The organism is Lentilactobacillus fungorum (genome assembly GCF_016860605.1).
GTDB lineage: Bacteria > Bacillota > Bacilli > Lactobacillales > Lactobacillaceae > Lentilactobacillus > Lentilactobacillus fungorum.
The window spans coordinates 1-57,671 of sequence record NZ_BNJR01000021.1 but is presented as its reverse complement, the minus strand read 5'-3'; the positions used below and the strand labels follow the sequence as shown (position 1 = coordinate 57,671).

The window sequence follows — 57,671 nt, the reverse complement described above, 5'->3', positions numbered from 1 at the left end:
GTCGTCGTGGAACATGATGAAGACACGATGCGGGCGGCCGACTATATTGTCGATATTGGCCCTGGTGCCGGTCGCGATGGGGGTCATGTCATGGCAACTGGTACACCTAAAGATATTGAAGCCGCGCCGAAGTCGATTACGGGTCAGTATTTAGCCGGTAAGCGATTTATCCCAGTGCCGCTTAAACGTCGTCAGGGAACCGGTAAAAAGGTCCGCATCACTGGGGCCAGCGAGAACAACTTGAAAAACATAACCGTTGATTTTCCATTGGGTAAATTTATTGTTGTGACCGGCGTCTCTGGCTCTGGTAAATCAACATTAGTAAACGATATTTTAAAGCGGGCTTTGGCGCAAAAATTGAACCACAACTCGCAAAAGCCTGGTCAGTACAAAGCAATTTCCGGTTATAAAAATATCGAAAAGATTGTTGATATTGACCAAACGCCAATTGGCCGAACGCCGCGGAGTAATCCAGCGACTTATACCGGTGTCTTCGACGATATCCGTGGCTTATTTGCCAATACTAATGATGCCAAATTGCGGGGATTTAAGAAAGGCCGCTTTAGTTTTAATGTAAAGGGCGGCCGTTGTGAAACTTGCCATGGTGATGGTATTTTAAAGATTGAAATGAACTTTTTACCAGACGTTTATGTGCCATGTGAAGTTTGTCATGGCAAGCGGTATAACGCGGAGACTTTGGAAGTGGAATATAAGGGTAAAAATATTGCTGACGTGCTGGATATGACGGTTGACGAGGCGGTTGATTTCTTTAGTGCAATTCCAAAAATCAGTCGAAAATTGCAGACAATTAAAGACGTTGGCCTGGGTTACGTGTCACTCGGCCAGTCGGCAACGACATTGTCTGGTGGGGAAGCCCAGCGGATGAAGTTGGCCTCAGAACTGCATAAGAAGGCTAATGGCCGCAACTTTTATATCCTCGATGAACCAACCACTGGTTTGCACTCAGAAGACATCCGTAAACTATTAGGTGTCCTGCAAAAACTAGTTGATCAGGGGAATACGGTTTTAATTATTGAACATAATTTGGACGTGGTAAAGAGTGCCGATTATCTGATTGACCTTGGCCCAGAAGGTGGCGATGGCGGCGGCCAAGTTGTGACGACTGGAACGCCAGAAGAAGTTGCCCAAGTTAAAGAAAGCTATACGGGTCAATATCTAAAACCGGTTTTAGCCCGGGATACGAAGCTTACCAAAGAAGCGGTGGCAAAGGCGCAACAGTCAGTCGTCAATCAGTAATTAACCGCTAGTAGCTGAGGTTGATCGTTAGTTTGGATTTGTAAATGTAACTTAGCTTGTTAACAATCGCTGTTCAAGAATTGCAAGGGCGACCTCACTTAGTGTGTTCGAAAAATGGGACCGATCCTTATCAATATTAATGCAAAGGCTAATTATTTCTGTTGTTGGAATAGTTAGCCTTTTTTGTTAATACTGGGACCGAACTGTTTTTCAAATCTGTTTTAGTTTTGTTAACAATATGGGTCTTCGCTTAAAATGATACGCCCGGTATGTTATACTCTAATGAGTTTGTTAAACGAAAGGAAATTACAATGGCCGTTAACAACCAATTCGTGATTATCACGGGGATGAGCGGGGCAGGTAAAACTGTCGCAATGCAAAGCTTTGAAGATTTAGGCTATTTTTGTGTTGATAACATGCCGCCGACGCTGCTTCCTAAATTTAAAGAGTTAATTAAGCTGGAACGAGACATTAATAAAATTGCCTTGGTAATGGACCTGCGTTCTCAGGTTTTTTATGATGAAATTATTGGCATGTTCAATGATTTAAAACGCAATGATGATAATAATGTTGATATTATTTTTTTAGACGCTTCAGATACCAAACTGGTTTCTAGATATAAAGAAACCAGGCGCGCCCACCCGCTTGCTAGAAACGGTCGAGTGATTGACGGGATCAAAAAAGAGCGCGAATTGCTGGCAAACGTCAAAAAAGCCGCTGACCTGGTGGTTGATACAACTAATATGTCACCGCGACGGCTTCGCGAAGAGGTTTTCCATAATTTTGAAGCAATTGATGCAACCCATACCTTTCATGTAGAAGTAATGTCTTTTGGGTTTAAATATGGCTTACCGCTTGATGCCGATATCGTGATGGACGTTCGATTTTTACCGAACCCTTATTATCAAGCTAGTATGCGGTTCAAGACTGGCTTGGATAAGCCGGTTGAAGACTATGTAATGAGTTCTTCAGGGGCCCAAGAATTTTACGCCAAGTTACTCGATATGATGCAGTTTACCTTGCCGGCGTATGCCAAGGAAGGAAAGGCTAGCTTAACAGTGGCAATTGGTTGTACGGGTGGGCAGCATCGCTCAGTTGCCATTGCCGAACGCCTTGGCAATGATCTAAAAGCCGATTATCCAGTTAACATTACTCACCGAGATATTGATCGGCACCAAACAAAGGAGGGGGCGCAATGAGAGATGCTCTGCATAGCCACCAGCCAAGAGTTGTCGTAATCGGTGGGGGAACCGGGCTGCCGGTAATTCTTAAAAACCTCAAAAATCGGCACGTTGATATTACTGCTATTGTGACCGTCGCTGATGATGGTGGGTCTTCTGGCATTTTGAGAAATTATATTAATGTGGTGCCACCGGGAGACATTCGAAACGTCATGGTTGCCCTCTCTGATTTACCAAGATTAGAGCTAGAGTTATTTCAGTATCGCTTTAATAGTACCGATAAGTTTTTTGCTGGTCATGCGCTTGGCAATTTAATCATTGCGGCGTTGTCTGAAATGAAGGGTGGCATTTTTGACTCAGTTCAAATTCTAAGCAAGATTATGCAGGTTGACGGGCATATTTATCCGGCCGCAAACGAACCATTAGAACTAAACGCGGAGTTTAGTGATGGGACACATTTAAGTGGTGAATCAGAGATTACGGCTGCTGGTAAATTAATTAAACGGGTCTGGGTAGAAGCCAATGATGATTCTCATAAGCCAAAAGCCGTTGCCCAAGTGGTCGATGCAATTATGCAAGCTGACCAAATTGTTTTAGGACCGGGAAGCTTATTCACCAGTATTTTACCGAACCTCATGATCGAAAACGTTGGCGAAGCGCTGCGGAAAACGAAGGCAGATATTGTTTATATTTGCAATATTATGACCCAAAAAGGGGAAACAGAGAACTTCACCGAGGCCGATCACGTTCGGGTGTTGAATCGACATCTTGGAATGAACTTTATCAATACGGTTTTGGTTAATAGTAAAGAAGTGCCAGCAGAATACATTGATCATAAAAAATGGAATGAAGTTTCGCAGCCGGTCAAGCATGACTTTGCTGGCTTGCGGGCGATGGGCTGTCGGGTTATTTCTGCTGACTTTTTGGAATTAAAAGATCGTGGTGCTTTTCATAATGGGCAAGAAGTTGCCGATGAGTTGATCAATTTAATGGGGCGCACCTTAGATGACCACAAAGCGCAGTAATGAAAGTGAGGTCAAAAGATGTCATATGCCAGTGAAGTTAAAAAAGAACTCACGTCATTAACCGTTCATCGGGATAATGCCAAGGCCGAGCTAATGGCCCTAATCAGAATTAATGGGTCGCTTGCCATTTCGAATCATCATTTTGTGTTAAACGTATCGTCGGAAAACCCAGCGATTGCTCGGCGGATGTACCAATTATTGTCGAAGTTTTATGGCATTACCGGCGAGTTGAGTGTTCGCCGCAAGATGAAATTAAAAAAGAATAATTTGTATATTTTACGAGTTGAAGATAAGGCCAACTTATTATTAGATGATCTGGGAATTTTTGATGGCGTTCAAATTGTGGAACGAGTACCCAGTAAGATGTTAACTGAAGATGCGCAGATTCGGTCATACTTGCGCGGCGCTTTTTTAGCCAGCGGTTCAGTGAATAATCCTGAGACTTCCCGTTATCATTTGGAGATTTATTCTTTATATGAGAACCATAATGAGATGATTGCCGAAATGATGAATCAGTATCACTTAAAGGCCAGAACAACTAAACGCCGCAGTGGTTATATTACCTATCTTAAGGAAGCTGAAAAAATTGCGGACTTCTTGCAGTTAATCGGGGCAACTAGTTCAATGCTTAAATTTGAGGACATTCGAATTGTCCGTGACATGCGAAATTCCGTTAACCGGCTTGTTAACTGTGAAAATGCTAATTTGGATAAGGTTGCCAATGCGGCTAGTAAGCAAATCGAGAATATTAAGCTAATTGACCAAACGATTGGCTTGAACAAGTTACCGCCAAAATTGGCGCAAATTGCCCGGGCACGACTAAATCATCCCGAAGTTAGCTTAAAGGAGCTTGGAGATTTAGTGGCGGGTGGCCCAATTTCTAAGTCCGGCGTTAATCATCGGTTACGAAAAATTAATGAGTATGCTGATAAGCTAACCCAAGGCATTGATGAAACGATTGCTTGATGTATTTTTGGGCATCGTTTGTTTTTGCACCACTCGGACTAAAATAGTGCTCCGTAACTGTTAGACAAGTGCGTCTGACAATTACGGAGCACTATTTTAGTTTGTAGAATGCTTGGGAATTCGATTATAAAATTAGCTAAAAACCAAGTGATGGCTGAATTTAACTATTATCAGGGCATCATTGCGATAACAATCCAAATATGGGAACCTGGTTTTGGGGTTGATGCTAAATTAATCTTGGCTAACTCTCAAAACACAAGCCCCTTTGATATCACCGTGCGACAAGTAACGGAGCGCTTCATCTGCACGATCGAGCGGATATTCAGTGATTTCGGGGTGAACGTCCAGTCGATCGGCTAGAGTTAAGAATTCTTCGCCATCTCTTCGGGTATTACTCTCCACACTGGTAAGGTTTTTTTCATGGAAAATGTGTTCTGAATAAGATAGTTGGGGGATGTCAGTTGAGTGAATTCCAGCCATTGCAAGGGTTCCACCAGGCTTTAAAGCTTCCAAAGCTTTGGGGACAATATCGCCAACCGGTGCGTAAATAATCGCTGAATCCAGCTTAACGGGTGGTAAATCATAGGCTCCCCGAGCAGAGGCGGCACCTAGTTGAAGGGCAAATTGTCGAGCGTCTTTGCCTCGCGTTAAAACGTGGACTTCAATGCCCTGTTTCATGGCAATTTGTGCGGTGAGGTGTGCTGACCCGCCAAATCCGTAAAGACCTAGGCGGCCGCCAGCAGGGACGTTGGCTCGTTTGAACGATCGATAACCGATGATGCCGGCACACAGCAAAGGCGCGGCAGTTGCGGAATCAAATCGAGCAGGAATTCGGTAAGCGAACCCTTCTGGAACGGTGACGTATTCAGCATAGCCGCCATCGTGATCCCAACCGGTATACAATGAATTTGGACATAGATTTTCTTTGCCAGCGCGGCAATATTCGCAGACACCACACGTCCAGCGTAACCATGGGATGCCAATGCGATCGCCTAACTTAAAACGACTCGTTTCCGGGCCATTTTGAACCACTTTGCCAACAATCTCATGCCCGGGCGTTAGATGCTGTTTATGGACTGGTAGATCGCCTTCAGTGACGTGTAAATCTGTATGACAAACGCCACAAGTGATCACTTTGACAAGCACTTCACCACGGGCGGGAGTGGGAGTCGGTTTAGTCGTAAATCTCAACGGGGACGTTTCGCCATTAATTGAGCTAGGCTTAACAATCTCCCAAGCTTTCATTTCGGCTGGGATGGTTTCAGGGGTAATGGTTGCGGTACTTTCTTGATTTCTCATTATTAATAGCCTCGATTCAACAAATTAATGAAATTCACAAAGAATGTTTTCAAAAGAACTGAAAGTTTTCATTAATCATGCTAAAGTTAATTAACTCACTAACTTTCACATCTATTTTAGTCTGTCCGGGCAAGTTAGGCAATTGATTAGGATTTGAACAAAAAAAGAGCAATGATCCCTTAAAATAAGGAATCACTGCTCTCGAACGTTTAATTAACGATAATTATTACGATTAATCAATTAATTATTGTTTTTCGGAACTGTTCGTCATAATACCATCCAACAAGCCATAATCAACAGCTTCTTGAGCAGTTAGGTAATTATCACGTTCAGTGTCTTTGTTAATCTTCTCAATTGGTTGTCCGGAATTTTGAGCTAAGAGATTGTTGATCATCTTTCGAGCTTTCAAAATTTCTTCGGCAGCAATTTCGATTTCAGTTTGCTGACCTTGCGCACCACCGGATGGTTGGTGAATCAAGACTTGGGCGTGTGGCAATGCAAAACGTTTGCCCTTGGCACCAGAAGATGCCAGAACAGAAGCCATTGAAGCTGCCATACCCATTACAATCGTTTGAACGTCGGCCTTAACAAAGTTCATGGTATCGTAAATGGCCATTCCAGAAGTGATTACACCACCTGGTGAATTGATGTATAGGTAAATATCTTTTTCAGAGTCTTGAGCATCCAAGAACAAGAGTTGCGCAATAATCGCGTTCGCCATGTCATCTTCGATAGGACCTGATAACATGATAATGCGGTCTTTTAATAGTCGCGAATAAATGTCGTAGGCGCGTTCGCCATTAGCGGATTGCTCAATAACAGTTGGCACTAAATTCATTAAGAATGCCTCCTTAGTAGGTTTTATGATAGATGGCCTAAGCCAAGTTCATGATAATAGTTTAGTTTATTGGTCAAAAAAGGTCAAATGTTTTGCTCATTTTTCAGTTTTCATTCAGCAAAATCACTTTTTGAATAGTGATTGTAAGGGTGATTAAAGTCCAGGAGAAGCGGTATCGGTGATATACTCAAGGTAAAACAAAGGCAAAGGGCAGCAATTGGTGTAAGCGATTTTATGAAAAATTAAGCTAGAATTTTCGGTCAGGTAAACTTGGGCTTCGTTTGCTTGTTATTAAGGACAGCTACGCAAAGCAGAAAGCTGCACCTAAGTCAACTTGTCCAAAAATCCAAGCCCGGGATTTCCGGCCAAGTTAACTTAGGCTCCGCTTTCTAAGCGCTTTGCTCCGCTCACTGGTTTTAGGACAGCTGCGCCAGGCAGAAAGCTACACGTAAGCACCTCTAACAAAAATTCCAAGCCCGGGAATTTCCGTTAGAGGAGACTTACGCTCCGCTTTCTAAGCGCCTGGCTCCGCTCACTTTATTTGGAGGCACTAAAATGAAAACTCATCACATTTCGTTATTGACTAGGGATGCAAAACAAAACGTTCATTTTTATACAAAAGTGCTGGGGATGCGGTTAATTAAAAATTCAGTGAATCAAGAAAATATTAAAATTCGCCATCTATTCTATGGTGATTTTTTGGGGACACCAGGAACTGTTGTAACGTTCTTTGTATTGCCATTGTTAGGTAGACGGACGGATGGCAGTCATTTTTTTAACACCATTCGCCTGGCAATTCCTAAGTCCACCAGTGATTTTTGGCAGCACCGATTAAACGGGCTAGGGATTGAGGTCAATTCAATCGATGGTGGTATTCAGTTTCTTGATCCTGATAACGTGCTAATTAAGTTAATTGAGACACCAGAATTGCTTACCGACATGCGGATCGTTCCAGATAGTCCGGTTCCTGAAGAAGATCAGATTACCCGCTTGTTGGGGGTTGAGTTGCACGTGCCCGATCCGATGGCTACGGCAGACTTTTTCAGTGATTGGTTGGGATTGAGGGTTACCAATCATGCTGTGGCATTGGAGAACGGTCAATCCATTGAACTTTTTCAGTCAGCCGAACCGGGAGAACGAACCCGATTTGGTCGCGGCAGCATTGATCACTTTGCGTTAGCGGCACCGACAAAGGAAAAGTTACTGGCGTACTGGGACCGGGCCAAGCAATTGCATTTAAACATTGAAGAATACGCCGATCGGGGCTGGTTTAAGAGCTTATATGTGCGAGACCCTGGCGATAATCGAATTGAAATTGCAACAACAACACCTGGCTTTAGTTTGGATGAACCGATTCTCTCACTAGGGTCCGGTTTGGGGTTACCACCACAGTTTGAAAATCGCCGCCAAGAAATTGTGGCCTATTACAAGGAGCAGGGGGTTGATTTTGATGACAAGGCGGATTAACCTTTCGTGCCTTCTAAAATTAGTGATACAAAATAAAGGAGAGAGACGGCCAAGTTGTTTACCGGGTTTAGTGGTCAAGAGATTGTGAACTGGTTATGATTAGTCAATCTAATAACTAAAATCACTAAACAAAAATGGCTAGTCGCTGTATTAAAGACGACCAACCATTCATTAAATAACTCTTTTTTAATGCGCTCGGGGGGAATCGAACCCTCATTTCAAGAACCGGAATCTTACGTGCGATCCATTACACTACGAGCGCAACTTACCCTTAATACTATACAGGAAAACGGAAAACATTTCAAGATAGATAAAAAAATTCTTTGTGGAAACGTTTACTAAATCTGAATCCATTGCAATTCCGATGCGGTCTGCTATACTCGAATTTGGGTAATATTTCTGGTTACTCGATGCATGCTTTGAATTCCATTTCACAAGGGTGCTGACTTTATTTTCATTTAGTGGTACGATTATTTCTGTACTATCTAACAATATTTTCTTGATTTCCTAAAGGAGGAAAACTTAGTATGACTGTAAAGATTGGTATTAATGGTTTTGGCCGAATTGGTCGTTTGGCATTCAAACGGATTCATGAATTACACAGCAGCGAAATTGAAGTTGTTGCGATTAACGATTTAACCACTCCATCAATGTTGGCATACTTATTAAAGTATGATACCACTCATGGCCGTTTCCCAGGTGAAGTTTCATCAACCGAAAAAGGGATCGTTGTCGATGGTAAGGAAATTCCTGTATACGCTGAAAAGGATGCTTCTAACCTCAAGTGGGTTCCAAACGATGGCGTTGACTACGTTCTTGAATGTACTGGTTTTTACACTTCAGAAGAAAAATCACAAGCTCACATTAAAGCTGGCGCAAAGCGTGTCTTAATTTCAGCTCCTGCTGGTCAAATCAAGACAGTTGTTCCAGGTGTTAACTTGGATGTTTTGAACTCAAATGACGTAATTGTTTCAGCTGGTTCATGTACCACTAACTGCTTGGCACCAATGGCTTACTTCATGAACAAAGAATTTGGCGTTAAAGTTGGTACCATGACAACAATTCACGCCTTCACTGCTTCACAACAAATTCTTGATGGCCCTAAGACTAAGAAGAAGCGCAATAACCGAACTGCCAGCGCTAACACCATTCCTCATTCAACTGGTGCTGCTAAGGCGATTGGCTTGGTTATTCCAGAACTTGCCGGCAAATTGCAAGGCCACGCACAACGGGTTGCCGTTATTGATGGTTCATTAACTGAATTAATCACAGTGCTCGACAAGAAAGTTACTGCTGACGAAGTTAACGAAGCAATGAAGAAGCACACTGTTGATAACCCAGCATTTGGTTACAATGATGATGAAATTGTTTCATCAGATATTATTGACGACGATCACGGTTCAGTATTTGACCCAACTCAAACTGAAGTAACCACTGCAGGCGACAGCCAACTTGTTAAGACCGTTGCATGGTATGATAACGAATGGGGCTTTACTTGCAACATGGTTCGTACCTTGTTGAAGTTCGCTTCACTTTAATAATTGGTGATGGCAATTGGCGGAGGAGGGTGTCTTCTCCGTCTTTTGTTATCTAACCCTTGCAATTAAATATCACAATTTAATTTGTGTGTAGGAGGTTTCTAAATTGGCAAAATTAACAGTTTCTGATTTGGATCTTGAAGGCAAAAAGGTTTTAATGCGGGTCGATTTTAACGTTCCCATCAAGGATGGCGTTATTGGCGACGATAACCGAATTCAAGCCGCATTGCCAACAATTAAGTATGTTTTGGACCACAAAGGCCGCGCAATTCTATGCTCACATCTTGGCCGAGTAAAAAAAGAAGACGATAAAGCTGGATTGTCACTACGTCCAGTCGCTGAACGGCTTTCTAATTTGCTTAACAAACCAGTTATTTTTGTGCCGGTCACTGAAGGCCAACAATTAGAAGATGCAATTGCCAAAATGACAGACGGCAGCGTCTTGTTGTTTGAAAACACTCGTTATGAAGACGTTGTGAACGGCGAATATGTCAAAAGAGAGTCCGGAAACGATCCTAAGTTGGGTGAATACTGGGCTTCACTTGCAGATGAGTTCATTAACGATGCCTTTGGAACTGCTCATCGATCCCACGCTTCAAACGTTGGGATTGCTGAAGCGATGCACAAAGCTGACAAACCGGTTGCTGCCGGCTTCTTAATGGAAAAAGAAATCCAGTTCTTGGGCGAAGCTGTTAATAACCCCAAGCGCCCATTTGTTGCCATTTTGGGTGGCGCGAAGGTTTCTGATAAAATTGGGGTCATCGACAACCTACTTAATAAGGCCGATAAAATTATCATCGGCGGTGGAATGACTTATACATTCTATGCTGCCAAGGGCATTAAAATTGGCGACTCCCTAGTTGAAAAGGATAAGATTGACGTTGCCAAGAGCATCCTTGAAAAGGGTGGCGACAAGATTGTGCTCCCATCAGATAATATCGTCGCCAAGAGTTACAGTAACGATGCTGAACACAAAGTGGTTGAGGGCGACATTGATGACGGCTGGATGGCTTTAGACATTGGTCCTAAGTCTGTTCAAGCTTTTGAAGCAGTCCTAAAAGATGCCAAGACGGTCGTTTGGAACGGCCCAATGGGTGTCTTTGAAATGCCAAATTATGCTCAAGGAACTTTAAACGTTGGTAAGTTCTTAGGAACCTTAACTGACGCTACGACAATTGTTGGTGGTGGTGATTCAACTGCTGCGGTTAAACAATTAGGGGTTGCTGAAAAATTAACGCACATCTCTACTGGCGGTGGCGCTTCTCTTCAATATCTTGAAGGAAAGACGCTTCCTGGTATTGCTGCGATTGATGATAAGTAATCCGTTTGGGACCTGCTTTTTAGTGGGTCCTTTTTTAATTGGTATAGGAAAATGTGGCTTTTGAAATTAGTTTTGGTTACAATGGCATTAAGACGAAAAAAGTAAAGGAATGATTTTGTATGAGAATTCCGTTTATTGCCGGTAACTGGAAGATGAATCTATCGGTAACAGAAGCGGTTCAATTTTTACAAGCCATCAAAGGCAAATTGCCAGATCCAAAAGTGACTGAAACTTGCATCGCGGCCTCGCCTCTTTTTTTAGAAAGTATGTTGAAGCAGAGTGCTGGAACACCACTGATTGTTGCAGCCGAGAACTGTTTTTATGAAGATGAGGGGGCTTATACGGGCGAGACCAGTCCCAAAGCACTTCAAGAAATGGGGATTACCCATGTTATTATTGGCCATTCTGAGCGGCGGAAGTATTTTAATGAAACCGACGACATGATCAATAAAAAGGTTCACGCTGCTTATCGCAATCACATTACACCGATTGTCTGCTGCGATGAAACGATGAGCCGGCGGGAATCTACCAACCGGATTTCTTGGGTTGTCAGCCAGGTCACCAATGCGTTGCAGGCGATCACGTCAGAGCAAGCTAAAAATATTATCATTGCTTATGAACCAAGTTGGGCGATTGGTAGTGGGAAGACAGCTACGACTGACGAAGCCGAAGAGGGCTGTTACCTGATTCGCCAAACCGTTGCCGATCTTTATTCTGATGACATTGCTAACCAGGTTCGGGTTTTATACGGTGGCAGTGTTAATGATGAAAATGCGGATGACATCTTGGCTCAACGCGATATTGACGGTGTTTTGGCTGGTGGTGCCAGTTTGAAGCCAGACTCGTTTTTAAAACTTGCAAACTTTTTACAAAAATAGCGCCCAAAGTCACATTTTATGTTGAAACTTGGGCTTTAAACTAATAGAATTGAAGTGAACCTTGTACAGAAGGTCACAACTTTCGCTAAGGAGAGAAAAAAATATGTCAATTATTTCTGATATTTATGCACGTGAGGTTTTAGACTCTCGTGGCAACCCAACTGTTGAAGTTGAATTATATACTGAAGCAGGTGCAATGGGCCGTGGAATCGTTCCTTCCGGTGCTTCAACCGGTGAACACGAAGCTGTTGAACTCCGTGACGGCGACAAGGACCGTTTCATGGGAAAAGGCGTTACAAAAGCCGTTGATAATGTCAATAACATCATTGCTAAAGAAATTGTTGGCTACGATGTTACCGATCAATTGGCTATTGACAAAGCCATGATTGAATTGGATGGTACACCCAATAAGGGTAAGTTGGGGGCCAACGCAATCCTAGGCGTTTCATTGGCCGCTGCCCGTGCTGCTGCCGATGAGCTTGAAGTACCTTTGTACAACTACTTAGGTGGCTTCAATGCCCACTTATTACCAACACCAATGCTAAACGTTATTAATGGTGGTAAGCATGCTAATAACAAGGTTGACTTCCAAGAGTTTATGATTATGCCCGTTGGTGCGCCAAGCATCAAAGAAGCTGTTCGTTGGAGTTCAGAAACTTTCCATAACTTGAAGAACTTGTTGAACGAACGTGGTTACTCGACTGCCGTTGGTGATGAAGGTGGTTTTGCACCTGACTTGAAGAACAATGAGGAACCATTTGAAATTCTCGTGGAAGCTATTCAACGTGCCGGCTACAAGCCAGGTAAGGATATTGCCATTGCCTTTGACTGTGCCGCATCTGAATTCTACAACACTGAAACTAAAAAGTATGATTTAAAGGGTGATGGCAAGTCATATACTGCTGACGAGTTTGTTACCTTACTTGAAGGAATTGTTGACAAGTATCCAGTTATTTCAATTGAAGATCCACTCGATGAAAACGAATGGGAAGATTGGCAAATGGCTACTAAGCGTCTTGGCAAGAAAGTCCAAATTGTCGGTGATGACTTGTTTGTTACCAACACTGACTACCTTAAGAAAGGTATCAAAATGGGCGTTGCCAATGCGATCTTAATTAAACTTAACCAAATTGGCACGCTAACCGAAACGGTTGAAGCTGTTGAAATGGCTAAAGAAGCAGGTTACACGGCTATCATTTCCCACCGTTCAGGTGAAACTGAAGACACAACGATTGCAGACTTGGTTGTTGCCTTGAACGCTGGTCAAATTAAGACTGGTTCAATGAGTCGTGGCGAACGAATTGCTAAGTACAATCAATTAATGAGAATCGAAGATCAACTCGGCGATGTTGCTGACTACAAGGGTGTTCATTCTTTCTACAACTTGTCAGAACAAGCGCGGGAAGATATTTTGAACAAGTAATTTAAATCGTTTAATAAAAAAATGGACTCATCGTTTGATGGGTTCATTTTTTTGTGAATATAAATAGCCGCCATTTGCGTAATTAACTATGAAAGACAAAAATGGAGGTTTTTATTTTGAAAAAGTGGTTGATACTATCATTTGTGACGTTTGGCTTAACATCCCAGTTTGGGCAAATCATGGCAGGAGCAGATTTGAAGCAAGCCAGTCAATCTGCAGAAACAAAGAACGCCTATGCTGGAACTTTAAGCGCTTCTGATTCGGCAATAATGACGGTAACGTTTATGGATGAAAACGGTCGGCAGCTCAAAAAAGACTGGGTAAATCATTATAAAAAGATTAATTCTACTTATACGTTGGTCAATGGTCCAGATTTTCGCATTCCGGGTTATGAGGTTGTCAACAAAAAAGATTTAGAGGGAAAGGTTCTAACGCCGAATCACCATGTTACTTTGCGCTATCGGCCAATTGGAACTGCTTCGAAGGCCGAGGGGTCAAAACCAGATACTCAAACCAAGCTGACCAAGCAACCTGACCTGATTAAAAATGGGCAAGAACCCGGTTTGACAGTCAATGTTGGCTTAAATCAAGCATCAGGTTTACCTGAAGATGCTAATCAGCCAACATCTCCAGCCGTTCAACCCACCGCAGTGATCGGTAATCAAAGTACTAACGTCATCAATCAGTTTACGAGCCAACCAGCACCAACAACGGTGCCTGGGAGCCCTCAGCTCGTTGCCAAAACTAGTGAACCAGCAGACGCTAAAGCGATCTCTAATGAGAAGCTGCCCGTCTCTAATCTAACGATTGACCATAAGCGGCTAATCCCAATAACGGCGACACAAAAGACTGGTTCAATTGTCAATTCCAGCCACCGAATAATTCCGGCTAAACCGGTTCCGGAAGGCCCATCCGCTGAACCACTCAGATTATCTAATCCTAGCAACGGCACCTCAGTCGCTGTTTTGGCTAATCAATCCGGCCAACAGTTTGAAAGGCAGTTGCCTCCATTGGCGAATAGGCAGATGAAGGCAACAATCAGATTGATTGGCGTTGGGCCTCATTCAAAACAATTGTTTACGAAGTTAGCAACTGTTTCTGACACTGAATTAAAGCGGCTCTTGAATGAAAACATTCAGTTTGCTGGCTACGATTGGCAACACTCAACTTATCGTCAGGAAACCAATACGATCGTTGCTCATTACATCCCAAAAATGATTCCAATCAAAGTGATCGCGATCGACTCGTCCGGTCATCGGCTTTCAAACAAAGTCATTCAAGTTGCTTTTGGGGCTAAACAAACTATTAAGCCGGTTTCAATTAAAGGATACGTCACCCATGACCACAGCAAGACGTTGATCATGAACCACTTGGTACCAACTACGATTAAGTTTCATTATCAAAAACGCCCTGGCGCCAGAACCAAGGCAAATTTGGCGCGTAAAATTAAGCATGCCCCAAGTCAAAATAAAGCAAGTGGAAAGGCCGTTCGATTACACGCAAAAAGGGCATCCCTCAAAAATGATCTAGTTTCTGATGGTCAATCTAAAAGCAGAGCCCAAGCAAAAGCCAAGGCGGGTCGATTACCTCAAACTGGCGACACCCAAGCTGATCAATTAGGCATACTAGGGTTCTTAATGCTGGTCTGTTTAATTGCCCAAAAGTTTATTAAACGAATCAGCTGATTATGCTATGATTAATAGCAGACAATAATCAAAGGATGAGGGCAGTGCAAATTCACGGCAGTTACAAGATTTCGCAGATCAAAGCAATTCTTAATGGGATTTTAATTGGCATCTTAGCCGGTTCAACAGTTTCAATGTTTCGCTGGGCCATTCAACACCTGATGACCGTTATGCGATATTTATATACGCAATCGCTACAGCAGCCGATATACTTAATCGGGTGTGTCATCATTAATGTTAGCATTGCGTTGGTCGTTGGTGGCTTCTTAAAACAGCAGCCGGATATTAAGGGGTCCGGTATTCCACAAGTTGAAGGCCAATTGCTTGGTGAATTAGATTATAGTTGGTGGTCGGTTTTATGGCGAAAGTTTGTCGGTGGCATTTTAGCCATTGGTAGTGGCCTTTACCTTGGCCGAGAAGGGCCTTCTATCCAGCTTGGTTCAACCCTTGGGCAAGGGGTTGCCCGGCTATTCAGACAAGTTGGTTTTGACCGCCAAGTGTTAATTTCTAGCGGGGCGGCTGCCGGATTAAGTGCGGCGTTTAATGCGCCCATTGCGAGTACGCTATTTGTATTAGAAGAGATTTACCATAACTTTTCAACCAACATCTGGGTGGTGTCGTTAACTTCGGCCATTACTTCTGATATGGTGGCGACTGATGTTTTTGGCCTTAAACCGGTTTTATACATGAAAAGTACGCCGTTGCCACTTAAATACTTTATTTGGGTTCTCATCCTGGGTGTTATTCTTGGCGTTTTGGGTAGATGTTATCAGTTTGTCATTCTGCGGATGAGCAAGTGGTATCGATTGACTCGGCTTCCTTGGATGATCAACGGTGTGTTCCCTTTATTATTAGTCATTCCGCTTGGGATGTTTTTCCCGCGGTTATTGGGTGGTGGCAGTGATATTATTTTGCACTTGACCGTGGCAGGATATTCAACTATGCTACTTGGCTTATTTTTTCTTATTCGCTTTATTTTTTCGATGATTTCTTATGGAAGCGGGTTGCCTGGCGGTATTTTCTTGCCGATTCTATGTCTGGGCGGGCTCATCGGGGCAATTGTCGGGAATCTAGCCATCGAATTTCATCTGATGCCGGCGCTTTATTTTTCGAGCTTCATTATTATGGGGATGGCTGGCTACTTTGCGGCAATCAGCAAGGCGCCATTTACAGCGATTCTGTTAATCACCGAAATGGTTGGCACGTTAACACATTTACTTGGATTAGCTTGCGCCTCGTTGGTTGCGTATGCGGTGATTGATTTATTAGATGGCCGTCCCGTTTACTATTCGATGCTGCAGCAATTATTGAAGACCAAAGCCCAATTTAACCTTGGCAAAACGGTTCAAATCATGGAGACGGTGTATGCCGGTTCTGAGATGGACGGTCAAATTGTCAGTCGGATTAAGTGGCCAAGCGGATCATTATTGACAAAGATCCAACGAAATGGGCGCGAAATTGTGCCATCTGGAAATACATTGGTCCGTTGGGGCGACACGTTATACATTAATGTGTCGACAAATAATCAACTTAAAATCACCCATCAGCTGACGAAGCTTACCAAAGAAACTTGACTGCAAAGGTGGCGTATTTTCAAATAATGTGTTAACTTAGTATGAGTAGTATTAAGCCGATTTAACGGTGGGAGGCTGTAACGTGTACAATTTTTTGTTAACATTATTACTGATTGATTGTGTCCTCATTACAATTGCAGTTTTAATGCAACCATCAAAAACCAACGATGCGATGTCTGCCTTAACGGGTGGAGCCGATGACTTGTTTGCTAAGCAAAAGCCACGTGGTTTCGAAGCATTCATGCAAAAAACAACGGTTGTTTTAGGTGTGATTTTCTTTCTCTTAGCACTTGCATTAGTTTGGCTGTCATCGCACTAGTATACAATCCTCCTGTTTAAATGCAGGGGGATTTTTATTATAATTGAGGCTGAAGGTGAAAGGGTGTTTAGTATGCAGCAAGCACCAATCAAATCTTTTTATTTTGAGCATGGACCAAAAGCAGTGATTCTGCTTCACGCTTTTGCTAGTGGGCCGGTTGATGTTAGGATGTTGGCAAGATATTTGGAACGCCAAGATTATACGGTATATGCGCCGTTGTTGACGGGTCATATGACGCCTGACTTTACGGATATCATTTTACAGGGTTCACCAGAAAAATGGTGGCAAGATACGCAGGCAGCTATCCGTTTTTTACGTGAGAAGCATTTTTCACAAATTGCCATTTTTGGTATCTCGTTGGGTGGTATTTTCGCTGCAAAAGCTTTAGAAGATAATCCTGACCTAGTCGGTGGCGGATCATTTGGATCACCAATTGTTCGCAAGCGCCAATTTAGTGTTCACCAGACCTTCATGCAAATGGCAAAAGCTAATTTTAGCCGATATCACACTAATGAAGCAATTATGACTGCTAAGCTTGATTGGCTGGACCAAAACGTTGATCAGTTATTAACCCGGATTGCTAATTTTACGGTGACGGTTGCTGATGCGTTACCTAAGATTAATCAGCCTTATTTTATTGGCCAAGGATTGGCTGACGAGATCGTCAATCCAGCTAGTGCCGGTTTACTTCGTGATGCATTAGTCAACTCTCAGGTTAGCTTTCATAATTATCCCAACGCCAGTCATATGATTACCGTTAATCAGGCTCACAAGCAACTTGAAACGGATTTAAGTCGTTTTTTATCAAAACTTTATGAATAATACGAGGAATGTAGATTGCAAGATAATGATTTAAAAACTGAAATAGAAAACGTGTTGCGGACTTATCCAGACAACGTTTTTACTGTTGAAAAAATTGCTGATGTGTTACGTACACATGGGTCAGCAGCTTTTAAGCTGATTGTTCAGGAATTAGCAGCCCTTGAACGCGAAAGAATTGCACTTGTCACAAAGGAGGGCAAATTTAAGCTGAATCCGGAAAAGCAAAAGCTGAGTGGTATTTTTCATGCCAATGATAAAGGGTTCGGCTTTGTTGCATACGATGAAGAAGCTCCTGACGCTTATATCGCCCCGGACAACACGATGAACGCCTTAAATGGCGACACGGTTGATATGGATATTATCAAACCAGCTCAACCTGGTTCTGATCGGGGGCCAGAGGGCAAGGTTGTGGCCATCACCGAACGTAAATATACCCGAGTCGTTGGTCCCTTTACAAAAACCGATGATGACAAAGGCTATTTTGGCCAATTGACTTTAAATGACAAAAAAATTGCTAAATATAAGTTTTACATTAACGATGTGGGATTAAAACCGACACCAGGCGAAGTGATTACTGCTCAAATTGTCGAGTATCCAAACGCCAAACATCCAGATTACATGGTTGGAATTGCCGATGAGGTCATTGGTTCAGTTGATGATCCGGGAATTGACATTCTCCAAATCGTGTATGCCCATGATATTCCAGCTGAATTTCCTGAAGATGTGTTACAGGCAGCCGATGCGATTCCAGATCACGTAACTGAAGAAGAAAAACGTGGTCGAGAAGACATTACGGATCAAGACCTAGTAACCATTGATGGTGAATCTTCAAAGGACTTAGATGATGCGGTTACCGCTTGGAAGCTGCCAAATGGTAACTATCACTTAGGTGTCCATATCGCTGACGTTAGCCATTATGTTAAACCAGGAAGTTTAATTGATAAAGAAGCCTTTAGAAGAGGGACTTCCGTCTACTTAACTGACCGAGTGATTCCAATGTTGCCACGGCGGCTTTCTAACGGCATTTGTTCACTTAACGAGGGTGAATTACGACTGTGTATGAGTTGTGAAATGGAAATTGATCCGGCCGGTAACGTGATCAATCATCGCATTCATCCAAGTTTAATGCGCTCAACGGCTCGAATGACCTACACGGCTGTCAATAAAATATTAGAAGCCCATGATCAAAAGACAATGGATCAATATAAAGAATTAGTGCCAATGTTTGAGGTGATGGGACAATTGCATAAGATCCTTTATAAGCATCGAAAAGCCCGGGGCGCGATTGACTTTGATGATAATGAAGCAGAAATCATTGTCGATGAAAAGGGTCACCCGATTGATATTAAGTTGCGGATTCGGGGATTGGCTGAACGAATGATTGAATCATTTATGCTGGCTGCCAATGAGACCGTCGCCAAGCATTATTATGATAAGCATGTGCCATTCATTTACCGGGTCCATGAAACGCCTGATGCTGATCGAATCCGTACTTTCTTTGAAACGTTAACGGCATTTGGGATTACTGTAAAGGGGGATCCGGAACACGTTACGCCCAAGATGCTCCAAAATGTATTAAAAAAAGTTGCGGGCAAGCCGGAAGAAATGATGGTTTCCGTTATGTTGCTTCGGAGTTTGAAGCAAGCGCGTTATGCGGACCAGTCGCTTGGTCACTTTGGCTTGGCAGCGCCGTACTATACGCATTTTACGTCGCCAATCAGACGGTATCCTGATACGATGGTTCATCGACTTATCCACTACTATCAAGAAAACGGGATCAATGATGAAACCAAGAAAAAGTACGCGACCGTTTTGGATGAAATTGCGACAACGACTTCCGAGTATGAAAGAAGAGCGGTTGATGCTGAGCGGGATACAGATTCAATGAAGAAGGCTGAGTATATGAATGACCACATCGGCGAAGAATTTGATGGGGTCGTCAGTTCGGTTATGAAGTTTGGTTTATTTGTTGAATTACCCAATACAGTTGAAGGCTTGGTTCATATCAGCCGGATGAATGACGATTATTACCAATACGTCGAACAGTTCATGTCTTTAGTTGGCCGAAATACGCGGCGAACGTACAAAATGGGCCAGCCGATTCGAGTAAAGGTTGTCAATGTTGACGTAAAGCAAAGTGCAGTTGATTTTGACGTGGTTGACCCTGAAAAAACACCACAAAGCAATATGCTGCCTAAGCGGTCGTATCATGAAAATAATCGTCACGGTGGTGGTCGCAACGGCAACACAAGGTTCCATTCCAATAATAACCATGGGAATAATAACCATGGGAATCGCAAAAATTCCCGGGGTGGTCAGAACCGCAACCGAAATAAACGATAATTGTTAAAGTAAGGTGGTTGCATGGCTAAAAAAAAGCCTAAGCAAAAAAATGATAATCTGATGGCTCAAAATAAAAAGGCCCGCCACGATTATTCGATTCTTGAAACTTACGAGGCGGGGATCGTTTTGACCGGAACAGAAATCAAATCAATCCGGGACCGCCGGATTAACTTGAAGGATGGGTTCGTTCAAATTCGAAATGATGAAGCTTGGATGATGAATGTGCATATTAGTGAATATGCTCAAGGAAACCAATTTAATCACGATCCGCTTCGAAACCGCAAATTACTGCTTCATAAAAAGCAAATTAGAAAATTAGCGCAAGCCTCCCAGGATAAAGGAATTACCATTGTTCCTTTAAAGGTCTACTTAAAGGACGGCTTTGCCAAAGTGCTAATTGGCGTGGCGAAAGGGAAACGTGAATTTGATAAACGAGAAACCATCAAACGACGAGACCAAAAACGCCAGATTGAACGAGTCATGAAGCATTATTAAACAAATAAGAATCCGTAAGCCCTTAATGGACTCACGAATTCTTATTTTTTTCGTCAAAGTGGTGACATTTGAAGTGAAGGGGATGAAAATTCTCCCAATTGGGGCTAGGCTTGGGGGACAACTTTCCCAACTCACGAATCTTAATTCTTGATGTGTGGACCAAGGAAGGATGATTTAAAATAGCGGCAATTGCCACGACAATCGGTTCATGCTTAATGTTGTCAACTTTAAGCAAGCGAATAACCTGATCTGACTCACCGTATGATTTAATGGTCGCAATGCGTTCCCGGCCCCGCCAGATTGTGTAAAACTGCTTTTCCTGATTACCGATTACTAACCAATTGATGCCGTTGATGAAAACAGTTGTGTAATGCATTGAAAAATTAATGACAGAACTGCCAACAAACTGATGCAAATAAAAGACATCAAATTTAGGGCTAATGCCCATTGATTGCTGGCGGACTTTTGCTAAAACATCGCCACTAACTGAGTACACGGAAAAAGTATCCGAAATCAATCCCCATTTTCCGACAATCAAATATTTGGTGTCTTTATACTCATCGATAATGCGACTGGATCGCGTGTGATCCAGTTCAGACAAATTCAACTGAATTATTCGGCTCATAGACGCATTTCCTTTTTGTTTAATAAACCCATTTTAACACGTTACGAATCTATTTACTTGAAATTAATGGATTCAAAGATGATGGATTTAGTCAGGCATGACGATAGTTGGTAGCGGTTACTAAACGTTGTTAGGTTGAAGCCACCTACAATATTTTGCTTTATTCACCTTCTATCCATAAGAATGGCTGATAAAATAAACGGCCATTTAAAAAGCCAATATCTTTAGTTGGTGATGTCGTTCATGCTGATGTTATTTAAAAACGAATATGGTAAAATCAAGAGTGAGGTGTTGCAAATGAAGCGATTTATTAATAACGACTGGTGGGATGTTTTAAAGCCAGAATTTGAAAAAACATACTACCAGCAGCTCCGCCAATTTTTAATTTCTGAATACAAGACACAATATATTCACCCTGATATGAACCATATTTTTGAAGCGTTTCAGCTAACGCCGTTTAGCAAAACCAAGGTCGTTATTTTAGGTCAAGATCCGTATCATGAACCACATCAGGCACAAGGGTTGAGTTTCTCGGTGATGCCTGGCGTTAAGATTCCGCCATCATTGCAGAATATTTATAAAGAACTTGAGTCTGACTTGGGGATTAAGCCGGTTCAACACGGATCATTAGTTAGTTGGGCTGAACAGGGGGTCTTGTTGTTGAACTCAGTCTTAACAGTTCGAAACGGGCAGGCCTTCTCCCATAAAGGCAAAGGCTGGGAACAATTAACTGATGCAGCTATTCAAAAGCTGTCTGCGCGTGAAAAACCAGTTGTCTTTATTCTTTGGGGGCGAGCAGCTCGAAATAAAATTTCGTTAATTGATACGAATACGAATATTGTGATTCAATCCGCTCATCCAAGCCCATTGTCAGCTAACCATGGCTTCTTTGGATCTAAACCATTTTCAAAAACCAATGAAGCACTTGAAGCAATGGGGGAGACGCCAATTAATTGGCAATTACCAGAAAAAGTTACGCAACAATCCTAATCAACGTTTGGCTTAACACCTCGGATTGAGGAATAATTGTGACAAGTGATGCTTGAGATATACGTGTTCACAGGTAAATAAGACTCGAGAGTTTTTGCGCGAGACAACTTGTGTTTTGACACCTTTGAAAGGTTGAATCAGTTTGGCAGATTCTTATTTTAGTTAGGATGGCTACGCAAAGCAGAAAGCTGCACCTAAGTCCACTTGCCTAAAAATCCAAGCCCGGGATTTCCAGCCAAGATGCCTTATGCTCCAGTTTCTAGGCGCTTTGCTCCGCTCACTTATGTAAGGACAGCTGCGCAAAGCAGAAACTTCCGCATAAAACATCTTGGCCAAAAATCCAAGCCCGGGATTTCCGACCAAGATGCCTTATGCTCCAGTTTCTAACCGCTTTGCTCCGCTCACTTTATTTAATTATGGAGGGAACTAAAATGACATTATTTGATAGTCTTAAGAAAAAAATTAGTGGCAAAAACATTAAAATTGTTTTCCCTGAAGGAAATGATTCAAGAATTCTTGGTGCAGTCAGTCGACTTGCTAGCGAAAAAGTCTTAGAACCAATTGTTTTGGGGGATAAGGCAGAAGTAGCTCAAGTTGCATCGGCTGCAAATATTGATTTAACTGGTATTGAGATTATTGATTATCGGCATTTGCCCCAAGATCAAATTGATGAAATGGCCGCGGCAATCGTTGAACGGCGTAAAGGCAAAACTGATGATGCGAAAGCTCACGAATGGCTAAAAGATCCTAATTATTTTGGTACCACGATGGTTTACATGGATAAAGTTGATGGCATGGTTTCCGGCGCCATTCATGCAACGAGTGATACTGTTCGCCCAGCGCTCCAGATTATTAAAACGAAACCGGGAATTCATTTAATCAGTGGGTCGTTTTTACTTCAAAAGGGTGATCAACGTTTCTTATTTGCGGATTCCGGCATTAACATCGATCCCAACGCTGAGCAATTAGCTGAGATCGCCGTTGTAAGTGCTGAATTTGCAAGAGCTTTTGACATTGATCCTAAAGTAGCCATGCTAAGCTTTTCAACCAAAGGCTCTGCTAAAGGTGAAATGGTGCAAAAGGTTCAGGACGCGACTAAGCTGGCTCAACAAAAAGCGCCAGACGTGCCAATTGACGGCGAATTACAATTTGATGCCGCTTTTGTGCCGTCAGTCGCAGCCAAAAAAGCGCCAGAATCAAGTGTTGCTGGGCACGCAAACATCTTTATTTTCCCGGACCTAAATTCAGGTAATATTGCCTATAAGATTGCTGAACGATTAGGTGGCTTTGAAGCAATGGGCCCCTTACTTCAAGGATTGAACAAGCCAGTTTCCGATTTATCTCGTGGTAGTAATGAAGACGAGGTTTATAAGGTGGCCATTATTACAGCTGTTCAAGCGTTAAGTTAATACTTATAACACGGTGTTGCAAGGTGGATGACGAACTAAGCCGTCTTAAGGGGTGAAAATTTGAAAAATACAATGACAGTCAATTCTGCAGATCAAACGATGCAATTAGGTGAAAAGCTGGCCCCTTTTTTACAACCACGTGATTTGATCTTGTTGGATGGTGATTTAGGCGCTGGGAAGACTACCTTTACAAAAGGGTTAGCCAAGGGATTGGGAATTAGCCGGCCAATTAAGAGCCCAACGTTTACCATTATCCGGGAGTATCAAGATGGCCGAATCCCCCTTTACCACATGGATGTGTATCGATTAGAAGAAGGTGGCGGTGAAGACCTTGGCCTAGAAGAGTATTTTAATGGCGACGGGGTTAATGTTGTTGAATGGTCAAAATTTGTTGCCGGTGAGTTACCTAATCATTATCTTCGAATCATTTTTAAACGGGATGATTCAAAGGGAGATAATGTTAGAACATTAACCTTTGAACCCAAGGGTGAGCGGTTTGTTAAAATGATTCACGAGATGATAGGAGACTAGTATGGCTGAAGAAGTTAATTTTCGACTAGCCGAACCAGAAGACGCACAAGCCGTTTTGGATTTACTTAAGCAGCTGCAACTAGAATCTCATACGTTTTTAGTGGACGCTGATCTTAACGAAATTACGTCAGAGATGGAAGCCGATCAGATTAGGTTGATCGGCCAATCAAAACAGAATTTGATTGCTTTAGCTGAAACGAGCGGAAAACTCATTGGCATTGTGACTGTTGATGGCGTTGAAGAAGCTGTTGGTGAACTAGGAGTGGCTGTTTTAAGTGACTTTCAGGGCTATACACTGGGGAGCAGTCTAGTTGAATTAGCAATTGATTGGGCAATTCATTATAGTACGCTGAGCCAGCTTGTTCTCACTGTTTTTGCTGATAACTTACCAGCAGTCCATATTTATCAAAAGTATGGGTTTGCAACGGTGAAGCGTTTTTCAAAGAATCATCGCCAGCTGCTTAAAATGGCTTTGGCCGTCTCTACGGAATTATAAGTGGCGGGTGAACTAGGGATAGTGCCATCTAAATATGTCAATTTAAAAGCAGATTAAAAAAATAAGCGGATGAATCAAACATCTCAAACTTGAAGTGTTTGACTCATCCGCTTATCTTGCCAGCAGGCCATTTTATTGGTTGCAGTAATATAACAATTATGGTCATAAAATTTGAAACCGAATTTGGTGGGGCCTACTAGAAATTAGTTGATGTAGCCATTAAACCGATTAGAGCTTCAAACTGCTTTAACAAACTGGCGAAGAGCATTGCTGCCAAATTGATGTTGCTCGGTTAATAAAATATTTGCGCAGGCAACACTGTCATCCAACGCATTGTGATGATGGTGTAAATCGATATTTAATTGATCACAGAGCGTGTTTAGCCGGTGATTGACTAGATCTGGATAAAAGCGTTTCGAGGTTCTAAGCGTATCTAAAGTTAAATAGTGGGGCGGTTGAATATCATAGCGCTCAAGGGTTCGTCTTAAAACACTATTATCAAAAGAAGCGTTGTGGGCAACAACTAACTTGTTAGCTTCAAACAAGGGCGCAATATGCTGCCAAATTTCAGGAAAGGTTGGCGCCATTGCCACATCAGCTTTGTGAATGCCATGAACGTTGATGTTTCGCCAGCTAAACTCGACTTCCGGGTTAATTAACGAATAAAACTCGTGAGCAATTTGATTATTTCTCACAATCACCAGCGCCAATGAACAAGCACTGGCGCGTTTGGCATTGGCAGTTTCAAAGTCCATTGCAACAAAATTCATTTTCTTCACCTCATTAATAGTCACATTGTACAAATATCCGCAGAAAAACACAACCAAACGGTTTAAAATTCAATGCATAACATGAGAAACATAAATCGTGGTAAAATTAATGTGTACGTTTTTTAGGACAGCTTTGTCCAGCAAAAGCTTGCTCAAAAGTGTCAATAACAGCCGCCCCTAGTCCGGGGATTTTTTGTTAACAGATACTGATAAGTCGGCTTCTAAGTGCTTGGGGCCGTTCACTTTTTGAAACAGAGGAATTAATAAATGACTATTTATGAAACTTTACAACAAGATTACCCAGAGATTGATATTCTTTTAAATGAACCACTAGCTAATTTTACCCATACGCTTACCGGCGGGCCTGCTGATGCTTTGGCACTACCAACGTCAATTGATCAGTGCCAACAGCTATTGGAGTTTGCGAATGCACATCAAATGCCGGTTACGGTTGTTGGCAATGCCAGTAACCTAATTGTGCGTGATGGTGGTATTCGTGGCTTAACCATGATTCTTACCAAAATCAATAAAATTACCTCGCATGAAAATACGATTGTAGCAGAAGCCGGAACGTCGTTGATTAGCGTGACCAAGGCTGCCCAAAAACATTCTCTGAGTGGCTTGGAGTTTGCTGCTGGCATTCCTGGTAGCGTAGGTGGTGCGGTTTTTATGAACGCAGGTGCTTATGGCGGAGACATTGAAGACGTTGTCGTGGGCGCCGAGGTGTTAACAGCAGATGACAAGATTATTCACTTAGACCACGAACAATTAGATTTTGGTTATCGCCATTGTAGTGTCCAAGAGAACCATCAGATTGTGTTATCAGCAACGTTTTCACTGCACACGGGAGTAGCAGCCAAAATTCAAAAAGAAATGGATCGGCTTAATGAATTGCGTGCGTCTAAGCAACCTTTGGAACTGCCATCTTGTGGGAGCGTTTTTAAGCGGCCAAAGGGTTATTTTGCTGGTAAACTAATTCATGATTCTGGGCTGCAGGGGTTTCAGATCGGTGGTGCCCAAGTATCAACTAAGCACGCCGGGTTCATTGTGAATGTGGATCATGCAACGGCAACCGATTATTTGAATGTGATTGAACATGTCCAACAAACGGTATTTGCTAAGTTCGGTGTCCATTTAGAAACCGAAGTCCGGATTATTGGCGAAGAACCTGACGTAAGAGAAGAGCGCCAAGCCAAGGAAGAATCTGAAACAAAATAGGAGTTGGTCGTGAGTGCACATCCTTGAAGCTGTTATTTTATTAATGGCCTTAGTTGTTTTTTCCAATGTTGTTGATCATTTTGTCCCGGCTGTACCAGTTAGTCTAATTCAAGTGGCAATTGGCTTAGTTGTCGCAGTGACGACAAAAACGTCAATCCCATTAGAAACAGATTGGTTTTTGTTGCTATTTGTCGCCCCATTGCTGTTTAACGATGGGCGCCGATTTCCTAAACGGGAGCTGTGGCAATTGCGAGGCCCCATTTTGGCCAACGCGATCGCTTTAGTCTTTTTGACGACGATTGTCGGCGGACTACTTTTTCATTTAATCATTCCAACGATGCCGTTATCGGTTAGCTTCGCCTTAGCAGCTATTTTGTCGCCAACCGATCCGGTAGCCGTTCAATCAATCTCTAAACGGGCTAAGTTGCCTGAAGGAATTTTGCATATTGTCAGTGGTGAAAGCTTGATTAATGACGCAAGTGGACTGATTGCCTTTAAATATGCAATCGCGGCAACTGTAACCGGCGTTTTTTCGCTAGAAGCCGCGGCGATTGATTTCGTTTATATCAGTATCATGGGATTTTTAAGCGGGCTGGTCATTATGACAATTATCTTAGTGATTGAGAATTGGCTATACCGCCAAGGCATTAATGACGTTATTTTTAGTACGGTTTTACAAGTTACGACGCCGTTTGTTGTTTACTTGTTAACTGAGGAAGTTCTTCATGCTTCTGGAGTGATTGCCGTGGTGGCCGCTGGGATTGTCTTTCATTTTTATGGGACGGCACCAGATCGCAGCCAGCCTGAGCTTAAGTTGGTCAGTGAAAAAACCTGGGATATTATTATTTACACGTTAAACGGGATTGTCTTTTTAATTCTTGGCATTGAATTGCCAATTGCGACAACCAATGTGATTCAAAATGACAATATCAATACATTTGTCGCGTTGGGAATTTCTTTTGTTGCGTGGTTGATTCTACTAGTTATCCGCGTTGTGTGGATATACGGGTTTCAACTTGCCAGTACAATTAGGTCACGACAGAGTAAATCCAGGCAGGCTAAACAGATGCCGACTTTCAAAGCGGCCCTTTTGGCTGGCTTGTCTGGCGTCCGTGGTGCCGTAACGATGGCCGGGGTACTGTCGATGCCAATGGTCGTTGAAAATGGCAGCCGCTTTCCATCGCGTTCGCTGGCGTTATTCGTGGCAGCTGGGGTTATCATTATTAGTTTAGTTGTGGCGACGGTCATGCTGCCGTTAATTTCTGAAGATAAAGCACCACTTTTAACGCGAGCCAATTCAACTAACGATCCAGATGAGTTGGAAGAAACAACTGAAGATGACGACCAGCATTATATTTCAGAAGATCAAGCGCGGCTATACATCATGAAGTTAGCCGTTCAACGAATTGAAGAAGAGCGGCGTCCCAATAACCAAAAGGAAGCCTATGATTTAATTTTAGACTATCAATTTCTAATTCGAAGGTTGGAATTAAAGCTGCAAAATAAACAGGAAATGGACGCCATTATTGCCGATGAGTTGGCACTCAGAAGGGTGGCATTGCGTGGTGAACGTTCAGCGGTTCAAAAACTATACGACAAGCAGCAAATCAGCAAGGAAACTTTTTTGGTTTCGACTGCCCGGCTGCAGCGGGTAGAAAATCAAATGGTTCGTTCAGTTGGTCGAAAAGCAAAACTGGGACGCGGAATTGTTCAACAAGTCATCCGATTACGCAACCTCATTTCACTTTCACTGCTACAACGTCGCAATCACGAGGACCTTTCCAATGAGCTTATCCTTGTCCAAAAAGAGCAAGCCAAGGGGGCAATTAAAGCTTTATCAAGTTACTTTGCCCGTGACGATATTGACAATAATCGCTTTGACGGTCAGTCAGTTTATCATTTAATTGTTCATTATCGTAACCAAATTGAGCTGGCCAAGGAGTATTCTAAAAAGCAGATTAAAGATCGGACAATGCAGTATCAACATCTGCGCATCAAGGCACTGGCTGCTGAGAGAGAAGGCGTTCAAGTCCTTTTGGAACAAGGCAATATTGATTGGGCAATGGCTGCTCGACTTAGGCAGTATATCAATTATTCTGAGACCGTTTTAATCATGGACTACCAAAATAATGACTAATTCGCCAATCGCTAAGGGTAATTGTTGCCGATAGCAAAAGGGCCAGCCCCGACAATTGTGGCTGACCTTTGTGTTGGATAGATTGAGCTGATGACAGTGTGTTCGCTAATCGTTATTCATAAACTGTGATTGCCCAATTAACTTAAGTGTATAAAAGAAGACTAATTGAACGATTGTTAATAGCGCAATGAAGATGATTGCCGGCTTGCTCCACATATTCATGAGTGGTTTGATAAACAATTCCGGTGTTAGGAAAAGGTAAATGGTGTGAATCCTCAAAAATCTGCCAATAAAGATACCAACTGAGGTTAAAATCGTCAACAAAATAATGATGCCTTGATAAAACCACGACTGAGTCAGCTTTAACCTAAAACTAATCGCCTTGGCAGTTTGATCTAGCCCCCACATCCCAATGATGGTTGAAAAGATTGTGGAGATCAACAAAAGTGAAAACTTTAGCCACATCACGTCATTCAATCGCAATAACCCATTTGTACCATAAGGGCTTAGCAGCGATAAATGAAAAAGGTCGGTTAGTAAATATGGCGTATTTGGATAAAATAATAACCAAACTAAAACGAGCATCCAAAAAACAAATTGACTTTTGGGCCGTTTTGAATCAACGTGAAAGCTGAGTTCAATCGGTATGAATGCCAAAAACGTATTGAGAACCAAAAAGTTGAACGGAGGTTCTTTCAGATAAGTGTATAAGATTGCCAGCCAGAAAAGAAAACATGCGCGAACAATCCATTTATTCCTTTTGCTCAAGTGATAACCTCCCCTCAACAATATTAAACTATTTTTGTGGGCTAAATGCTATCATTAAATTGGATTCAACGGATTTTTTATAATTTATTTAAAGATCCGGCTGAATTTGGTATGATTAGCGATTCACCTAATTAGTAATGATATAATATTGCTGATAAATTAATTAAGGAGCGCGCCATGAACTGGTCTGGGATTTTTACGTTACATAATTTTACAAATCTAATCGACATTTTAGTTGTTTGGTTTTTGATTTATAACTTGATTTTAATGGTTCGGGGGACTAAAGCGGTTCAATTACTTCGCGGAATCGTCTTTATTCTGCTGATTAAGATTGTAAGTGTCTGGATTGGTCTATCAACGGTTTCTTGGATTATGGATCAAGTCATCAATTGGGGAGTGATTGCAATTGTTGTCATTTTCCAACCAGAAATCCGGCGCGGTTTGGAACACTTAGGCCGGGGATCCCTATTTGTTCGCGGGCGTCAAGAAAATGAAGCCGCCAAGAAGATGATTGCATCTTTGGATAAGGCCATTCAATATATGTCCAAACGCCGAATTGGTGCATTAATGACAATTCAAATGAATACCGGGTTGGAAGAATATATTGAAACGGGGATTGATATTGATGCGGAAGTCAGTGGTGAGCTGCTAATTAATATCTTTATTCCAAACACGCCTTTGCATGATGGGGCCGTGATTATCAAAAATAATCGAGTAGCAGTTGCGGCTGCCTATTTGCCACTATCGCAAAGTAATTTAATCCCCAAAGAACTTGGCACCAGGCATCGCGCGGCAGTTGGCATTTCAGAGTTGACGGATGCCATGACAATTGTGATTTCAGAAGAAACCGGAGAAGTGTCGATCACGCAAAATAATGAGTTGCTCCGTGGAATGACTCAAGATGACTATTTGAAGTATTTCCGTGATCAACTGTTGACGGATGATTCACAACAAAGCCATCGAACTTTAATTAACACCATCTCGTCTTTTATTGAGCGTCATTTTAAGGGGGGCCGCAAGCGATGAAAAAGTTCCTGTTTAATAATTGGGCTTACCGGCTGCTTTCGCTTTTTTTTGCCATTTTGCTGTTTATGTACGTTGGCAGCACGCAGGGACCGTCAACGTCAGTTAGTGATAATAGCAATTCGACTCAATTAACCTCTAATAAAGCCAAAACGTTTTCAGTTCCATTGTCATTAACAGTTAATAGTAATAAGTATTTTGTAACCGGTTATCCTCAACGAGTTAAAATTCATCTTAATGGCCCTTCCGCGTTAGTCACAACGACTGCCAATACCCAGAATTTTAAGGCCTATGCCGACCTTTCAAAGTTGGGGGTGGGGACACATACGGTGCCAATTCAGCAAGAAGGCCTCAATAATGATTTGAGATATCGGTTTGAACCAGCTAAAATAAAAGTTAATATTCAACCGAGAAAGACCGTTAGTTATCCATTACAAGTGAAGTACTCGAAGGCAAACATTGCATCTGGCTATCAAGCGGGGAATGCGACAGCTGATGTTAAGAGTGTCAAAATCACGGGGGCTTCCGATCAAATTAATCGTATTCATTCAGTTGTGGCACAACTAAATATTCCTCAAAATGCCAAGTCGTCTATTAATAGTCAGGCAATTATTGAGGCTTTGGATGATAAGCAAAATACTGTAAACGTTGTGATTACGCCAGCAACTGCTGACGTAACTTTGCCGATTACGCCTGGCAATAGTAAAGAATTACCAATCAAACTCACGCCAAAAGGGATTACTGATGATAATGAAAGCTTTACGTTGACGTCAGCGACTAAGCGTGTCAGGGTATTTGGAACAAAGGCGCAGTTGAAAAAGCTGAGTGTCGTTGAAGTTGAAGTGGATACGAGCGATGTCAAAAACACCGAGACAAAGAAGGTTTTTCTTGATAGCAAATTGAATAAAGTTAAAGGATTTGATCCGGATTACATTAATGTAAAAATTTCCAGAAACAATTAGTTGTTATTTTATATTTGAAATGAGGAAAATTAAATGAAGTATTTTGGTACAGATGGTGTTCGTGGAATCGCAAATAAGGAGCTAACGCCAGAGCTTGCTTTTCGTTGCGGCCGGGCTGGCGGTTACGTATTAACCCATCACTCAGAACGAAAGCAACCTCAGGTATTGGTTGCTCGAGATACCCGAATTTCTGGACAGATGCTAGAAGAAGCCCTGATTGCGGGACTGCTTTCAGTGGGAATTGAAGTATTAAATCTCGGGATCGTTACGACGCCAGGAGTGGCTTACTTAGTTCGAAACCAAGAAGCCGACGCCGGTGTCATGATTACCGCCTCCCATAATCCAGTTGAATATAACGGGATTAAATTCTTTGGTGCAGACGGCTATAAGCTTTCTGATGAACTAGAAGAAGAAATTGAGTCCATTCTTGAACGGTCGGAAGATATTTTACCACGACCCGCTGCTCACGGGCTTGGTGTTGCCGGTGATTATCTTGAAGGTAGTCAAAAATACATTCATTTTCTTGAACAAACAATTTCAGAAGACTTATCCGGCATTAAGGTTTGCGTCGATGCAGCCAATGGCTCTACCAGCAAATTGGTGACGACTTTATATGCCGATTTAGGGATTGAATTTGAAACTTTGGCAACTAATCCAGATGGGTTAAATATTAATGATCATGTTGGCTCAACCCATCCAGAGCAGTTACAACAATTTGTCGTTGATCAAGGTGTCCAAGCTGGAATTGCGTTTGATGGTGATGGCGATAGATGTATTGCTGTTGATGAAAACGGTCAATTAGTTGATGGCGATGCAATTATGTACATTTGTGGCAAATACATGGCTGAACGTGGTCGACTGAAGAAAAATACCATCGTAACAACAGTTATGAGCAATATGGGCATGTATAAGGCAATGGAACGGGCTGGCATGACCAGCGTCAAGACCCAAGTGGGTGACCGCTACGTGGTTGAAAAAATGAATGAAGATGGTTATAACCTTGGTGGCGAACAATCTGGCCACATTATTTTTCTTGATTTCAATACCACTGGTGATGGAATGTTAACCAGTTTACAACTGCTATCCGTGATGAAAGCAACTGGCAAAAAGTTATCGGAGTTAGCTGGCGAAGTGAAGAAATATCCGCAAAAATTAATTAATGTTAAGGTTCATGATAAAAAGACTGGTTTGGAAAATCCCCAAATTAAGGCGGTTATCCAACAGGTTGAAGAAGAAATGCACGGTGATGGCCGGGTATTGGTTCGACCAAGCGGTACAGAACCGTTATTGCGGGTGATGACCGAGGCACCAACTGAAGATTTGGTGAATGACTATACAAAACGAATTGCCGATGTCGTTCAAAAAGAAATTGGGATCGAGTCATAATTTTGAAAAGGATGGGTTGATTTTGGACTCATCCTTTTCGTTTTGTTTAAAAAATAGTGACGTGCAACCGGTTGTCATCTGTAAATTAGATTTTCCTATACCACTTCGTTTGTTTTGTTGACTTTTTTACGTAAGTTGTGTAGATTATACCTGTTAGCAAATTAAATTAAACAACTTTTTTGTATATACCAATTTTAAAAATGCTGAGGAGACTAGATTATGTGTGGAATTGTTGGAGTTACTGGAAACGACAATGCGGTTTCAATTTTATTGGAAGGGCTTGAAAAGCTTGAGTACCGTGGTTACGATTCTGCGGGCATTTATGTAAATGATTTGAATGGCAATGATTACTTAGTTAAACGAAAGGGACGCATCTCTAACCTTGAGGCAGCTGTTGGTCCTGAAGTTCACGGATCAGTTGGCATTGGCCATACTCGTTGGGCAACTCATGGTGTGGTGAGTGTTGCAAACGCCCACCCTCAATATTCAGAAGATCACCGCTTTTATCTAGTTCACAATGGCGTCATTGAAAATTATAAAGAATTAAAGGCACAGTACTTGAGCAATGTGACCTTTGAATCACAAACGGATACTGAAGTCGTTGTCCAATTAGTTGACCGGTTTGTTCAGACTGAGGGCTTATCGACAAAGGACGCGTTTTTAAAGACCCTAAGCCTATTGGAAGGCTCGTCTTACGCGTTCTTGTTGATGGATAGTGCGGATCCAGAAACGTTGTATGTTGCTAAGAACAAAAGCCCTTTGCTGATTGGCGTGGGTGATGGCTGCAACGTTGTTTGCTCGGATGCACTGGCCATGTTGAATGTTACCCATGATTTCTTGGAACTTCATGATGGCGAAGTAGTGACGATTAAACCAAATGCCGTCGTGATTGAAGACGCCAATGGCAATCATGTGGATCGTGAGCCGTTCCACGTTTCAATGGACGCTCAAGAAACCGATAAGGGCACTTATCCATATTACATGCTAAAAGAAATTGATGAGCAGCCCAACGTAATGCGAAAATTAGCGTCATTATACACGCAAGAATCTGGTCGGCCCAACGTTGACCAAACCTTAATTGACACCATGAAGCAAGCAGATCGGATTTATATCGTTGGCGCCGGAACCAGTTATCATGCTGGCTTGGTAGGCAAAAAGTTATTTGAAAAATTAACGCATGTTCCAACTGAAGTTCACGTGGCTTCCGAATTTGCTTACGACAACCCATTATTGTCCCAGAAACCATTCTTCATTTTTCTTTCTCAAAGCGGCGAAACGGCAGATAGTCGAGAAGTGCTGGTAAACGTGAATGCGCATGACTACAAGAGCTTGACGATTACCAACGTTGAAAATTCAACCCTTTCTCGAGAAGCTACCTACACGATGCTGCTTCATGCTGGTCCAGAAATTTCAGTGGCATCAACTAAGGCATATACGGCTCAAATTGCAGTTGAAGCGATTTTGGCTAAAGCGCTTGGTGAGGCTAAACAGCAAGTCATTGCTGAAGAATTTGATATTCGCCAGCAGCTTGGTTTGGTTGCAACAGGAATGCAAGCCATTACTGACGAAAAGGACTTTATTGAATCCCTTGCTAAGAAATATTTTGTGCCAACAACCAAAGCTTTTTACATCGGTCGAGGGATTGACCAAACTGTTTCGTTGGAGTCGGCTTTGAAACTCAAAGAGATTTCTTATGTTCAGGCTGAGGGATTTGCCTCAGGTGAATTAAAGCATGGCACGATTGCGTTAATTGAAGATGGTACGCCGGTTGTTGGCATTATTACCCAAAAGCGAACGGCTAATTTAACCAGAAGTAACTTACAAGAAACGATGTCTCGAGGTGCCCAGACGTTTACGATCGTTAGAAAAGGATTGGCGCAACCTGATGACACAATCATTGTGCCAGATGTGGATGAGATGATCACCCCATTATTAAGTGTGGTTCCAGCCCAATTGATTGCTTATTACACAAGCTTAAATAAAGGCTTGGACGTTGATCGACCAAGAAACTTAGCGAAGAGCGTGACCGTTGAATAATTGAATCGCTATGATCCTACTGGTTTGTAATTGAATATGAGGTTAAGCTAGAAGTCAGGATAAAGACAACATCTTTATTTTGGCTTTTTTTATTTGGATTACCTAAATGAAAGCAAAACCGAGGGATTGATTCAGTAGCAAAATTTAAGCACTGCGGTTAACTTGATAGTATTTATTTATGATTTGAGGCTAATTTTTTGTGTTCAAGTCACGGATAATATAGTATTATGAGTGTTGAAAGTATTAAGAAAATCTTAAGAATTTATTGTTTAAGTTTGTTGTGAATCACTTCATTTTTCGCCGCATTTTTAATATGATAATGATGTGGTATCTAACAAAGGGGTGGAACGATTGAATAAATTAATTAAATGTGGACTTGCTGCTGTCTTGGCAGCTGGGATGGGGGCCTTATCCTCAATCTTCCCAGTTCAGCGTACATATGCCCAAACGACTACGGCAACGACTTTTATTGATAAGTATAAGAGTGATGTCAAAAAGGCATCCTCGAAGTACAACCTGTACGGGTCGGTAATGATGGCCCAAGCCGCCCTAGAGAGCTCTTGGGGACAGAGCCAGCTGACAACCCAGGCCAATAATTTCTTTGGCATTAAAGGCGCTTACAATGGCCAATCAGTTTCGATGTCAACGGTTGAATACAACAGCAATGGTCAGATGGTGAATACGACTGCTAATTTCAAGAAGTACCCGACAGCTTATTCATCATTTGCAGATAATGGCGCCACACTAAGAAACGGAACCAGTTGGGATCCAAAGTACTATTCAGGTTCTTGGAAAGAAAATGCTGAAAATTACGCCGCGGCTGCCAATGCGTTAACTGGTAAGTATGCGACAGCACCCAATTATGGCACTTCGCTCATCAATTTGATTCAAACTTATGGTTTGGATCAAGTCTTTGGGGAAGCTTCGGCAACTTCTTCGAGCGCAGCAAGTTCGTCTAGTTCATCAACTTCTTCGACAAGCAGTAGTTCGAATACGACTTCAACCGCAACTTCTGCAAGTCCTCTGGCAACGGTCAAATATTATCATTCATCCGGATCTGATCAAGCCACGCTTTCGGGCAAATATAAGAAGTATTATGTTTATAATCATATTAAGGGAGCCAGTCGATCTGAAAAAAAGTACACGTGGCAATCCCTGGGTGTCAAAAAGCCAGTTAGTGTTTACTTAGACATGCGGGGTGTCAAGCAGGGAACATCTGGTTCATGGTACCGACTGCGATTTTATCAAAACACGAAAGCCAAAAAATTTTGGGTTTATTCCTCTGCGCTCAAGTTTGCGCCAACCTATTACGGCACAACCAGTGGTCGGCTCACACCAAATTTAAAGTCGAACCAAGCTATTTATAATCACGTTTCTGGGACACCCCAGCTTTCAAAGACGGTGACCAAGGTGAAGGCTTTAAAAGCAACGAAGACAGGTTATTCAGTTGATAAAACTGCGTTACAATCATCAAAATCCGGACCAATTTTATGGTATCGAGTTGCGCTTGGCAAAAAGAAGGGTTGGATTAAAGGAGCAGCTGTCACTTCTTATCCAGCTTCCGTGGCGATTGCAAATGCGAACTTAACCAAAGTGATTGTTAAAGGCACCGACTCAGCCTTATTATTTGATCAGGCTGTCAAAACCGGAAACATGCAAAAGCATTACAAACTCGCCCAAACAAGTTTGAAGGTTGGGACAAAAGTGGTCGCTGACAAGATTGGCTTTAAGATTCAGGATCACTCAATTTGGTATCGGATCACGATTCCAGGAACTCACAATAAGTATTGGATTTCTTCTAAAAGTTTGTCATAAGATTTTCCCTTAAGGATAGCAAATACTGGCAGGTGATGTATAATATCACTCTGGTATCTGATTTTAGGGAGGTTTTTCAAATCTTTAAACGAATAAAAAAAGCCCTAGAAAAAACGATTATCATGGGGATTTCGATAATCGGTTTTTCTTTTGCAAATCATCTTATTGTGAATGCGAGTGTTGAAACTGATTTTATTCAGCAGTTTAAAGCGCCGATTGTCAAAATCAGCAAACAGAATCATTTGTATCCGTCGGTTATGATGGCCCAAGCAATTGTGGAAAGTGATTTTGGTCGTTCAGAATTGTCTGTAGAAGCGAACAATTATTTTGGCGTAAAGGGAAGCTATAACGGTCAATCAGTCACGATGAGGACGGGTGAGTATACGACAAAGGGGAAGCATTACGTCACTGCTGCCCAGTTTAAAAAGTACCCCAGTATGATTGCCTCAATTAGGGATAATGCCTATATCTTACGTCATGGCACGCTGTCCGACCCCAATTATTATTCAGGAACTTGGACGACCAGCGCGATTTCATCCGTTGACGCCGCCATGGCCCTCTCTTCAACTTATGCAACTGATATGGACTATGGTAACAAGCTGAACGCAATAATTGTTAAATACGATCTAAATCAGCTGGATACGGGGGCTAGCTCAAATGACATTAATTCTAAGATTGAAGCATCTTTAAAAAAACAATTGGGGACTTCTAACACGACTCAACCCCAAGAAGCCACCCAGCAGTCAAAGATCACCAAGATTAATAGGCCTTTGATCCCCAGAAATATTTTTGAAAAGCAATCCGGGCCAGCGACTACCAATAATTCCGATGAAATTCAAATTAATAATATTTTATTAGAAAAAATTAAAATTACTCGCTAATAGTTATTTAAGGGTTCACCAAGATTCATTGCGAATCCTTTTTTGTAAGTTGTTTTTGGTATAATGTTATTTGTTTGTATGAGCATCTCTTAAAAACAGGAGAGAATAATTGTGGAAGATTATAAAGTAAAAGTTCAAAATGTTACAAAAGAATATGACTTATTCAAAACTCAGTCTGAGAAACTGAGATCGTTTTTTTCGGTATCCAAAAAATCAGTTCCTCATTTTTGGTCACTTATGGGGATCTCACTGACGATTCAACCCGGAGAAACACTGGGATTAATTGGGGTCAACGGGTCTGGAAAGTCAACGCTGTCAAACATTATTTCAGGGATTATTCCCCAGACAACGGGGTACGTTGACGTCCGTGGTGAAACTTCGATTGTTGCGATTAGTGCCGGTTTACGGAATAATTTAACTGGTAGAGAAAACATTCGATTAAAATCATTAATGCAAGGAATGACCAATGAACAAATTGATGAAGTAATGCCCGATATTATTTCATTTGCCGACATTGGTGATTTTGTGGATCAACCAGTTAAGAGTTATTCAAGTGGGATGCGTTCCCGGCTAGGCTTTGCAATTGCTGTTCACATTAAGCCTGATATTCTAATTATCGATGAAGCTTTATCGGTGGGGGATGATACGTTCTACCAAAAGTGCGTTGATAAGATCACCGAATTTAAAGAAGAGGGGAAAACGATTATCTTCGTCAGCCATTCGCTTAAACAAATTCAAATGCTTTGTGACAAAGTTGCTTGGATTAACTACGGTGAGTTAAAGATGGTTGGCGATACAAAAGAGGTTACCGCGAAATATCGAGAGTTTACAAAGTGGTTCAAGAAATTAAGTAAAAAAGAAAAGCACGAATTTGAAACCAAACGCAAGAGTATTCAAAAAAACTTCAGTATCGAAAAATACCAAAAGAAAGTAGCCGAAGAAATGCAGAAAAACGCTCCTGATGAAAAGAACGTTCCTGCTAAAGTTCATAAGTTGTTTTATGGTTCAGTGATTAGTGAAAAAATGTCAGTGTGGAATCAGCTTTTAACTTGGGGCGTTTTATTAGTGGTTATTTTCTTCTGCCTGGTTAATATTTCTGGGTATTCTGTCGGCCATATTATAAGCGACCCATCGGCATTAATTCATCCTTCCCATGTATTACACTTGCCGGGGGTTAAATAAGTTTAGCTAGTGGATTGTCAAATAGCTGCAAGCTTATCAACAATTTAAACTGCTTAAATAATTGGTCAAAACAGCAGTGGTTATTTTGACCATTTATTTCAAATTAATATTGACAGCGCTTCCAAAATTGAGTATATTATCTGTGGGTACTAAATAAATACCTTCTAATCAATTCTCTTTCTCTCTTAAAAAGCTGACGGCTTTTGATACCGTCAGCTTTTTCATGTATAATGAAAAACTGGCCGTGTGTAAAGAAAAAACTGGTGGGTCTGTGGATAGCCAAAGCATTCTCATTAATTGGCGATTTTTAATCCTTGGTCTCATTCATTTTTAGGAGAAGATAACTGTGAAAAGTCATGAAGTATTGACGTTAATTGAAGAGATTACCCGAAATGATGGTACGAAATATATCGAAATTAGCAACATGGTACAAAATGGTCGAGCTGAATTGGCAGCTGAACGGGGATTCATCAAACAAGTTCGAATTCTCCAACTCAATATTCCACACTCACCGCATGTCGCTAAGTACGAGCATTATATAAATGAGAATTTTACGATGCCAGATGAGAATATGGATCATTTTGAAGAATGGCACAAAACACCTGAAATGCAGAAGGAAGTAGCCATTATTTTAAAAGAAAATCACATCGGATAATTAAATTATATTGCATCATTTTGAGAAATATGATATAAATATATATGTCGCAATTACTAAAGACGCTAATTGCTCCGTAGTTCAGTGGTAGAATAATTGACTGTTAATCAAGAGGTCGCTGGTTCGAACCCAGCCGGAGCAGTTAAGATTTCAGGAGAACGTAATTCTTCCAAAATCTTTTTTTATACATTTTTTACTTGTGTTTATCATGTGAATATGATAAATTAGTTTCATGGGAATTTAATCAAATATTTTTGCTCCGTAGTTCAGTGGTAGAATAATTGACTGTTAATCAAGAGGTCGCTGGTTCGAACCCAGCCGGAGCAGTAAGTGATTATCGGTTCTGATGATTGAAAGTTAGTCGTTGGGATATACAAAAGGCATGATCGTTGTGAACAATAATGATCATGTCTTTTTTTGCGCATAATTAGTAGGGGTAACAGGCAGCTAAGGCCACTATGGAATATACTTTTACTATAGTAATTCAATTTAATATAAGATTTGTCTATATTAGAATAAACGATTTGAATGGTTAAACTATTGATTTGATGGGGATGTCAGCATACAATATGATTGTAATTTAAGTTTGGGCCGGACCAAATCACAAATTGGTATCTAATCACTGTCAATCCAGGAGGTTACTAATATGACAAATTTTGATTCAGACGATTATCTGCAAAAAGTTAATTTATATTGGCAAGCAGCCAACTATTTATCCGTTGGTCAACTATTCTTAAGAGATAATCCGTTGCTTAAGCGGGAGTTAGTGGCTGAAGACGTCAAAATTAAACCGATTGGTCATTGGGGAACGATTGCTTCGCAGAACTTTATGTATGCACACTTAAACCGGGTGATTAAGAAGTATCATTTAAATATGTTCTACATTGAAGGTTCAGGTCACGGCGGCCAGGTGATGGTTTCTAATTCGTATTTGGACGGTAGTTATAGTGAGATCTATCCTCAAATTTCCCAAAATGAAGTTGGCCTTCAACGACTTTTTAAGCAATTTTCATTTCCGGGCGGAGTCGCTTCCCACGCAGCACCGGAAACGCCAGGTTCAATGCATGAAGGCGGCGAGTTAGGCTATTCAATTTCTCATGGAACCGGTGCGATTCTTGATAATCCCGATGTGATTGCAGCTGTTGAAATTGGCGATGGGGAGGCCGAAACTGGTCCGCTGGCAGCATCTTGGTTCTCAAACAAGTTTATTAATCCCATTCATGATGGTGCAGTGCTGCCAATGCTAAATTTAAACGGCTTTAAGATTTCCAACCCAACCATTTTGTCACGTATGAGTGATGCAGAGCTTACCAATTATTTTAGGGGCATGGGCTGGGAGCCCTACTTTGTTGAAACCACCGGGGACGCTCATGATTATCAACGGGTTCATCGGGAAATGGCTGAAACGATGGATGCAATTATTACTAAAATTCAGGCCATTCAACAACGTGCCAGAGAAAATAACGATGATCGGCTTCCGCACTGGCCGATGTTGATTCTACGCTCCCCTAAAGGATGGACCGGCCCTAAATCTGATTTAGAAGGTAATCCAATCGTAGGTTCCTTTAGAGCTCATCAAGTACCGATTCCTGTAAGCGCCGATCAAATGACGCATAAAGACCTGCTGGTTAACTGGCTAAAGTCTTATCAGCCCGAGAAACTCTTTAATAAAAATGGCTCAATTAAGGCAGAGATTAGGGCAACCACGCCGGACGGTAATCAGCGCATGGCGATGAATCCAATCGTCAACGGCGGGATTGCACCTAAAAGATTAAAGATGCCAGACGTAAAGCAGTTTGCCCTCAAAATTGACAACCCAGGGGAAAAAGAAGCGCAAGACACTGAAGTACTTGCTAACTTTTATACTGAAATCATGAAGCAAAATACCAACTCTTTTCGAGCGTTTGGTCCTGATGAAACCAAGTCGAACAAATTCTTCTCGATGCTTAATTATGGTAAACGACAATGGTTGGAACCCATCAAGTCCCTAAATGATGAAAATATGGCGCCAGAAGGCCGGGTAATCGATTCTCAGCTCTCTGAGCATCAAGCTGAAGGGTGGCTGGAAGGATATGTCTTAACTGGCCGCCATGGCTTCTTTGCTTCATATGAAGCTTTTACCAGGGTTATTGATTCGATGCTCACTCAGCACTATAAATGGCTTCGAAAGGCACACGAACAATCATGGCGCCATGATTATCCGTCTTTGAATATCATGAACGTTTCGCATGCTTTCCAGCAGGATCATAACGGTTATACACATCAAGATCCAGGAATGCTGGGCCACTTAGCTGAAAAAGGCCATGAATTGGTTAATGAGTACGTGCCAGCAGACGCCAATTCCTTGTTGGCGGTGATGAATCATGCCCTTCAAGTCCGTGAAAAAATAAATTTGATTGTGGCTTCTAAACATCCACGGCCACAGTGGTTCTCAATGGATGAAGCAACCCAACTTGTAAACGATGGGCTTGGGATTATTCCTTGGGCATCAAATGATGAAGGCGATCCGGACGTGATTTTTGCGACTGCTGGAACGGAAGCTACCATGGAGAGTTTGGCTGCCATTGATCTGTTGCATGAAGCCTTTCCAAAGCTCAAAGTTCGCTTCATCAATGTAATTGATATTTTGAAGCTCCGGCCAAGCGGTGAAGATCAGGATGGCCGAGGATTAACCCAAGCAGCCTTTGATCACTACTTTACAACGACTAAACCGGTTATCTTTGCCTTTCATGGCTTTGAGAATACCTTCCGTGGACTGGTGTACAATCGACACAATCATAACATTAGTTTCCACGGCTATCGTGAAAATGGTGACATTACGACACCGTTTGACATGCGGGTTCTCAATGAGCTGGATCGCTATCACCTAGCCAAGGACGCTATTTCTCGAACGCAGTTTGCTTCTCAAGCCGATGAATTTCAAGCAAAGATGGACCAACGACTGCAAAAACATCATGACTACATTCGAGCCTTTGGCACTGACATGCCAGAGGTTAAGAATTGGAAGTGGTCAGGCAGCTTAACGGACGCATTGGCAACTAAATAAGTTATTTCTTTTTAAAATTCTGATCACTATTCGAAAAGCTTAGTTATCTATAAAACAAGCCAATAACGAGATCATTTCCAGAGATGGAGACGGTTATCGTTATTGGCTTATTTTGTCAGCAAAAACGGGTCTTCAAAAATTCAAATTCTCGCTTAACAATGAGATATGATACGATAATAGTACGAAACAAATGGGACGTTGGAGAGATACTCAAGGTACCCGTGGGGGGATTAAGCGTGATTGAACAAAAAATGAAAATTAAAGTCTTAAAGCAATTAGCCGGCTTGATTGTCGGAGCTGGGTGCCTGCTTGGTGGCTACCTACAAGTTGAGGCGCAATCATTAATCAAAAGTACTATTTTTGAGAACCAACTAATGGCGGGTAAACATTCAAACAAAACCACGACGTCATCAAAAAAGACGGTTGCCGCCAAAAAGTCAGCTTCAACTCAAAAGACGGCTACTAAGAAATCATCGTCGACCAGCAAAGAAACGCCTCGAAAATCGAAGGCAACCAAAACTAAAAGCTCGGCCGCTACCATGCCGGTGACGGTTAATTACCATCGCGGCGAAGGAAACGAATCGGCCACCTTAAGTCAGAATTATCAAAAATACCATCTTTATAACCACGTCACTGACTCCGGTTACTTTACTTATTATTACAATTGGAACAATGTCCCGGCAGCGTTTAAGCGCCGAGTCTATGTGGACGCACGGGCTGTCAAAAAGACTACCGGGACAACTTGGTACCGCATTCGGTTTGCCAAAGCAGCCAAAGCGCAAAAGTATTGGGTTTACGCTAAGGCATTGACGTTTGATGAGGTTAAATATGTGCCATCCACTCAGAAAATTAAAATCAAGCATGGCAGCTACGCCTTAAGAAGTCATGTTTATAATTCAGAGGACTTATCCTTAGTAAAGGGATCGGCTAAGTCGATTCTCAACCGAACGTATAAAGCCAATCAAGAAGCAGTCAAATTCCATTCTAAGGGGTTTACGATCTGGTATCGATTTAGATGGCACTCGAAGAATGTCTGGATCTGCCAGCAGGCAGTGCAATTATTGTAGACTTATTAGCTCATTGCTCAACTAGCTCAGTTGGAGATGATCATGGGGATTGCTAAAAGCCCTGTCGATAACAATTTAGCTGTTGTCGACAGGGCTTTAAATGGTGACATTTAAATAACAATCAGATACCTATTAAATATTAATCTCAGACGGCGTTGCAATAATTTGACGATTGCCACTGTCATAGACAACCAGTGATTTTGGATAGCTGGTGTTGTATGGAAATGGCGAGTCAAATGTGGCCACTAACTCATTATTCTGCATAAAATCGTATGATAAAGTACCATCATGATTGATCAGGTTGAAGACGATGAGATTGGAAAGCGGAAAGACCCCTTGAAGATCATTATCAATAAGGTACCAAACGTGGTCAATGGCTTCATCTGGTAACGTTGAGACAATGCTATAACTCGCAAAACGAGAATGATCTTTATCGAACATATTAACACCTTCAATGTAAAAGTAATTGTTAACAACCTACCAAAAAAGTATTTTTGATGCAAGTAATTGGCGGGTTAAATCATAAATTCCTGATTATCCATGATTAACCTGGTAATGTGCTTCTCGACTCTGGCGTTTGCCGGTGGCAATGTTAAGTAGTCACCGTAGAGATTGGTCAGAATTTGGTCATAGTCAGCGGGGGCGGCAATGACGGTATCTTCAAATGGAAGATCAACCAAATCATTTAATTGCTCCTTTGAAAAAACTTCCTTATCATAGCTGTATTGCGAAGCTAAATTTTTGTAAGTCATCAAATTCGGCCGTTCGTTATAGCTTGTCATTAGATCTTGACGCTGACGCTTATATTCCCAGGCGGTTTGCAACTGTTCGCTGGACAGCGGCGTTTGAAACTTTCTCATTGGATTATCAATTACATTATACCGCAGTTTCAAATAGATTCGACTATCAAGTCTTCGCAGACTGACGATCTGTCTGCGTTGGCGCTCCTTTGAAGCTGGAATTTTGTCTAATGGAAAAATATCCAAAAAGACGCCTTTTCGTGCATTGTTGACGTTGTTTTTTTCTTCAATGTAAGTCGTACGATCTAAAAGCTTCGCATAGCTAAGGGCATAATTGGGGTCAGTCCAAGGGGTTTGAAGAAAAAAATGAGGACTCAACTGACTTGGTGCTGTGTCGAGAAATCGTTCATAGTCCTCCCTTAGGATACCGATATCCATGTCGTCGTCCCAAGGAATAAACCCTTGATGTCTTACAGCCCCTAAAAGGGTTCCGCCAAGCGCAAGGTAGTGGATATTTAAATTCTCGGCAATTCGGGCGAATTCTTTGAAGATATTTAGTTCAACTTGATGAATTAATGTAGTGACGTTGGCTGTCATAATACCTCCTATTTTCATTTAATAACCCTAATTATAAGGTATTTGAGAAAGATTCCCAAAAGAAGGGGTATAAGGTTGCGGCAATGAGCATGAAAATATATAATTAAGGCGGTACTAATAATAATTATTTTTTGGGAATGGTGAGGGATATGAGTAAAACAAATCAACAATTACTAAAGGAAGCGATTGATGTCTATTTGTCTTCATTGAAGTATTTAGATAATTTCGTTTCTGAACCTGCGACAAAGTACGGCCTATCGTTTGAGCAGTATTTAATTCTGCATACGATTGCCGAACGAGAGCATGTGTCATTAATGGATATTGCCAGCGAACGAAAAGTAACCCGGAGTGCAATATCGCGGCAAATCAAAGTGCTATTACAGCATGATTATATTTTTCAAAAGCCGGCCGAAAGTGACAGAAGGCGGCTTTACCTGCATTTAACACCGAGCGGCGAAAAGGCCGAAAAGAAAGTGAACGATTTAATCACGAAGCGCTTCGATAACTGGATTAGCCGCTACGGGGAAGACAAGGTCCGAGAAATTTTGGCCTTCATCAAAGATTTTGCCGCTCACGAGATGTCAAAATCTGAAAAGTAATGTTTTACTTAAAGCCTCATTGAGGGATGAGGGATAGCCTACCTAAGTTTTTTGCTTAGGTGGGCTTTTTTTATGGACAATTAGGTATTTGTAATGAAGAATTGTTGTTTTTGAACGGGGAGAAGCCGTTCAATAAAAGAACATACTTTTTTCAAGGCTTATTCACACAATAAGTTATATGTTATTGTATACTATGGTTATAGCAACGCAAATAGTTGTTAAATCTCACTATAGAAAGGATGATTGCCATGTTTAGTTTAATCTGGACACTAATTATCGGCGGAATTATCGGTGCCATTGCTGGTGCGATTACAAGTCGCGATATGCCAATGGGATGGATCGGAAACATCGTCGGTGGGTTAATTGGTGCTTGGTTAGGTCAAGCACTACTTGGAACATGGGGCCCACAATTGGCTGAAATAGCAATTTTCCCAGCAATTGTCGGTGCCGTTGTACTGGTTCTAGTCGTTTCCTTAATTAGCCGTGGCTTGGCTAAATAAAGCGTGAAATGATTAGCTGAAGAGAGGAGGTCAGGCGGTGAGTCGACTAACCAAATTACTGGTTTTGCTGATCAGTATCATTTTAATTGTTCAATCCGTTTGGTTTGTTGCACTGGTCGTGCCAATTGATTACCTATCAAAATTAGCGTTACCGTCAATTCAAACCAACGTTGACTGGCTAATGGTGTTAGCGTTAGGACTTAGCATAGTGGTTGGAATAGTCGGTGTGGTGGCAATGATAATTATCATGTTTGCTCCCAAAAAAGCTAACCGATTGGTGTTTCAATCGACAACCGGTAAGCTGAGCATCTCAAAAAAAGCTGTTGAAAAATCACTCAACGAGGCAATTATGCAACAAGCAGCGGTCGTTGACGTTGATTCGACGGTTAAGTTGCAAACTAGAAATCGCTTGGCAAAGGTAACGGTTATTGCTGTTGATAAACAAGGTAGAGATTTAGTCAATTTAGGTGAACGAATTCAGGCCATTGTGGCTGATAAAATTGCTGACTTAATGGCTGTTAAAGTTAAAAAAGTCAAAGTAAAAGTCAAACCTTATGACTCACTCCCAAATAAACGAAGGGCAAACCACCCGCGAGTGGTATAAGGAGGCGGATTAGATGAACTCAATGATGTATGGTGGCCTAATCGGTTTAATTTGTGGGCTCGTATGGGTATTTGGCAGCTTTAGTGGCATGTTGCTGGTGATTGCCCTTACATTAATTGGAACGCTGGTAGGGGCCATTATATGGAAATTAGGCGGGATCAAAAGTTTGATTAGCCAAATGATGAGTGATGATTAATTTTTAAGGAGTTGAAATCGATGGATGCAACGGTACAAACACCGCAATTAACGAGAAAGTTGACATTTGACGATGCAGTGATTGAGAAAATCGCTGGGCTGGTATGCCGAAACGTTGACGGCATTTTATCTCTTGACGGTGGCATGATGAGTGAACTGGCAGACCGTTTCTCAAAGTCAACTGACCCAACCAAGGGAATTGATGCTGAAGTCGGCGAAAAACAAGTCGCTTTGGATATGGAAGCAACAATTGAGTATGGGGCAGATGCCCGGCAAATTTTTGATGAAGTTTGTTCACGTACCCAGCGGGCAATTAAAAATTATACTGGTTTGGATGTCGTTGAACTGAATTTAAATATCAATGATGTTTTGACAAAACAAGAATGGGAACAGCAAAGCAGCCGTAAAAAGGATAAAATTGCCAATAATGTTCAAGATGATCGGGTTAAGTAATCGATTGTTTTAGAATGGCTGCGCAAAGCAGAAAGCTCCGTGTAAGCACCTTGGCGAAAAATCCCAAGCCCGGGGATTTCCCGCTAAGGAGCCTTACACTCCGCTTTCTAACCGCTTTGCTCCGCTCACTTTACTTTAGGAGGAATTTAATTATGGTTGAACAAAGCAAAGCAACGGGTGTTGAAACCGTTTTGACTTATGAAGATGACGTATTAGCAAAGATTGCTGGAAATACAGTGCGCGACGTTGACGGCGTCTTATCACTTGAAGGCAACCTAATTGATTCAGTAACGGACAGATTTTCTGATGATACCGACCCAACAACTGGTGTTAAAGTCGATCTGGATAATGACGACAAGGAAGTTAAGTTGTCAATGGATGCTGTTGTAGAATACGGCAAGAGCATTCCAGCCGTTTTCAATAAGGTAACGAATAAATTGTCACAAGCCATTAATGAAATGACAGATTTGAAGCCAACAGAAATTAAAATTAACGTAAAAGATTTACAAACGAGAGAAGAATTTATGAGCAAGAATCGCAAAGGTGACAAGAAAAAGGACAAAGACAAATAGTACCCGAGTAACGGCGCTTTGCTTCGGCACCTAAAGGCCCTCTGACCTAATCCTAATTTTGGATTTGAGTCAAGGGGGCCTTTTAGGTGTCGTGTCAGTTGCTTCGGCGCGTATTTCCGCTAAATGGTGATAGCGCAAACCCGGTTTTTGATGGGTAGCCCCAAATAGCATTGATACCTTTGTTGGCAGCCGCGTTTCAGCAAAGATGCAGGGATAATCTATTTGAACGAATCATGGCAGGCTTCATAATTGGTAACACGAATGTACACAAAAAGACCGTGAATTCACAATTTTTCATTGCAAATCCACGGCCTTCAACTAATGATTTAAACGGTTTGATTATGCCATTGCCTCGTCTTCTTCTAACTCTAGCCAAAGAGCCAATGCAGTCGGATTGAAGTCCGGCCAGCTTGAGATATGGGCATAGCCTCTCTGCAACAAAGAAGAAACTTTGCGTTTTTTAAGATCATCAAAAACAGTAAGGGCGAAAATATTATCTTCCAAATCCGTTATGACAGTCCCCAATTTGTGATTCCATTCGGCTACTAGGTCTTGATAGATTAACAATTGGCGAGCGTTTTTAATGGTGTAATCGACCCCTTGTTGCCTCAAAGTTTCTTTGTAATCTTCGTATTCTTGCAAAACGGCTTCTTTGGCCTTTTCCCACTGTTCATTATTGTACCTTGGCACTTTATTAGCCATGAGGGTTCCTCCTTAAGCACAAAAATATTGTCAAGCATGGTTAAATACTTGGCGATTCGATCTCATGTTTAATCTTCTGATGAACATTAAACACTAAATCGGCACATTTTGCAAAGGGGGATTTTGAATTAATCAACGACGCTTGCACCTAATACATGTTCAAAATGATTAAGGGCCCATTTTTTACCTTCAGGAGTTAATCCAGCAACACCGTTTCGATGAATAATCAGTTGATAGTTAAGGTTATAAGCATCCACGGCAGTGTGAAGAACACAAATATCCGTGCAGACGCCGACTAAATGAAGGGTATCAATGTGACGTTCCCGCAAGCGAATATCCAAGTCGGTTCCAGCAAATGCGCTATAGCGAGTCTTATCATACATGTAAACCTTATCAGCATTTTTGTTAGCCTCAAACCAGTCTTTTAAACCATCATAAAATTCTCGGCCCCAAGTATTCCGGACGTTGTGAGGAGGGAAGAGCTTGGTTTCGGGATGATACGGGTCATTGGGCTTGTGAACGTCGGTTGGCAAAATGACCCAATCGCCATTTTTGACAAACTGATTCGCTAAGTTAATGATTGTCGGCTCGATAGCTTGGCCGGCCTTGCCACAAGTTAAGGCGCCCTTGTCGGCGACAAAATCATTCGTGTAATCAATAATTAACAATGCAGTGTGTGAACTCATCATAATGCCTCCAGTCTCAATTCCGTTAAAAGTATTTTTAACTTTTACTAGCTTAAAGGTACACTGTTTTGATCGAAAATTCAATCATTTGCGTGCAATAAGCAAGTGGCAAAAACAATCATGAACCCGGACAATTTTGTGATAACTGATAAAATTGTTAAGAAGTTACCCTTGACTTTTTAAAAAATCTTCCGTACACTTGAAGGCATTCAACAGAGAGTCGATTACGGCTGAAAGTCGACAGATTAATGGCAAATCACATAATTGGCTGCAACCAATATCTGCATTTTGAGGCAATACATATTGTATTGCAGAACTTGGGTGGAACCGCGTTCGATTGAATGCCCCTGGTACCTTAATTGGTACTGGGAGCTTTTTTATTTGTAGGACAGCTGCGCCAGGCAGAAAGCTGCACGTAAGCACCTCAGCCAGAAATTCCAAGCCCGGGAATTCCTGTCCGAGGAGCCTTATGTCCCAGTTTCTAAACGCCTGGCTCCGCTCACTGATTTTAGGACAGCTGCGCAAAGCAGAAAGCTACGCGTAAGCACCTCAGCCAAAAATCCCAAGCCCGGGGATTTTTGACTGAGGAGCCTTACACTCCGCTTTCTAACCGCTTTGCTCCGCTCACTAGGAGGAGATAGTTAAATGCAAACAGATCAAAAACAAAATACATTGTCACGCTCGTTAAAGAGCCGCCACATTCAAATGATTGCAATTGGTGGGGCGATTGGGACCGGTTTATTCTTAGGATCTGGATCGGCCATTCATACCTCAGGGCCTTCGATTATTTTATCTTATTTGGTTGTTGGCTTCTTTTGTTTCTTGTTAATGCGGGCAATTGGTGAACTCTTGCTTTCAGATACTCGGAAACATTCATTCCTAGACTTTGTTAAAGATTATTTAGGTGATCGCTGGGAGTTTGTCACCGGTTGGACATATTGGTTTTGTTGGATCAGCTTAGCAATGGCCGATTTAACAGCTACGGGGATTTACATTAGATATTGGTTCCCGGCAGTTCCCCAGTGGTTGCCGCCCTTTGTGATCTTACTATGCTTGTTTGCGGCAAATATGGTCAACGTCGGTTTGTTTGGCGAATTGGAATCTTGGTTTTCAATGATAAAAGTCCTTGCCATCATCTTGTTGGTGGTAGTAGGCGTTATTTTAGCAGTTTTCCACGTTAAAACCAGTCAATCAACGGCTTCGTTTAGTAATCTCGTATCACACGGTGGCTTTTTTCCAACAGGAATAACTGGCTTCTTGATGTCCTTTCAAATGGTGGTTTTTGCCTTTGTCGGCATCGAGATGGTTGGTCTAACAGCTGGGGAAACGGACAATCCTGAATTGAACCTGCCAAAGGCAATTAATAGTTTACCGATTCGAATCGGACTATTTTACGTTGGCTCAATGATTGCTGTGATGAGTGTTTATCCGTGGAATAACATTACGACAACCGCTAGTCCGTTTGTTCAAGTGTTTTCCGGAATTGGGGTTGTTGGGGCCGCTGGAATTTTAAATTTCGTCGTTTTAACGGCAGCCATTTCAGCGACCAATAGTTGTTTGTTTAGTACCAGCCGGACGATGTATGCACTCAGTATGGGAGGTAATGCGTCTTCGTTTTTGAATCGATTGGGAAGAAACGGTGTCCCCAACATTGCATTGAATTTTTCAACGGCCTTTTTACTAATTATCGTTATCCTAAATTATTTTATTCCCGCTGGGGTCTTTAATTTGGTCTCCAGTGTTTCGACCATTAATTTCGTGGTGGTTTGGGTCATTTTGCTAATTGTCCATTTAAAGTATCGGCGGCAAAATCCAGATGGGGTTGCCCGTTTCAAGATGCCGGGCTACCCAATTGCCGATTACGCGAGTTTAGCCTTTTTTGTTTTTGTCTTAGGATTCTTGTTAATCAGTTCGGCCACTCGGATAGCCATGGTGATCTCGGTTGTTTCGATAGGAGCGATGCTGGTTATTTATCAAGTTATCCAGGCAAGGGCTTCTAAATAATTATTGGCTAAATTTGAAAAAACAGTTGGGTACCTTACAATTTTGTTATCTGATAAACTGGACTTTGGGCTAAAAACGTAAGGGGAAACTAATGATTAACATTCACAACTTGTCAAGATATAGTTGGGTAGAAGCAATTGATCCGACTGAAAGCGAATTGACTGGCCTGGTTGGTAACTATCAACTACCAACCAAATTTAAAAATTACATGATGGATCGCCACGAGCAACCGCGAGCGGCCTATGATGACGCTTCTGATTTTGGCGTTTTGGTGGTTCGAGCGCTGGGAGACGTTCGAGAAAGTCATTCGACAACGGTGCCAATCTTTCTGGGTTTTAACGATCGGGTATTGATTTCAGTTTGCCATGATAGTGAACAGGCAAGGCTTGTCCGAGAAAAATCAGGAGTCCAGTATCACGAAATTAGCGGCCACATTTTAGCGATTTTAGCGGCACTTTTAACACCGTATTTTGATCAGCTGGATAAAATTAGTCAGCAAGCAGAAAAATTAGAAGATGCTCGGGTTCGTCGGGTTAGTAATGACCATTTAAATACGTTGGCCTTAATGAAAACAAACTTAGTATATTTGCGATCGGCAACTGCTGGTAATTTAGTTGCCTTACAAGAGCTGCAGGAAACATTTCACAAAAAGTTAACGATGTCTGCAGTCGCCACTAAAAAAGCGGATCAGCAGATCTCTGATTTACTGATCGAATATCAGCAATGCCGGTCAATGTTTGACGTGGTTGGCGATGTTGTGAGTGAGACAGAGTCGGCCTTTGGCAATATTTTGAATAATAAATTGAACCAAACGATGCAATTCTTAACAGTGTGGTCACTGATTTTAGCGATTCCACCAATTATTTCTGGGTTTTACGGGATGAATGTCAAATTGCCATTTGCGGATGAGTCGGCAGCTTGGATTTACACGGTGTTAATGACGTTGCTATTAGTGGGGCGGATGATCTTACACATCAAGCTGAATCAGCACCGATAATTATCGCCTTAGAAAAATAACAGCGGCCTAAACAAGAGGAACTCCTGTTTAAGCCGCTATTTTGATTGTCACTAAAACGATGTTTGAACCCTATTGTTTTGAGCAAGTTCGACCATCTGGGATGGGTTCGCCATTTGCGAATCGTTTTAGCGCGTTAATGGCGTTCAAAACATTTCCGCGGATCAAGTCGCTATGGTCAATGGCGATAATGGTGAAAGGAATTAGCAAATCACTTGGAAAATCATGAATAATCTGCTTATCCATTAAGATAACATCATCACTAGAAACTGTGGGGTCAAAGAAATGGTCTAAAATGATGTTGAATGATGACTGAGCTGAATTAATATGGGTACCTAACCGTTCACAGAAATTTTGGAGTAAGGCATCATCAACGATTGGATTTCCAGTCAAAGAAGGCTGAATTTTTCCTTTTCGAATGTCACCGACAACTCTGATGTTCATGTTGATCACCGCCCTCTTTATTATCCATCACAGGTTATTTTACCCGCTATTAATGCGAGTGGCGCATGCCGCGGCACTTCTTTTAGTAAAATTAATTATATTAACCAAATTATAATATTTAAAGTTTATAAACAGACGAGCAATGAAAAGAATAGGTAACAAATTGTCGAGACATTTGCCCGTTTTTGATAATTTTTGGGGTTAACCTGTGATTCGAAAAATAAATAAAAAGCCAAGATAGCGGTAATTAAAACGGTTCGCAGAAATGATAGTTGCAGCGTTAAACATAACAGAATAATCAAAATCAAAATGATTAATAGTGACGATAAATTACTTTTTTTCATAAAGCCATGGTAAGCAAAAAAGATATTAGAAAAAATGAGTGTCGTAATGTACATTAGGGATAACAACGAAAAATAATGATGATAAGAAACTGTGAATAAAAAAGCCAAGCCACTGCCGTTAATCACTCCAAATGTGATCCAGCGGCCGTGGGGTTCGTTGATGAACTGTGTTAATAAAAGCAGGTTCGCAAAAATAAAATCAACGAGCATTAAGATGGTATTGAGCGTACCCTGTTCAAAGAAGAGATGGATACTTAAGACCCCGACCACCGCATCACAAATGACGGTTAATAGCTGATTTTGTCGCGGTAAAATGACTTGGTTTAATAAAATTGCAAAGGGAATCCCTAATAAAACCAACGAAATGAGCTGCCGATTTTGAAAAAAGTGCGCCAGCGGGACGTTAGCAAACAGCATCCAAATGATTAAAGAGGCGCTCACCCTCAAAATAAACTGAAATTGATTCAATCTTTTTGTACTTGCCACCGCCATTTTCTCCTTACCTGATTAATCGACATTAATACTCATAATCGTAATATTTTTTGAAGAAGTGGTCAACGGGAATCAATAATTGGTTCCAAAAGTAAAAATTCTGTGATAACATAATAAAGTTATGAGTTCCCGATAGGATTCACGTTTAACGTGAAGAAGCCTTGTAACCTTAAAAATATATAGGGGGAAAATAAAATGCGCGAAAAACATTTATTTACTTCGGAATCAGTTTCAGAAGGCCATCCAGACAAAATTGCCGATCAGATTAGTGATGCAATCTTGGATGCCTTGCTTGCTCAAGATCCAGATGCTCGTGTTGCCTGCGAGACATCGGTTACCACTGGATTAGTTTTAGTTTTTGGCGAAATATCGACAACGGCATACGTTGATATTCAAAAAGTTGTGCGTAATACGATTAAGCGAATTGGTTATTGCGATGGCCGTTACGGCTTTGATGGTGATTCTTGTGCCGTGATTGTTGCTTTGGATGAACAATCACCAGACATTGCCCAGGGCGTTGATGATGCCCTGGAAGAGCGCAATGGTGAGTCCGATCCGCTTGATAAGATTGGCGCTGGTGATCAAGGGTTAATGTTCGGTTATGCGATTAACGAAACACCCGAGTTAATGCCATTACCAATTTCATTAGCTCATAAGCTGATGCGAAAACAAGCAGCTTTGCGCAAGTCTGGAGAAATTAGTTATTTAGGCCCTGATGCTAAGGCTGAAGTAACGGTTGAGTACGATGATAACAATCAACCAATTCGAGTCGATACCGTTGTTTTAAGCACGCAGCACGATGATGGGGTTAGCTTGGATCAGGTTCGTGCCGACGTGATCGAAAAGATCATTAAGCAGGTCATTCCAAGTCGATACTTGGACAGTCAAACGCGTTACCTGGTTAACCCAACTGGTCGGTTTGTAATTGGCGGGCCTCAAGGTGATGCCGGATTGACTGGCCGAAAGATTATTGTTGATACGTATGGCGGCTACGCCCATCACGGTGGTGGTGCATTTTCCGGTAAGGATGCAACCAAAGTCGACCGTTCGGCTAGCTATGCTGCTCGCTACATTGCTAAGAATATGGTTGCGGCCGGCTTGGCAGACCAATTAGAGATTCAGTTGGCTTATGCGATTGGAGTTGCAACGCCCGTTTCAATCGATATTAATACGTTTGGCACCGGAAAAGTTTCAGAAGAACAACTAATTGAAGCAACCCGGAAATTGTTTGATTTGCGTCCAGCCGGGATTATCAAAATGTTGGATCTCAAACGACCAATTTATGAACAAACCGCCGCGTATGGTCATTTTGGCAGGACGGATATTGATTTGCCATGGGAACATACCGATAAGGTTGATGCGTTAAAAGATTATTTCAAGTTATAAACAGCTAACCAGCAAAACGCCCTTGAAAATTCAGGGGCGCTTTTTTGGTCAAAATAAGATTAAAGGGGTTATTTCATGTCTGAAACGGCTAAAAAAAGCAACGTGACCTTGGTGACAATTGCATTATTTGTGGCGACATTTATGGCAGCAATTGAAGGAACAATTGTTTCAACGGCGATGCCAACCATTGTTGGTGATTTACACGGGGTTGCCCTAATGAACTGGGTATTTTCCATTTTCTTACTTACTAACGCAATCGCAACGCCAATATATGGGAAATTAGCGGATCGACTGGGTCGCAAACCGATGTTTATTGGTGGGATTGCTATCTTTATCTTTGGCTCGGTTATGTCCGGCTTATCCAATTCAATGATTGTTCTTATCATTTGGCGAGCAATCCAGGGAATTGGTGCGGGTTCAATTTTACCAATTGCGAATACAATCATTGCTGACATTTATCCACTAGAAAAACGAGCTCAAGTATTGGGATTAAACAGTTCCGCTTGGGGAATTGCATCCGTAATTGCCCCCTTGCTGGGTGGGTTTATTGTAGATCAATTAAGTTGGCATTGGATCTTTTTTATTAACTTGCCAATTGGATTAATTGTTATGATCTTAGTCCAATTGTACCTGCATGAAGAAAAACGGCAGGGGACGACACGAATGGATCTTGCCGGGACTATCTGGCTGGCATTGATGCTCCTAGCTATTATGTATGCCTTTCAATTAATTGGTCAATCACCAATTAATTGGCAAATCGTGGCTGGCTGTTTCTTGATTACCATCGTTTCGCTCATTATGTTTATTCGAACGGAACGCTTGGCGAAGGATCCACTAATCCCGATGGAATTGTTCGATAATCGAACGTTTGTTGTCCAAAATATTGTTGTCTTTTTAGTAAGTGGTTTTTTGATTGGTTATGAAGTTTATCTTCCAGACTGGACGCAGGGAATCTTAGGGTTGCGAGCATCGATGGCCGGTTTTGCGGTTACGCCCAGTTCATTGATGTGGATTGTGGGGTCATTTATTGCGGGGAAATTACTTGTTAGGATTACACCACATCAAATTATTAATCTCAGTTTGGCTTTTGTTCTGATTGGTGGCATTATCATGGTTCTAATTCCAGCCGAGACACCATTTGTGGCCTTTTTACTGATATCTGTCATTTGTGGGACCGGCTTTGGCCTTACGGTAACGACATCATTAATTAGCGTTCAAAATACAGTTGAGTCCACTGAAATTGGAGTGGCAACTTCGTTTAATACCCTTGCGCGCACTTTGGGGCAAACATTAATGATTTCTGTTTTCGGCATTGTTATGAATGCTACTATGCTTCGGGGGGTTCGTCAGACCGAGGGAACAACGTTAAAGATGATGGATAAATTGATTAACCCGATGACGGCTAATCAATTAAGTGCCAATCTTTTGCCGAAACTGCGACAGATTTTGTTCAGTTCGTTGCATAACGTGTTTATCGTTGCGTTAATTCTAATTATTGTTGCCTATGCAGTTAACTTTTTTGATCGCCAACAGAAAAAACAGCGAATCGATTAATCGATTCGCTGAATAGCCATGACAAAGGGCGGCCAATGCTGTTGATTGATAAACTGATAGGTTAAAACATTATACCGCTTTTGGTCGAGGGTTCGACCGAAACTCAAGACATCATTTTTTTCTTTTTCGCCCCCGGGGTGTCCATAGTAGATAACGAGGACAACGATCCCATTCTTACCTAAGTGACTCAAGCAGCCTTCGATGGCCTTAATGGTCGTGTCAGAGTATGTAACGATTGTTTTATCACCACCCGGTAAATAGCCTAGGTTAAATATCGCCCCGGCAATTGTCGTCTGATAGGGTAAGATTTCGTCGACCTTTGAATGACTGATATTATAAAGATAGATATTTTCAAGATCCACGTGGTTTTCGGTTAATCGGCTCCGAGTATGCTTAATGGCTTCAGCTTGAATATCAAAGCCATACAACGTTCCTGTCGGGCCAATTAAATTTGCCAAAAACAAGGTGTCATGGCCGTTGCCAATGGTGCAATCGACAACCGTGTCACCCGCTTGGATCCGTTCGGCAAATAATTGATGACTAAATTCCAACGCAGAGGGAATCCGCTTCATGATGCGCCTCCTATAAATTTATTGAAGACGAATTTACTCATGCCTAGGAGACAAAATCCAAGTGACCAGCCACCAGCAACATCGCTTGCAAAGTGAACACCAACATAAATTCGACTTATTCCAATCAATACAATGATAACAAGGAATAGCAAATCCAACATTAATTTTTTGGCATTATTTTTTAATAAATGATTAACAATCATGATTAAACTGCCAAAAACCATCATCGTGCCCATTGCGTGGCCGCTTGGAAAGCTGCTGGAATGCACGGTAACTAAGTGTCGGAGAGTGGGACGAGGACGGTTGATTAGTAATTTGGCAAGTGAATTGATGGGCATTGCCAACAGGAGACCGTTAGTTAACAAAAAGAGGCTGGCGACAGGATTGCCAGCGAAAAACAAAGTCAGGCACGCCACAATAACTAAAACCGTGAGAGGCACCATATTTCCCAGTTTAGTGAAGTTAACGAAAAAATGGGTTAAAGCTGGAGTGGCCATTGCCCTAATCGGCCGACCAAAAAATTGATCGAACGACTGAATCCAAGCTTGGTGCCGCTTAACCGCGATGGCAAGTAATAGGAAAATAATGAATGAGGTGCTAACAGAAACTTTTGCCCAATAGCTTGACGGTGAGTGCATGAAATGACCTCCAATAATAAAGTGAGCGGAACAAAGCGCTTAGAAAGCGGAACATAAGGCTCCTTGAACAGAAATTCCCGGGCTTGGAATTTTTGTTCAAGGTGCTTATGTGTAGCTTTCTGCTTTGCGCAGCTGTCCTAAAAAA

Annotated in this window: 54 protein-coding genes, 3 tRNA genes and 1 riboswitch (1 of these 58 running past the window's edge); of the genes, 43 read left to right on the top strand and 14 right to left on the bottom strand. The window is 41.8% G+C overall.

The window, feature by feature from the left end:
• The 4 genes from uvrA to whiA all read left to right on the top strand — a co-directional run.
• Positions 1–1,257 carry the 3' portion of an excinuclease ABC subunit UvrA gene (gene uvrA / locus YK48G_RS12910; protein ID WP_203631119.1) on the top strand. It extends 1,626 nt beyond the left edge of the window, so the window shows 1,257 of its 2,883 coding nt (coding positions 1,627–2,883); its start codon lies off the left edge, out of view; the stop codon is at positions 1,255–1,257.
• Positions 1,258–1,568: 311 nt separating this feature from the next.
• A complete protein-coding gene (gene rapZ, locus YK48G_RS12905; RefSeq protein ID WP_203631219.1) occupies positions 1,569–2,456 on the top strand; it encodes an RNase adapter RapZ in 888 nt (295 codons plus the stop codon).
• A complete protein-coding gene (mgfK, locus tag YK48G_RS12900) occupies positions 2,453–3,463 on the top strand; it encodes a gluconeogenesis morphogenetic factor MgfK (protein ID WP_203631118.1) in 1,011 nt (336 codons plus the stop codon). Before rapZ ends, mgfK begins: the two co-directional genes overlap by 4 nt.
• An 18-nt stretch (positions 3,464–3,481) precedes the next feature.
• Positions 3,482–4,429, top strand: a complete 948-nt coding sequence (whiA, locus tag YK48G_RS12895; protein ID WP_203631117.1) for a DNA-binding protein WhiA — start codon at positions 3,482–3,484, stop codon at positions 4,427–4,429.
• A 231-nt stretch (positions 4,430–4,660) separates the two neighbouring features.
• On the opposite strand, the gene YK48G_RS12890 is transcribed toward whiA, so the two are convergent.
• Entirely contained in the window at positions 4,661–5,728 is a 1,068-nt protein-coding gene (locus YK48G_RS12890; protein WP_203631116.1) for a zinc-dependent alcohol dehydrogenase family protein, read from the bottom strand.
• Positions 5,729–5,972: 244 nt separating this feature from the next.
• On the bottom strand, positions 5,973–6,566 hold the full coding sequence (gene clpP / locus YK48G_RS12885; protein ID WP_203631115.1) for an ATP-dependent Clp endopeptidase proteolytic subunit ClpP: 594 nt from the start codon (positions 6,564–6,566) through the stop codon (positions 5,973–5,975).
• A 555-nt stretch (positions 6,567–7,121) separates the two neighbouring features.
• Between clpP and YK48G_RS12880 the strand changes: the two genes are divergently transcribed.
• Positions 7,122–8,033 carry a VOC family protein gene (locus YK48G_RS12880; protein ID WP_203631114.1) on the top strand — a complete coding sequence of 304 codons (912 nt, stop codon included), beginning with the start codon at positions 7,122–7,124 and terminating at the stop codon, positions 8,031–8,033.
• A gap of 190 nt (positions 8,034–8,223) precedes the next feature.
• Here YK48G_RS12880 and YK48G_RS12875 read toward each other — a convergent pair.
• Positions 8,224–8,295, bottom strand: a tRNA-Arg gene (locus tag YK48G_RS12875).
• A gap of 265 nt (positions 8,296–8,560) precedes the next feature.
• Between YK48G_RS12875 and gap the strand changes: the two genes are divergently transcribed.
• From gap to smpB, 10 genes are all read left to right on the top strand, one after another.
• Positions 8,561–9,571, top strand: a complete 1,011-nt coding sequence (gene gap, locus YK48G_RS12870) for a type I glyceraldehyde-3-phosphate dehydrogenase (RefSeq protein ID WP_203631113.1) — start codon at positions 8,561–8,563, stop codon at positions 9,569–9,571.
• A 106-nt stretch (positions 9,572–9,677) separates the two neighbouring features.
• Entirely contained in the window at positions 9,678–10,892 is a 1,215-nt protein-coding gene (locus YK48G_RS12865) for a phosphoglycerate kinase (RefSeq protein WP_203631112.1), read from the top strand.
• Positions 10,893–11,011: 119 nt separating this feature from the next.
• Complete coding sequence (gene tpiA / locus YK48G_RS12860; protein ID WP_203631111.1) at positions 11,012–11,770, top strand: triose-phosphate isomerase; 759 nt, start codon at positions 11,012–11,014, stop codon at positions 11,768–11,770.
• Positions 11,771–11,873: 103 nt separating this feature from the next.
• Positions 11,874–13,193 carry a phosphopyruvate hydratase gene (gene eno, locus YK48G_RS12855; RefSeq protein WP_203631110.1) on the top strand — a complete coding sequence of 440 codons (1,320 nt, stop codon included), beginning with the start codon at positions 11,874–11,876 and terminating at the stop codon, positions 13,191–13,193.
• A gap of 116 nt (positions 13,194–13,309) precedes the next feature.
• The gene (locus tag YK48G_RS12850) at positions 13,310–14,878 is read left to right on the top strand and encodes a MucBP domain-containing protein (RefSeq protein ID WP_203631109.1); all 1,569 of its coding nucleotides are present in this window, start codon (positions 13,310–13,312) and stop codon (positions 14,876–14,878) included.
• Positions 14,879–14,913: 35 nt separating this feature from the next.
• A complete protein-coding gene (locus tag YK48G_RS12845) occupies positions 14,914–16,452 on the top strand; it encodes a ClC family H(+)/Cl(-) exchange transporter (RefSeq protein WP_203631108.1) in 1,539 nt (512 codons plus the stop codon).
• Positions 16,453–16,534: 82 nt separating this feature from the next.
• Positions 16,535–16,771, top strand: coding sequence for a preprotein translocase subunit SecG (secG, locus tag YK48G_RS12840; protein ID WP_203631107.1), 237 nt, complete (start codon positions 16,535–16,537; stop codon positions 16,769–16,771).
• 72 nt (positions 16,772–16,843) lie between these two features.
• Entirely contained in the window at positions 16,844–17,593 is a 750-nt protein-coding gene (locus YK48G_RS12835; protein ID WP_203631106.1) for an alpha/beta hydrolase, read from the top strand.
• Between the two features lie 15 nt (positions 17,594–17,608).
• Positions 17,609–19,936 carry a ribonuclease R gene (gene rnr, locus YK48G_RS12830; RefSeq protein WP_203631105.1) on the top strand — a complete coding sequence of 776 codons (2,328 nt, stop codon included), beginning with the start codon at positions 17,609–17,611 and terminating at the stop codon, positions 19,934–19,936.
• 21 nt (positions 19,937–19,957) lie between these two features.
• Positions 19,958–20,431, top strand: a complete 474-nt coding sequence (smpB, locus tag YK48G_RS12825; protein WP_203631104.1) for an SsrA-binding protein SmpB — start codon at positions 19,958–19,960, stop codon at positions 20,429–20,431.
• A 31-nt stretch (positions 20,432–20,462) separates the two neighbouring features.
• Here smpB and YK48G_RS12820 read toward each other — a convergent pair whose 3' ends face one another.
• A complete protein-coding gene (locus YK48G_RS12820; protein ID WP_203631103.1) occupies positions 20,463–21,056 on the bottom strand; it encodes an LURP-one-related/scramblase family protein in 594 nt (197 codons plus the stop codon).
• Between the two features lie 297 nt (positions 21,057–21,353).
• On the opposite strand from YK48G_RS12820, the gene YK48G_RS12815 reads away from it, so the two are divergent.
• From YK48G_RS12815 to YK48G_RS12800, 4 genes are all read left to right on the top strand, one after another.
• Entirely contained in the window at positions 21,354–22,046 is a 693-nt protein-coding gene (locus YK48G_RS12815; protein ID WP_203631218.1) for a uracil-DNA glycosylase, read from the top strand.
• A 431-nt stretch (positions 22,047–22,477) separates the two neighbouring features.
• Positions 22,478–23,455 carry a phosphate acetyltransferase gene (gene pta, locus YK48G_RS12810; RefSeq protein WP_203631102.1) on the top strand — a complete coding sequence of 326 codons (978 nt, stop codon included), beginning with the start codon at positions 22,478–22,480 and terminating at the stop codon, positions 23,453–23,455.
• Between the two features lie 60 nt (positions 23,456–23,515).
• Complete coding sequence (tsaE, locus tag YK48G_RS12805) at positions 23,516–23,986, top strand: tRNA (adenosine(37)-N6)-threonylcarbamoyltransferase complex ATPase subunit type 1 TsaE (protein WP_203631101.1); 471 nt, start codon at positions 23,516–23,518, stop codon at positions 23,984–23,986.
• Position 23,987: 1 nt separating this feature from the next.
• The gene (locus YK48G_RS12800) at positions 23,988–24,482 is read left to right on the top strand and encodes a GNAT family N-acetyltransferase (protein WP_203631100.1); all 495 of its coding nucleotides are present in this window, start codon (positions 23,988–23,990) and stop codon (positions 24,480–24,482) included.
• 236 nt (positions 24,483–24,718) lie between these two features.
• Here the strand turns inward: YK48G_RS12800 and YK48G_RS12795 are convergent, their stop codons facing one another.
• Complete coding sequence (locus YK48G_RS12795) at positions 24,719–25,270, bottom strand: 3'-5' exonuclease (protein ID WP_284692046.1); 552 nt, start codon at positions 25,268–25,270, stop codon at positions 24,719–24,721.
• A 249-nt stretch (positions 25,271–25,519) separates the two neighbouring features.
• Between YK48G_RS12795 and murB the strand changes: the two genes are divergently transcribed.
• Positions 25,520–26,470 (top strand): UDP-N-acetylmuramate dehydrogenase, encoded by a 951-nt coding sequence (murB, locus tag YK48G_RS12790; protein WP_203631098.1) that lies wholly within the window; start codon positions 25,520–25,522, stop codon positions 26,468–26,470.
• A gap of 13 nt (positions 26,471–26,483) precedes the next feature.
• On the top strand, positions 26,484–28,607 hold the full coding sequence (locus YK48G_RS12785; protein ID WP_203631097.1) for a Na+/H+ antiporter: 2,124 nt from the start codon (positions 26,484–26,486) through the stop codon (positions 28,605–28,607).
• 105 nt (positions 28,608–28,712) lie between these two features.
• Here the strand turns inward: YK48G_RS12785 and YK48G_RS12780 are convergent, their stop codons facing one another.
• The gene (locus tag YK48G_RS12780) at positions 28,713–29,375 is read right to left on the bottom strand and encodes a DUF1361 domain-containing protein (protein WP_203631096.1); all 663 of its coding nucleotides are present in this window, start codon (positions 29,373–29,375) and stop codon (positions 28,713–28,715) included.
• 177 nt (positions 29,376–29,552) lie between these two features.
• On the opposite strand from YK48G_RS12780, the gene cdaA reads away from it, so the two are divergent.
• From cdaA to YK48G_RS12720, 12 genes are all read left to right on the top strand, one after another.
• Positions 29,553–30,401, top strand: coding sequence for a diadenylate cyclase CdaA (cdaA, locus tag YK48G_RS12775; RefSeq protein ID WP_203631095.1), 849 nt, complete (start codon positions 29,553–29,555; stop codon positions 30,399–30,401).
• Positions 30,398–31,360 carry a CdaR family protein gene (locus tag YK48G_RS12770; protein ID WP_203631094.1) on the top strand — a complete coding sequence of 321 codons (963 nt, stop codon included), beginning with the start codon at positions 30,398–30,400 and terminating at the stop codon, positions 31,358–31,360. Before cdaA ends, YK48G_RS12770 begins: the two co-directional genes overlap by 4 nt.
• Positions 31,361–31,393: 33 nt before the next feature.
• A complete protein-coding gene (gene glmM / locus YK48G_RS12765) occupies positions 31,394–32,746 on the top strand; it encodes a phosphoglucosamine mutase (protein WP_203631093.1) in 1,353 nt (450 codons plus the stop codon).
• A gap of 219 nt (positions 32,747–32,965) precedes the next feature.
• The gene (gene glmS, locus YK48G_RS12760) at positions 32,966–34,783 is read left to right on the top strand and encodes a glutamine--fructose-6-phosphate transaminase (isomerizing) (protein WP_203631092.1); all 1,818 of its coding nucleotides are present in this window, start codon (positions 32,966–32,968) and stop codon (positions 34,781–34,783) included.
• Between the two features lie 342 nt (positions 34,784–35,125).
• Positions 35,126–36,598 carry a glycoside hydrolase family 73 protein gene (locus YK48G_RS12755; protein ID WP_232365389.1) on the top strand — a complete coding sequence of 491 codons (1,473 nt, stop codon included), beginning with the start codon at positions 35,126–35,128 and terminating at the stop codon, positions 36,596–36,598.
• 122 nt (positions 36,599–36,720) lie between these two features.
• Positions 36,721–37,479: a glucosaminidase domain-containing protein gene (locus YK48G_RS12750; protein WP_373300232.1), complete on the top strand. Its 759-nt coding sequence runs from the start codon at positions 36,721–36,723 to the stop codon at positions 37,477–37,479.
• 108 nt (positions 37,480–37,587) lie between these two features.
• The gene (locus YK48G_RS12745; protein WP_203631216.1) at positions 37,588–38,661 is read left to right on the top strand and encodes an ABC transporter ATP-binding protein; all 1,074 of its coding nucleotides are present in this window, start codon (positions 37,588–37,590) and stop codon (positions 38,659–38,661) included.
• 346 nt (positions 38,662–39,007) lie between these two features.
• Positions 39,008–39,316, top strand: coding sequence for a hypothetical protein (locus tag YK48G_RS12740; protein WP_203631090.1), 309 nt, complete (start codon positions 39,008–39,010; stop codon positions 39,314–39,316).
• Between the two features lie 70 nt (positions 39,317–39,386).
• Positions 39,387–39,458, top strand: a tRNA-Asn gene (locus YK48G_RS12735).
• Positions 39,459–39,571: 113 nt separating this feature from the next.
• Positions 39,572–39,643, top strand: a tRNA-Asn gene (locus tag YK48G_RS12730).
• Between the two features lie 319 nt (positions 39,644–39,962).
• A complete protein-coding gene (locus YK48G_RS12725) occupies positions 39,963–42,362 on the top strand; it encodes a phosphoketolase family protein (RefSeq protein ID WP_203631089.1) in 2,400 nt (799 codons plus the stop codon).
• A 236-nt stretch (positions 42,363–42,598) separates the two neighbouring features.
• Positions 42,599–43,429, top strand: coding sequence for a hypothetical protein (locus tag YK48G_RS12720; protein ID WP_203631088.1), 831 nt, complete (start codon positions 42,599–42,601; stop codon positions 43,427–43,429).
• Positions 43,430–43,561: 132 nt separating this feature from the next.
• Here YK48G_RS12720 and YK48G_RS12715 read toward each other — a convergent pair whose 3' ends face one another.
• Complete coding sequence (locus tag YK48G_RS12715; protein ID WP_203631087.1) at positions 43,562–43,870, bottom strand: DUF960 domain-containing protein; 309 nt, start codon at positions 43,868–43,870, stop codon at positions 43,562–43,564.
• Between the two features lie 74 nt (positions 43,871–43,944).
• Positions 43,945–44,766 carry a LicD family protein gene (locus YK48G_RS12710; protein WP_203631086.1) on the bottom strand — a complete coding sequence of 274 codons (822 nt, stop codon included), beginning with the start codon at positions 44,764–44,766 and terminating at the stop codon, positions 43,945–43,947.
• Positions 44,767–44,903: 137 nt separating this feature from the next.
• Here YK48G_RS12710 and YK48G_RS12705 point away from each other — a divergent pair, with 137 nt between their 5' ends.
• The 6 genes from YK48G_RS12705 to YK48G_RS12680 all read left to right on the top strand — a co-directional run bounded on the left by YK48G_RS12705 (position 44,904) and on the right by YK48G_RS12680 (position 47,689).
• Complete coding sequence (locus YK48G_RS12705) at positions 44,904–45,365, top strand: MarR family winged helix-turn-helix transcriptional regulator (RefSeq protein WP_203631085.1); 462 nt, start codon at positions 44,904–44,906, stop codon at positions 45,363–45,365.
• Positions 45,366–45,613: 248 nt separating this feature from the next.
• The gene (locus YK48G_RS12700) at positions 45,614–45,865 is read left to right on the top strand and encodes a GlsB/YeaQ/YmgE family stress response membrane protein (RefSeq protein ID WP_203631084.1); all 252 of its coding nucleotides are present in this window, start codon (positions 45,614–45,616) and stop codon (positions 45,863–45,865) included.
• 37 nt (positions 45,866–45,902) lie between these two features.
• A complete protein-coding gene (gene amaP, locus YK48G_RS12695; protein WP_203631083.1) occupies positions 45,903–46,469 on the top strand; it encodes an alkaline shock response membrane anchor protein AmaP in 567 nt (188 codons plus the stop codon).
• Positions 46,470–46,482: 13 nt separating this feature from the next.
• Positions 46,483–46,665 (top strand): hypothetical protein, encoded by a 183-nt coding sequence (locus YK48G_RS12690; protein WP_203631082.1) that lies wholly within the window; start codon positions 46,483–46,485, stop codon positions 46,663–46,665.
• Between the two features lie 20 nt (positions 46,666–46,685).
• Positions 46,686–47,117, top strand: a complete 432-nt coding sequence (locus YK48G_RS12685; protein WP_203631081.1) for an Asp23/Gls24 family envelope stress response protein — start codon at positions 46,686–46,688, stop codon at positions 47,115–47,117.
• Between the two features lie 152 nt (positions 47,118–47,269).
• Positions 47,270–47,689, top strand: a complete 420-nt coding sequence (locus YK48G_RS12680) for an Asp23/Gls24 family envelope stress response protein (RefSeq protein WP_203631080.1) — start codon at positions 47,270–47,272, stop codon at positions 47,687–47,689.
• Between the two features lie 339 nt (positions 47,690–48,028).
• Here the strand turns inward: YK48G_RS12680 and YK48G_RS12675 are convergent, their stop codons facing one another.
• Complete coding sequence (locus tag YK48G_RS12675) at positions 48,029–48,391, bottom strand: hypothetical protein (protein ID WP_203631079.1); 363 nt, start codon at positions 48,389–48,391, stop codon at positions 48,029–48,031.
• Between the two features lie 128 nt (positions 48,392–48,519).
• A complete protein-coding gene (locus tag YK48G_RS12670; protein ID WP_203631215.1) occupies positions 48,520–49,077 on the bottom strand; it encodes a cysteine hydrolase family protein in 558 nt (185 codons plus the stop codon).
• Between the two features lie 645 nt (positions 49,078–49,722).
• On the opposite strand from YK48G_RS12670, the gene YK48G_RS12665 reads away from it, so the two are divergent.
• Together YK48G_RS12665 and YK48G_RS12660 are read left to right on the top strand one after the other, a co-directional pair.
• On the top strand, positions 49,723–51,081 hold the full coding sequence (locus tag YK48G_RS12665) for an amino acid permease (protein WP_203631078.1): 1,359 nt from the start codon (positions 49,723–49,725) through the stop codon (positions 51,079–51,081).
• 91 nt (positions 51,082–51,172) lie between these two features.
• Positions 51,173–52,078, top strand: coding sequence for a magnesium transporter CorA family protein (locus YK48G_RS12660; RefSeq protein WP_203631077.1), 906 nt, complete (start codon positions 51,173–51,175; stop codon positions 52,076–52,078).
• Positions 52,079–52,168: 90 nt separating this feature from the next.
• Here the strand turns inward: YK48G_RS12660 and YK48G_RS12655 are convergent, their stop codons facing one another.
• Together YK48G_RS12655 and YK48G_RS12650 are read right to left on the bottom strand one after the other, a co-directional pair.
• The gene (locus YK48G_RS12655) at positions 52,169–52,540 is read right to left on the bottom strand and encodes a hypothetical protein (protein WP_203631076.1); all 372 of its coding nucleotides are present in this window, start codon (positions 52,538–52,540) and stop codon (positions 52,169–52,171) included.
• Between the two features lie 125 nt (positions 52,541–52,665).
• Positions 52,666–53,376: a hypothetical protein gene (locus YK48G_RS12650; protein WP_203631075.1), complete on the bottom strand. Its 711-nt coding sequence runs from the start codon at positions 53,374–53,376 to the stop codon at positions 52,666–52,668.
• Between the two features lie 114 nt (positions 53,377–53,490).
• Positions 53,491–53,574: riboswitch (SMK box riboswitch) on the top strand.
• Between YK48G_RS12650 and metK the strand changes: the two genes are divergently transcribed.
• Positions 53,572–54,762 (top strand): methionine adenosyltransferase, encoded by a 1,191-nt coding sequence (gene metK / locus YK48G_RS12645; RefSeq protein ID WP_203631074.1) that lies wholly within the window; start codon positions 53,572–53,574, stop codon positions 54,760–54,762. (Overlaps the previous riboswitch by 3 nt.)
• Before the next feature lie 75 nt (positions 54,763–54,837).
• Positions 54,838–56,316, top strand: coding sequence for an MDR family MFS transporter (locus YK48G_RS12640; protein WP_203631073.1), 1,479 nt, complete (start codon positions 54,838–54,840; stop codon positions 56,314–56,316).
• Here YK48G_RS12640 and mnmM read toward each other — a convergent pair.
• Both mnmM and YK48G_RS12630 read right to left on the bottom strand, forming a co-directional pair.
• Positions 56,313–56,888 carry a tRNA 5-(aminomethyl)-2-thiouridylate-methyltransferase MnmM gene (gene mnmM / locus YK48G_RS12635; RefSeq protein ID WP_203631072.1) on the bottom strand — a complete coding sequence of 192 codons (576 nt, stop codon included), beginning with the start codon at positions 56,886–56,888 and terminating at the stop codon, positions 56,313–56,315. The two genes, YK48G_RS12640 and mnmM, sit on opposite strands and share 4 nt — an antisense overlap.
• Entirely contained in the window at positions 56,885–57,526 is a 642-nt protein-coding gene (locus YK48G_RS12630) for a phosphatase PAP2 family protein (RefSeq protein WP_203631071.1), read from the bottom strand. Before YK48G_RS12630 ends, mnmM begins: the two co-directional genes overlap by 4 nt.
• Between the last annotated feature and the right edge of the window lie 145 nt (positions 57,527–57,671).

Coding starts and splice junctions, on each gene's coding strand:
- rapZ (WP_203631219.1), top strand. CDS start 1,569: ATGGCCGTTAACAACCAATTCGTGATTATCACGGGGATGAGCGGGGCA.
- mgfK (WP_203631118.1), top strand. CDS start 2,453: ATGAGAGATGCTCTGCATAGCCACCAGCCAAGAGTTGTCGTAATCGGT.
- whiA (WP_203631117.1), top strand. CDS start 3,482: ATGTCATATGCCAGTGAAGTTAAAAAAGAACTCACGTCATTAACCGTT.
- YK48G_RS12890 (WP_203631116.1), bottom strand. CDS start 5,728: ATGAGAAATCAAGAAAGTACCGCAACCATTACCCCTGAAACCATCCCA.
- clpP (WP_203631115.1), bottom strand. CDS start 6,566: ATGAATTTAGTGCCAACTGTTATTGAGCAATCCGCTAATGGCGAACGC.
- YK48G_RS12880 (WP_203631114.1), top strand. CDS start 7,122: ATGAAAACTCATCACATTTCGTTATTGACTAGGGATGCAAAACAAAAC.
- gap (WP_203631113.1), top strand. CDS start 8,561: ATGACTGTAAAGATTGGTATTAATGGTTTTGGCCGAATTGGTCGTTTG.
- tpiA (WP_203631111.1), top strand. CDS start 11,012: ATGAGAATTCCGTTTATTGCCGGTAACTGGAAGATGAATCTATCGGTA.
- eno (WP_203631110.1), top strand. CDS start 11,874: ATGTCAATTATTTCTGATATTTATGCACGTGAGGTTTTAGACTCTCGT.
- YK48G_RS12845 (WP_203631108.1), top strand. CDS start 14,914: ATGAGGGCAGTGCAAATTCACGGCAGTTACAAGATTTCGCAGATCAAA.
- YK48G_RS12835 (WP_203631106.1), top strand. CDS start 16,844: ATGCAGCAAGCACCAATCAAATCTTTTTATTTTGAGCATGGACCAAAA.
- smpB (WP_203631104.1), top strand. CDS start 19,958: ATGGCTAAAAAAAAGCCTAAGCAAAAAAATGATAATCTGATGGCTCAA.
- YK48G_RS12820 (WP_203631103.1), bottom strand. CDS start 21,056: ATGAGCCGAATAATTCAGTTGAATTTGTCTGAACTGGATCACACGCGA.
- YK48G_RS12815 (WP_203631218.1), top strand. CDS start 21,354: ATGAAGCGATTTATTAATAACGACTGGTGGGATGTTTTAAAGCCAGAA.
- pta (WP_203631102.1), top strand. CDS start 22,478: ATGACATTATTTGATAGTCTTAAGAAAAAAATTAGTGGCAAAAACATT.
- YK48G_RS12800 (WP_203631100.1), top strand. CDS start 23,988: ATGGCTGAAGAAGTTAATTTTCGACTAGCCGAACCAGAAGACGCACAA.
- murB (WP_203631098.1), top strand. CDS start 25,520: ATGACTATTTATGAAACTTTACAACAAGATTACCCAGAGATTGATATT.
- cdaA (WP_203631095.1), top strand. CDS start 29,553: ATGAACTGGTCTGGGATTTTTACGTTACATAATTTTACAAATCTAATC.
- YK48G_RS12770 (WP_203631094.1), top strand. CDS start 30,398: ATGAAAAAGTTCCTGTTTAATAATTGGGCTTACCGGCTGCTTTCGCTT.
- glmM (WP_203631093.1), top strand. CDS start 31,394: ATGAAGTATTTTGGTACAGATGGTGTTCGTGGAATCGCAAATAAGGAG.
- glmS (WP_203631092.1), top strand. CDS start 32,966: ATGTGTGGAATTGTTGGAGTTACTGGAAACGACAATGCGGTTTCAATT.
- YK48G_RS12750 (WP_373300232.1), top strand. CDS start 36,721: ATGGGGATTTCGATAATCGGTTTTTCTTTTGCAAATCATCTTATTGTG.
- YK48G_RS12725 (WP_203631089.1), top strand. CDS start 39,963: ATGACAAATTTTGATTCAGACGATTATCTGCAAAAAGTTAATTTATAT.
- YK48G_RS12715 (WP_203631087.1), bottom strand. CDS start 43,870: ATGTTCGATAAAGATCATTCTCGTTTTGCGAGTTATAGCATTGTCTCA.
- YK48G_RS12710 (WP_203631086.1), bottom strand. CDS start 44,766: ATGACAGCCAACGTCACTACATTAATTCATCAAGTTGAACTAAATATC.
- YK48G_RS12705 (WP_203631085.1), top strand. CDS start 44,904: ATGGTGAGGGATATGAGTAAAACAAATCAACAATTACTAAAGGAAGCG.
- YK48G_RS12700 (WP_203631084.1), top strand. CDS start 45,614: ATGTTTAGTTTAATCTGGACACTAATTATCGGCGGAATTATCGGTGCC.
- YK48G_RS12690 (WP_203631082.1), top strand. CDS start 46,483: ATGAACTCAATGATGTATGGTGGCCTAATCGGTTTAATTTGTGGGCTC.
- YK48G_RS12685 (WP_203631081.1), top strand. CDS start 46,686: ATGGATGCAACGGTACAAACACCGCAATTAACGAGAAAGTTGACATTT.
- YK48G_RS12680 (WP_203631080.1), top strand. CDS start 47,270: ATGGTTGAACAAAGCAAAGCAACGGGTGTTGAAACCGTTTTGACTTAT.
- YK48G_RS12675 (WP_203631079.1), bottom strand. CDS start 48,391: ATGGCTAATAAAGTGCCAAGGTACAATAATGAACAGTGGGAAAAGGCC.
- YK48G_RS12670 (WP_203631215.1), bottom strand. CDS start 49,077: ATGAGTTCACACACTGCATTGTTAATTATTGATTACACGAATGATTTT.
- YK48G_RS12665 (WP_203631078.1), top strand. CDS start 49,723: ATGCAAACAGATCAAAAACAAAATACATTGTCACGCTCGTTAAAGAGC.
- YK48G_RS12660 (WP_203631077.1), top strand. CDS start 51,173: ATGATTAACATTCACAACTTGTCAAGATATAGTTGGGTAGAAGCAATT.
- YK48G_RS12655 (WP_203631076.1), bottom strand. CDS start 52,540: ATGAACATCAGAGTTGTCGGTGACATTCGAAAAGGAAAAATTCAGCCT.
- YK48G_RS12650 (WP_203631075.1), bottom strand. CDS start 53,376: ATGGCGGTGGCAAGTACAAAAAGATTGAATCAATTTCAGTTTATTTTG.
- metK (WP_203631074.1), top strand. CDS start 53,572: ATGCGCGAAAAACATTTATTTACTTCGGAATCAGTTTCAGAAGGCCAT.
- YK48G_RS12640 (WP_203631073.1), top strand. CDS start 54,838: ATGTCTGAAACGGCTAAAAAAAGCAACGTGACCTTGGTGACAATTGCA.
- mnmM (WP_203631072.1), bottom strand. CDS start 56,888: ATGAAGCGGATTCCCTCTGCGTTGGAATTTAGTCATCAATTATTTGCC.
- YK48G_RS12630 (WP_203631071.1), bottom strand. CDS start 57,526: ATGCACTCACCGTCAAGCTATTGGGCAAAAGTTTCTGTTAGCACCTCA.